Annotated in this window: 51 protein-coding genes (2 of these 51 cut by a window edge); 24 read left to right on the top strand and 27 right to left on the bottom strand. The window is 71.7% G+C overall.

The window, feature by feature from the left end; genetic code table 11:
* The 4 genes from WQ56_RS07630 to WQ56_RS07615 form a co-directional block, all read right to left on the bottom strand.
* Positions 1-44 carry the 5' portion of an isochorismatase family protein gene (locus WQ56_RS07630; protein WP_047136479.1) on the bottom strand. Its footprint begins 592 nt before the window's first position, so 44 of the gene's 636 nt are visible here — the first part of the coding sequence; the start codon lies at positions 42-44; the stop codon falls past the left edge of the window.
* A 451-nt stretch (positions 45-495) separates the two neighbouring features.
* A complete protein-coding gene (locus WQ56_RS07625; RefSeq protein WP_047136558.1) occupies positions 496-2,142 on the bottom strand; it encodes an AMP-binding protein in 1,647 nt (548 codons plus the stop codon).
* Between the two features lie 16 nt (positions 2,143-2,158).
* Positions 2,159-3,343 (bottom strand): isochorismate synthase, encoded by a 1,185-nt coding sequence (locus WQ56_RS07620; RefSeq protein WP_047136478.1) that lies wholly within the window; start codon positions 3,341-3,343, stop codon positions 2,159-2,161.
* Positions 3,340-4,551, bottom strand: a complete 1,212-nt coding sequence (locus WQ56_RS07615) for an MFS transporter (RefSeq protein WP_047136477.1) — start codon at positions 4,549-4,551, stop codon at positions 3,340-3,342. The genes WQ56_RS07620 and WQ56_RS07615 overlap by 4 nt, the downstream gene beginning before the upstream one ends.
* A gap of 265 nt (positions 4,552-4,816) precedes the next feature.
* Between WQ56_RS07615 and WQ56_RS07610 the strand changes: the two genes are divergently transcribed.
* The 7 genes from WQ56_RS07610 (at position 4,817) to WQ56_RS07580 (ending at position 14,910) form a co-directional block, all read left to right on the top strand.
* A complete protein-coding gene (locus tag WQ56_RS07610; protein WP_082132258.1) occupies positions 4,817-6,853 on the top strand; it encodes a TonB-dependent receptor in 2,037 nt (678 codons plus the stop codon).
* 129 nt (positions 6,854-6,982) lie between these two features.
* Positions 6,983-9,214, top strand: a complete 2,232-nt coding sequence (locus WQ56_RS07605; protein WP_082132257.1) for a FepA family TonB-dependent siderophore receptor — start codon at positions 6,983-6,985, stop codon at positions 9,212-9,214.
* A gap of 7 nt (positions 9,215-9,221) precedes the next feature.
* A complete protein-coding gene (locus WQ56_RS07600) occupies positions 9,222-10,271 on the top strand; it encodes an alpha/beta hydrolase-fold protein (RefSeq protein WP_156170421.1) in 1,050 nt (349 codons plus the stop codon).
* A 154-nt stretch (positions 10,272-10,425) separates the two neighbouring features.
* On the top strand, positions 10,426-11,832 hold the full coding sequence (locus tag WQ56_RS07595) for a YncE family protein (protein ID WP_047136554.1): 1,407 nt from the start codon (positions 10,426-10,428) through the stop codon (positions 11,830-11,832).
* 173 nt (positions 11,833-12,005) lie between these two features.
* Positions 12,006-13,067 (top strand): ABC transporter substrate-binding protein, encoded by a 1,062-nt coding sequence (locus WQ56_RS07590; protein ID WP_047136476.1) that lies wholly within the window; start codon positions 12,006-12,008, stop codon positions 13,065-13,067.
* On the top strand, positions 13,064-14,134 hold the full coding sequence (locus WQ56_RS07585; RefSeq protein ID WP_047136475.1) for an iron ABC transporter permease: 1,071 nt from the start codon (positions 13,064-13,066) through the stop codon (positions 14,132-14,134). Before WQ56_RS07590 ends, WQ56_RS07585 begins: the two co-directional genes overlap by 4 nt.
* Entirely contained in the window at positions 14,131-14,910 is a 780-nt protein-coding gene (locus WQ56_RS07580) for a heme ABC transporter ATP-binding protein (protein WP_047136474.1), read from the top strand. Before WQ56_RS07585 ends, WQ56_RS07580 begins: the two co-directional genes overlap by 4 nt.
* Here the strand turns inward: WQ56_RS07580 and WQ56_RS18595 are convergent.
* Positions 14,891-15,058 carry a hypothetical protein gene (locus WQ56_RS18595; RefSeq protein ID WP_156170419.1) on the bottom strand — a complete coding sequence of 56 codons (168 nt, stop codon included), beginning with the start codon at positions 15,056-15,058 and terminating at the stop codon, positions 14,891-14,893. The two genes, WQ56_RS07580 and WQ56_RS18595, sit on opposite strands and share 20 nt — an antisense overlap.
* A gap of 18 nt (positions 15,059-15,076) precedes the next feature.
* On the opposite strand from WQ56_RS18595, the gene WQ56_RS07575 reads away from it, so the two are divergent.
* Positions 15,077-15,547: a hypothetical protein gene (locus WQ56_RS07575; protein WP_047136473.1), complete on the top strand. Its 471-nt coding sequence runs from the start codon at positions 15,077-15,079 to the stop codon at positions 15,545-15,547.
* 606 nt (positions 15,548-16,153) lie between these two features.
* Here WQ56_RS07575 and WQ56_RS07570 read toward each other — a convergent pair.
* Together WQ56_RS07570 and purE are read right to left on the bottom strand one after the other, a co-directional pair.
* Positions 16,154-17,296, bottom strand: coding sequence for a 5-(carboxyamino)imidazole ribonucleotide synthase (locus WQ56_RS07570; RefSeq protein ID WP_047136472.1), 1,143 nt, complete (start codon positions 17,294-17,296; stop codon positions 16,154-16,156).
* Between the two features lie 106 nt (positions 17,297-17,402).
* A complete protein-coding gene (gene purE, locus WQ56_RS07565) occupies positions 17,403-17,867 on the bottom strand; it encodes a 5-(carboxyamino)imidazole ribonucleotide mutase (RefSeq protein ID WP_047136553.1) in 465 nt (154 codons plus the stop codon).
* A 218-nt stretch (positions 17,868-18,085) separates the two neighbouring features.
* Here purE and WQ56_RS07560 point away from each other — a divergent pair, with 218 nt between their 5' ends.
* The 3 genes from WQ56_RS07560 (at position 18,086) to WQ56_RS07550 (ending at position 19,809) form a co-directional block, all read left to right on the top strand.
* Positions 18,086-18,355, top strand: coding sequence for a Trm112 family protein (locus tag WQ56_RS07560; protein WP_047136471.1), 270 nt, complete (start codon positions 18,086-18,088; stop codon positions 18,353-18,355).
* Positions 18,356-18,463: 108 nt separating this feature from the next.
* Positions 18,464-19,348, top strand: coding sequence for a carboxylating nicotinate-nucleotide diphosphorylase (gene nadC, locus WQ56_RS07555; protein ID WP_047136470.1), 885 nt, complete (start codon positions 18,464-18,466; stop codon positions 19,346-19,348).
* 128 nt (positions 19,349-19,476) lie between these two features.
* On the top strand, positions 19,477-19,809 hold the full coding sequence (locus WQ56_RS07550) for a DUF3301 domain-containing protein (protein ID WP_047136469.1): 333 nt from the start codon (positions 19,477-19,479) through the stop codon (positions 19,807-19,809).
* 48 nt (positions 19,810-19,857) lie between these two features.
* On the opposite strand, the gene WQ56_RS07545 is transcribed toward WQ56_RS07550, so the two are convergent.
* From WQ56_RS07545 to WQ56_RS07520, 6 genes are all read right to left on the bottom strand, one after another.
* Entirely contained in the window at positions 19,858-20,364 is a 507-nt protein-coding gene (locus tag WQ56_RS07545) for a ClpXP protease specificity-enhancing factor (RefSeq protein WP_047136468.1), read from the bottom strand.
* 76 nt (positions 20,365-20,440) lie between these two features.
* A complete protein-coding gene (locus WQ56_RS07540; RefSeq protein ID WP_047136467.1) occupies positions 20,441-21,061 on the bottom strand; it encodes a glutathione S-transferase N-terminal domain-containing protein in 621 nt (206 codons plus the stop codon).
* 179 nt (positions 21,062-21,240) lie between these two features.
* Positions 21,241-21,984, bottom strand: a complete 744-nt coding sequence (locus WQ56_RS07535; protein WP_047136466.1) for a cytochrome c1 — start codon at positions 21,982-21,984, stop codon at positions 21,241-21,243.
* Positions 21,977-23,236: a cytochrome bc complex cytochrome b subunit gene (locus WQ56_RS07530; protein ID WP_047136465.1), complete on the bottom strand. Its 1,260-nt coding sequence runs from the start codon at positions 23,234-23,236 to the stop codon at positions 21,977-21,979. The genes WQ56_RS07535 and WQ56_RS07530 overlap by 8 nt, the downstream gene beginning before the upstream one ends.
* Complete coding sequence (gene petA, locus WQ56_RS07525) at positions 23,236-23,874, bottom strand: ubiquinol-cytochrome c reductase iron-sulfur subunit (protein ID WP_047136464.1); 639 nt, start codon at positions 23,872-23,874, stop codon at positions 23,236-23,238. The genes WQ56_RS07530 and petA overlap by 1 nt, the downstream gene beginning before the upstream one ends.
* Positions 23,875-24,021: 147 nt before the next feature.
* Positions 24,022-24,972: a lytic transglycosylase domain-containing protein gene (locus WQ56_RS07520; protein ID WP_047136463.1), complete on the bottom strand. Its 951-nt coding sequence runs from the start codon at positions 24,970-24,972 to the stop codon at positions 24,022-24,024.
* 113 nt (positions 24,973-25,085) lie between these two features.
* Here WQ56_RS07520 and miaB point away from each other — a divergent pair, with 113 nt between their 5' ends.
* Complete coding sequence (miaB, locus tag WQ56_RS07515; RefSeq protein ID WP_047136462.1) at positions 25,086-26,513, top strand: tRNA (N6-isopentenyl adenosine(37)-C2)-methylthiotransferase MiaB; 1,428 nt, start codon at positions 25,086-25,088, stop codon at positions 26,511-26,513.
* A 28-nt stretch (positions 26,514-26,541) separates the two neighbouring features.
* Here the strand turns inward: miaB and WQ56_RS07510 are convergent, their stop codons facing one another.
* From WQ56_RS07510 to WQ56_RS07495, 4 genes are read right to left on the bottom strand one after another with little or no spacing between them, the layout of a single operon-like run.
* On the bottom strand, positions 26,542-27,639 hold the full coding sequence (locus WQ56_RS07510; RefSeq protein WP_047136461.1) for an ABC transporter permease: 1,098 nt from the start codon (positions 27,637-27,639) through the stop codon (positions 26,542-26,544).
* Positions 27,636-28,559 carry an ABC transporter ATP-binding protein gene (locus WQ56_RS07505; protein ID WP_047136552.1) on the bottom strand — a complete coding sequence of 308 codons (924 nt, stop codon included), beginning with the start codon at positions 28,557-28,559 and terminating at the stop codon, positions 27,636-27,638. Before WQ56_RS07505 ends, WQ56_RS07510 begins: the two co-directional genes overlap by 4 nt.
* A gap of 59 nt (positions 28,560-28,618) precedes the next feature.
* Complete coding sequence (locus WQ56_RS07500; RefSeq protein WP_047136460.1) at positions 28,619-29,566, bottom strand: HlyD family efflux transporter periplasmic adaptor subunit; 948 nt, start codon at positions 29,564-29,566, stop codon at positions 28,619-28,621.
* Positions 29,563-30,222: a TetR/AcrR family transcriptional regulator gene (locus WQ56_RS07495; protein ID WP_047136459.1), complete on the bottom strand. Its 660-nt coding sequence runs from the start codon at positions 30,220-30,222 to the stop codon at positions 29,563-29,565. Before WQ56_RS07495 ends, WQ56_RS07500 begins: the two co-directional genes overlap by 4 nt.
* Before the next feature lie 101 nt (positions 30,223-30,323).
* Between WQ56_RS07495 and WQ56_RS07490 the strand changes: the two genes are divergently transcribed.
* The 3 genes from WQ56_RS07490 to ybeY are packed head-to-tail and all read left to right on the top strand — an operon-like array spanning position 30,324 to position 32,394.
* Positions 30,324-31,304, top strand: coding sequence for a PhoH family protein (locus tag WQ56_RS07490; protein ID WP_047136551.1), 981 nt, complete (start codon positions 30,324-30,326; stop codon positions 31,302-31,304).
* Between the two features lie 3 nt (positions 31,305-31,307).
* Complete coding sequence (locus WQ56_RS07485) at positions 31,308-31,865, top strand: hypothetical protein (RefSeq protein ID WP_047136458.1); 558 nt, start codon at positions 31,308-31,310, stop codon at positions 31,863-31,865.
* A 43-nt stretch (positions 31,866-31,908) separates the two neighbouring features.
* Complete coding sequence (ybeY, locus tag WQ56_RS07480) at positions 31,909-32,394, top strand: rRNA maturation RNase YbeY (protein WP_047136457.1); 486 nt, start codon at positions 31,909-31,911, stop codon at positions 32,392-32,394.
* Between the two features lie 22 nt (positions 32,395-32,416).
* Here ybeY and WQ56_RS07475 read toward each other — a convergent pair whose 3' ends face one another.
* A complete protein-coding gene (locus WQ56_RS07475; RefSeq protein ID WP_052772898.1) occupies positions 32,417-32,917 on the bottom strand; it encodes a hypothetical protein in 501 nt (166 codons plus the stop codon).
* 212 nt (positions 32,918-33,129) lie between these two features.
* Here WQ56_RS07475 and WQ56_RS07470 point away from each other — a divergent pair, with 212 nt between their 5' ends.
* The 4 genes from WQ56_RS07470 (at position 33,130) to WQ56_RS07455 (ending at position 38,590) form a co-directional block, all read left to right on the top strand.
* Positions 33,130-33,996, top strand: a complete 867-nt coding sequence (locus tag WQ56_RS07470) for a transporter associated domain-containing protein (protein WP_047136456.1) — start codon at positions 33,130-33,132, stop codon at positions 33,994-33,996.
* Complete coding sequence (locus WQ56_RS07465; protein ID WP_231583372.1) at positions 33,983-35,200, top strand: DUF4105 domain-containing protein; 1,218 nt, start codon at positions 33,983-33,985, stop codon at positions 35,198-35,200. Before WQ56_RS07470 ends, WQ56_RS07465 begins: the two co-directional genes overlap by 14 nt.
* 168 nt (positions 35,201-35,368) lie before the next feature.
* Complete coding sequence (locus WQ56_RS07460) at positions 35,369-37,408, top strand: glycoside hydrolase family 97 protein (RefSeq protein ID WP_047136548.1); 2,040 nt, start codon at positions 35,369-35,371, stop codon at positions 37,406-37,408.
* A gap of 168 nt (positions 37,409-37,576) precedes the next feature.
* A complete protein-coding gene (locus WQ56_RS07455) occupies positions 37,577-38,590 on the top strand; it encodes a magnesium and cobalt transport protein CorA (RefSeq protein WP_047136547.1) in 1,014 nt (337 codons plus the stop codon).
* Positions 38,591-38,742: 152 nt separating this feature from the next.
* Here WQ56_RS07455 and WQ56_RS07450 read toward each other — a convergent pair whose 3' ends face one another.
* Positions 38,743-39,378, bottom strand: a complete 636-nt coding sequence (locus tag WQ56_RS07450; protein ID WP_047136455.1) for an exopolysaccharide biosynthesis protein — start codon at positions 39,376-39,378, stop codon at positions 38,743-38,745.
* 254 nt (positions 39,379-39,632) lie between these two features.
* Between WQ56_RS07450 and WQ56_RS07445 the strand changes: the two genes are divergently transcribed.
* A complete protein-coding gene (locus WQ56_RS07445; protein ID WP_047136454.1) occupies positions 39,633-41,726 on the top strand; it encodes a carbon starvation CstA family protein in 2,094 nt (697 codons plus the stop codon).
* 28 nt (positions 41,727-41,754) lie between these two features.
* Positions 41,755-41,979, top strand: coding sequence for a CstA-like transporter-associated (seleno)protein (locus WQ56_RS07440; RefSeq protein ID WP_047136546.1), 225 nt, complete (start codon positions 41,755-41,757; stop codon positions 41,977-41,979).
* 358 nt (positions 41,980-42,337) lie between these two features.
* Here the strand turns inward: WQ56_RS07440 and WQ56_RS07435 are convergent, their stop codons facing one another.
* From WQ56_RS07435 to WQ56_RS07425, 3 genes are all read right to left on the bottom strand, one after another.
* Positions 42,338-43,597, bottom strand: coding sequence for a DUF819 family protein (locus WQ56_RS07435; protein WP_047136453.1), 1,260 nt, complete (start codon positions 43,595-43,597; stop codon positions 42,338-42,340).
* A gap of 108 nt (positions 43,598-43,705) precedes the next feature.
* Complete coding sequence (locus WQ56_RS07430; RefSeq protein WP_047136452.1) at positions 43,706-45,814, bottom strand: S9 family peptidase; 2,109 nt, start codon at positions 45,812-45,814, stop codon at positions 43,706-43,708.
* Between the two features lie 113 nt (positions 45,815-45,927).
* Positions 45,928-47,892 (bottom strand): S9 family peptidase, encoded by a 1,965-nt coding sequence (locus WQ56_RS07425; RefSeq protein WP_082132255.1) that lies wholly within the window; start codon positions 47,890-47,892, stop codon positions 45,928-45,930.
* Between the two features lie 148 nt (positions 47,893-48,040).
* Here WQ56_RS07425 and WQ56_RS07420 point away from each other — a divergent pair, with 148 nt between their 5' ends.
* The gene (locus tag WQ56_RS07420) at positions 48,041-49,768 is read left to right on the top strand and encodes an oligopeptide:H+ symporter (RefSeq protein ID WP_047136451.1); all 1,728 of its coding nucleotides are present in this window, start codon (positions 48,041-48,043) and stop codon (positions 49,766-49,768) included.
* A 61-nt stretch (positions 49,769-49,829) separates the two neighbouring features.
* On the opposite strand, the gene WQ56_RS07415 is transcribed toward WQ56_RS07420, so the two are convergent.
* From WQ56_RS07415 to WQ56_RS07400, 4 genes are all read right to left on the bottom strand, one after another.
* On the bottom strand, positions 49,830-51,209 hold the full coding sequence (locus WQ56_RS07415) for a cytochrome c (protein ID WP_082132254.1): 1,380 nt from the start codon (positions 51,207-51,209) through the stop codon (positions 49,830-49,832).
* A gap of 11 nt (positions 51,210-51,220) precedes the next feature.
* Entirely contained in the window at positions 51,221-52,996 is a 1,776-nt protein-coding gene (locus WQ56_RS07410) for a GMC family oxidoreductase (RefSeq protein WP_047136449.1), read from the bottom strand.
* A 2-nt stretch (positions 52,997-52,998) separates the two neighbouring features.
* Entirely contained in the window at positions 52,999-53,706 is a 708-nt protein-coding gene (locus WQ56_RS07405) for a gluconate 2-dehydrogenase subunit 3 family protein (RefSeq protein ID WP_047136448.1), read from the bottom strand.
* Between the two features lie 274 nt (positions 53,707-53,980).
* Positions 53,981-54,913, bottom strand: a complete 933-nt coding sequence (locus tag WQ56_RS07400) for a LysR family transcriptional regulator (RefSeq protein ID WP_047136447.1) — start codon at positions 54,911-54,913, stop codon at positions 53,981-53,983.
* Between the two features lie 198 nt (positions 54,914-55,111).
* Between WQ56_RS07400 and WQ56_RS18590 the strand changes: the two genes are divergently transcribed.
* A complete protein-coding gene (locus tag WQ56_RS18590) occupies positions 55,112-55,264 on the top strand; it encodes a hypothetical protein (protein ID WP_156170417.1) in 153 nt (50 codons plus the stop codon).
* Positions 55,261-55,539 (top strand): DUF6522 family protein, encoded by a 279-nt coding sequence (locus WQ56_RS07395; RefSeq protein ID WP_231583371.1) that lies wholly within the window; start codon positions 55,261-55,263, stop codon positions 55,537-55,539. The genes WQ56_RS18590 and WQ56_RS07395 overlap by 4 nt, the downstream gene beginning before the upstream one ends.
* Positions 55,540-55,676: 137 nt before the next feature.
* Here the strand turns inward: WQ56_RS07395 and WQ56_RS07390 are convergent, their stop codons facing one another.
* Positions 55,677-55,948, bottom strand: the 3' end of a protein-coding gene (locus WQ56_RS07390) for an alpha/beta hydrolase (RefSeq protein ID WP_047136543.1). Its footprint extends 547 nt past the window's final position; only the last 272 of its 819 coding nucleotides appear in the window; its start codon lies off the right edge, out of view — the gene reads right to left on this strand; its stop codon occupies positions 55,677-55,679.

Raw genomic sequence — 55,948 nt, 5'->3', positions numbered from 1 at the left:
GCCGCAGTCGGCAACGGGTATGCAGGAATCGTCGGAAGGCCCATGTCTACTCGCTCAATCCATTTGCAATCGTGACCACACGCCCGGCACTCGCCTCATTCGCAAACGCCGGACGATCTGTTTCGGAGACGGCTTCGCAGGGGGCCAGAGCGACCTTCCCGACCGCGCACATGCAACCATTATCCGAAGGCACCATCGAAACGTCCGCGGCAGCGGACTGGTGGCCGGTGGCCGCGCCAAGCGCGCCAGGGATGGCGCGCGCCCGAGTCAGGGCAGGATGCCCTGACCGAGGGACAAGCAGCTGCCGGCCAGCAGGCCGCTGCCCATCTAAAGCAGCAGGCACGGACAGGTGACCGATGGCGCGCTCCCGAGCCAGGACACGATGCCCTGACCGAGAGACAAGCGGCTGCGGGCCGGCAAGCCGGTTCCCAACCAACGCAGAAGCGCACGGCTCCTCACTTACGGAGATAGCGCTCAACTCGCGCACACACGTCATCATGCACCCTGCTCAGCCAGGAACCGCGCGCGTAACTGCGCGCGCAGCTCACGACGGCTGACCTTGCCCACCGCCGTCGTGCCGAACGCATCGACGAACACGATCTGGTCCGGCACCTTGAACGCCGCCAGCCCCCGCCCACGCACCCAGGCCTTCAACTCGGCAGGTCGCGGCCGCGCCTCGCCCGGGATCACGAACGCACAGCTGCGCTCGCCGAGGAAATCGTCTGGAATCGACACCACCGCCGCATCGAACACCTGCGGATGCGCGAGCAGATGGTCCTCGATCTCCTCGGCCGAAATCTTCTCGCCCGCCCGGTTGATGTGGTCGGTCGCCCGCCCCTGCACCACCAGGTTGCCGTCCGCGGTGCGCTGGACCATGTCGCCGGTGCGGTACCAGCCGTCGTCGGTGAACGACCGCGCATTCGCCGCCGGGTCGTTGTGGTACGCGCGGATCGTGTACGGCCCGCGCGCGAGCAGGTGCCCCGTGGTGCCGTCCGGCACCGGCGCCCCCTGATCGTCGACGATCAGCACCTCGTCGTCGGGACTGATCGGCCGCCCCTGCGTCCGGACCACGACCTCCTCCGGATCGCCGAGCCGGGTGTAGTTGACCAACCCCTCGGCCATGCCGAACACCTGCTGCAGCGTGCAGCCCAGCCCCGCGATGACCCGGCGCGCGGCCTCGGGCACCAGCTTCGCGCCGCCGACCTGCACCACCCGCAGGCTCGACAGGTCGTGCGCGGTCTTCGCCGCGGCGTCGGCCCACAGCAGCGCCAGCGGCGGCACCAGGCCGACGCAGGTCACGCGCTCGCGCGCGATCAGCGGAAACGCCACGTCCGGCCCCGGCCCCGGGCTCAGCACCACGCACGCGCCGGCGTACAGCGCGCCGAAGAACCCCGGCGAGCTCATCGGGAAATTGTGCGCGGCCGGCAGCGCGACCATGTACACACTGTCGCGGTCGATGCCGCACAGATCGTTGCTGGCGCGGAAGCTGTAGATGTAGTCGTCGTGCGTGCGCGGGATCAGCTTCGACAGCCCGGTGCTGCCGCCGGAGATCTGCAGGAACGCGACCGACTGCGGGTCGGGGTCGCCCGGCAGCGCGGCGCGATCGCCGTCGAGCCCGGCGACCGGTACGAATTCCCCGCCGTCGCCGACCACGAACACGTGGCGCACCGCCGGCACCTCGCGCTGCAGCTCGCGCGCCAGCGTGCGGTAATCGAAGGCTTCGTACTTCTCCGCGCAGACGTAGGCGACGGCCTCGGCCTTGCGCGCGAAATGCGCGACCTCGGTCAGCCGGTGCGCCGGCAACGCGTAGACCGGGACCAACTGCGCGCGGAACAGCGCGCAGACCACCGCGACGAACTCCGGGATGTTGCCCAGCTGCACGACCACACGGTCGCCCGGCGCCAGGCCCTGCGCCAGCAGCCCGGCGGCGATGCGCTCGGCCTCGTCCCACAGCTGCGCGTAGGTCCAGCGCACTGCGCCGCCGACCACGGCAAGGTCGCCGGAAAAGCGCTGCGCGCGATCGCGCAGGAAGCCCGGGAAGGTCTCGCCGCGCCAGTGGCCGGCCGCGCGGTAGTGCGCGACCCGGTCGTCGGGCCAGACCTGGCGCAGCGGCAGGCGCTGCGGTGCGGGGGTGTCGCTCATGGCATCCTCGATCGAATCAGGCGGCGCGCACGTCGTCGATGCCCAGCGCATCGAGCAGCGCGCGGAACTTGGCGGCGGTCTCGTCGACCTCGAGCGCCGGCTGCGAGCCGGCCACGATACCCGCACCGGCGAACAGGCGCATCGTGCGGCCCTGCACGCGCGCGCAGCGGATCGACACGTACCAGTCGCCGTCGCCCTGCGCGTCGGTCCAGCCCACGGCACCGGCGTAGAAGCCGCGGTCCACCGGCTCGAGCGCGCGGATCGCCGCCAGCGCGGCCTCGCGCGGCGTGCCGCAGACCGCGGGCGTGGGATGCAGCAGGCCGGCGAGCGCGGCCGAGGACACCGACGGATCCTTCAGCGTGCCCTCGATCCGCGTGCCCAGGTGCCACATCGTCGCGGTCGCGTGCAGCGCCGGCTTCGGCGGCGCCTGCAGCCGGCTGCACAGCGGCGCGAGCGCGTCGACGATCGCCTCGACGACGTGGCGGTGCTCGTCGTGGTCCTTGGCCGAGGCCAGCAATGCCTGCGCGGCACGTGCGTCCTCGTCCGGATCCCGCGCGCGCCGCGCCGAGCCGGCCAGCGGATGCGAGACGACCGCCAGGCCGCGCCGCGACACCAGCAGCTCCGGCGTCGCGCCGACCAGCCACGCCGGCGCCTCGCCGGCCGCGACCGGCAGCGGGGCGACGTACGCGGTCACGCTGGCGTCGGTGCCCAGGCGCAGCGCCAGCGCCAGCGGATCGATCGGCGCATCGGCGTCCACCCGCAGGCTGCGCGCGAGCACGACCTTGCGCAGCGCCGCGGCATCGTCCGAATCGCGCAGCCGGGCAACGCCGCGCGCGACCGCGGCCGCATACGCCTCGGCCGGCGGCTCGGCGGCGGTGCCGCGCAGCGGCGGCGGCCACACCGACATCGGCGCCGCGTCGACGGTCGCCGCCACGCGCGCGGGCTGGTACAGCGCGTCGCCCGCGTGCGGGTCGAACGGCAGCGCGCCCACCAGCAACGGCGGGCCGCCGCGCGCGGCTGCGAAGAACGCCGCCACCCGGGCGCCCAGCGTGGCCGCCGGGCCGGGCGGCAGCGAGGCCAGCCGGCCCGCCGCGGACACCGGACGGCCCGGTCCCTGCAGCGCGAACCAGGTCGCCGCGGGCGCGCCGTCGGCTTCCGGCGGTCCGGCCTCCGGGATCGGCATGCGCGGCGACTCGGTCATCGCGCCGCCTCGCGCGGATGCAGCGCCGCGGCAAGCGCCAGCACCAGCAGCACCGCGCCGACCAGCAGGTACGGCGCGCTGGGCGACCAGCGGTAGAGCAGCGTGCCCAGCAACGGGCCCACGACCATGCCCATGCCCTGGACCGAGGCGACCGTGCCGGCCGCCGCGCCCTGCTCGTGCGCCTCGACCGAATCGGCCGCCAGCGCCTGGAACGAGGGGAACACGAAGCCCATGCCGAACGCCGCGACGCCGTAGGCCAGCAGCAGTTGCCATTGCACGGCGACCAGCGACGACGACGCGAAGCCGGCGGCCGAGACCAACGCGCCGATCGCGATCCAGCGCGCCGGCGGCACCGTGCGCAGCCGCATCACCAGCGCCTGGGCGCAGACCAGGCCCAGCCCGACCGCGGTCAGCGACATCCCGGCCGCGCGCGCGCCGTCGGCCGGCGACAGGCCGAGCCGGTCGATCGCGAAGAAGCCGACGACGACCTGGGCGATCGTCACCGAGACCATCGCCGCGAACACCGCATAAACCGGCAGGCGCAGCCGGCGGTCGGAGACCGCCATCGCCGGCCGCGGGCCCGGACGCGGCGCCGTCGCGGCCGGGGCCTCGGGCAGCCGCCACCACAGCACCGCCAGCGACAGCAGCGGCAGCGCCGCCGCCAGGTACAGCGTCAGCGCGATGCTCCGGTAAGCGATCCAGCCGGCCGCGGCCGGCCCCAGCACCATGCCGATCGCGTTGGCGCTGCCCAGCCGCGCCATCATCGCGCCGCGCCCGCCCGGCGGCACCGCGTCGGCGATCAGCGCCGCGGCGGTCGGCGGCACGGCCGCATAGAACAGCCCGACGAGCGCGCGGGTGGCGACCAGCACGACGACCGACAGCAGCACCGCGGGCGGATGCCGCAACGCCAGGTCCACGAACGCCGCCATCGCGATGTAGACCACCGCATAGCCGACCAGGCCGGCGAGCAGCACGCGACGGCGCCCGATGCGGTCGCTGAGCGCGCCCCAGCGGCGCGCCGACAGCATCCACAGCACGCCGGCGGCCGTCACCGACAGCCCCGCATGCCACTCGGCCAGGCCCAGCAGGCGCACCACCGGACCGACGACGGCGACGAACGCCATCATCGCCATGGTCCCCGCGAGCGCGGTGAACACCAGCGCCGACAGGCCGGGCACGCGGGGGGACGCAAGGGGGACAGCGGACATGCGGGAAGGTCTCGATCCGCCGGCAGGACCGGCGACAGCGCCAGGGAAGGGGCGGCGATGCCGCCCCGCGCCAGCCGGACGGGCCCGGCCAGCGCAACGGCCTAAATGATACCAAGTCTCATTTGAGACCTGTAGACATCTGGAATTGATTGAGAATCGTTCGCAATAAACGTATCATTAACGTCGCAGTCGCGTCGCGAGCGTGCCCGCGGTCGCGTCGAGTCCCTCCCCTCTCTTCGTCCGACGACTTTCCGGAGTTTCCACGATGTCCCGCTCTCCTGCCGTCTCCCTCCTCGCGGCCGTGGTCGCGCTCGTCCTGGCGCATCCCGCCGCCGCCCAGTCCACCGCGCCGGCGTCGTCGGCGACCGAATTCGACACCGTCGTGGTCACCGCGACCGGCGTCCAGCAGTGGATCCGCGACGCGCCGGCGAGCATCAGCGTGATCACGCGCGAGGAGATCGAACGCAAGCCGGTCAGCAGCATCGGGCAGTTGCTCAGCACCGTCCCCGGCGTGACCGGCGGCTACGCGCTGTCGGGCGCGCAGTCCAAGATCCGGTTGCGCGGCCTGCCCGAGCAGTACACGCTGATCCTCATCGACGGACGCCGCCAGGGCAATTCGGCCGGCGTGAACTACCGCGACGACCTGGGCCCGCAGGACCTGAACTGGCTGTCGCCGGACATGATCGAGCGCATCGAGGTCGTCCGCGGTCCGATGTCGTCGCTGTACGGCTCCGACGCGATGGGCGGCGTGATCAACATCATCACCCGCAAGATCGCGCCCGAATGGGGCGGCTCGGTCACCTACAACTACAGCCGGCCCGATGCGTCCGACCGCGGCGACACGATCCAGCTCGGCGCCCAGTTCAGCGGCCCGCTGACCGACCGGCTCGGACTGCGCGTGGGCGCCAACCTGACCGACCGGGCATCCGACACCGGGCCCCGGCAGACGCCCGGCAACAAGGCGGAGAACGCCAACGCGCTGCTCAACTGGCGCGTCACCGACGACCACACCATCGGCATCGAGGCCTCGCGGGGCGTGCAGCGCAACATGGGCGATGGAGAGGTCGCGGCGTGGGGCCTGTCGAAGCTCGAACACACCGGCTACGTCGTCAGCCACGACGGCCGCTACGGCGACAGCAGCACGTCCAAGGCCACCGTGGTCCGGAACGAGTACGAGGACACCGGCAGCGACGTGGGGACCCGCTCGAAGGAAACGGTGTTCGACGCGGTGTTCAACACCGGATTCGATTGGGGCGTGCCGCACGCGCTCAACGTCGGCGGGCAGTGGAAGCGCGAGGAACTGCGCAACGAGGCGACGATCGGCACGGTCCCGGTGACCTGGACCGGCAGTGGCCGGATCAGCCCCGAGAACGAAGCCGATTCCTGGGCGCTGTTCGCCGAGGACCATCTGTCGCTGCGCGAGAACCTGACGCTGACGCTCGGCCTGCGCCTGGACAACACCGACAACTACGACGACAACCTGAGCCCGCGCATCTACGCGGTCTGGCATCCGTCGCGCGACTGGACGATCCGCGGCGGCGTGTCCGAGGGCTTCCGGGCACCGAACCTCAAGCAGGGCACGGCGGGCGCGGCGACCCAGTCGCGCGGCAACGGCTGCACGAGCCTGGTCGTCGAGGGCTGGAGCAACCGCGCGGTCAACGCGGACGGCACCACGGGCTGCTACATGGCCGGCAATCCGAACCTGGAGCCGGAGACGAGCACCAACTACGAGATCGGTGCCGGCTTCGACCGCAACGGCTGGTCGGTCGCCGCGACCTATTTCCACACCGACTTCGAAGACAAGATCGAGCAGGTGCCGCTGCGCGACCTGCCCGGCTTCGACTCCAGTTTCGTCAACGGCTACTGGTGGACGGTGGCGCAGAACATCCAGGAAGCGCGCACCCGCGGCGTCGAGGCCAGCATCGTCGTGCCGCTGCACGAGCGCCTGACCTGGACCACCAACGCCACCCGCATGCTCGAATCGAAGAACCGCACCACGGGCGCCAACCTGCTGGTCGTGCCGAAGCTCACCGCCAACTCCTCGCTCGACCTCGACCTGACCGAGGCCTGGTCGCTGAGCCTGAGCGCCCAGCACATCGGCGAGCAGCTGGTCGCCGCGTCGAGCAACACGTTCGCCAAGGCCTACACCACCTGGGACCTGGCGACCGGCTACGACGTCAACCGGCACCTGACCCTGCGCGCCGGCGTCCGCAACCTCGGCGATACCTCGACCCTCGAGGAGGGCAACAACTACGACGGCGGCGCGCGGACCTGGTTCGTCGGCGCCACGGCACGCTTCTGAGCCGCCGGCCATGCGGGACGCGGTGCCGCCCCGCATGGCCCTCACGGCAAGATTGAGAATCAATCTCATAAACTCTAGGATAACGAAGCCTTCACGCGCTTCGTCCCGCGCCGTCTCCCGGATCTCCCGATGCCCGTCCGCCCCCACCCGCGCTTCCGTCCCGCCCTGCTCGCCAGCGCCATCGCCGCGCTGCTGCCGCTGAACGCCCTGTCCCAGACGCGCGAGGACGCGGCGACGCTCGACACCGTCCGGGTCACCGCCGAGCAGATCGCACGCCAGGCGCTGGGCGCATCCACGGTGCTGGCCGACGACATCGAGCGCCAGCCGCCGCGCAACGACATCGCCGAGTTCCTGCGCACGCTGCCGGGCGTCAACCTGACCGGCAACTCGACCAGCGGCCAGCGCGGCAACAATCGCCAGATCGACATCCGCGGCATGGGCCCGGAGAACACGCTGATCCTGGTCGACGGCATTCCGGTGTCGAGCCGCAACTCGGTGCGCTACGGCTGGCGCGGCGAGCGCGACTCGCGCGGCGACACCGGCTGGATCCCGCCCGAGCAGATCGAGCGCATCGAGGTGCTGCGCGGTCCGGCCGCGGCGCGCTACGGCAACGGCGCGGCCGGCGGCGTGGTCAACATCGTCACCCGCGCGCCGGGCGATCGCTTCGGCGGCTCGCTGAACCTCTACGGCCTGGTACCGACCCACGGCGTCGACGGCGGCAGCCAGCGCGCCGGGTTGCAGATGAGCGGACCGCTGTCGGACCGGCTGTCGTTCCGCCTGTCGGGCAACGCCGGCAAGGCGGACTCCGACGACTTCGACATCAACCGCGCGCATGCCTCGGCACGCAGCGGCAGCAATGCCGGCACCTTCCCGGCCGGGCGCGAGGGCGTGCGCAACCGCAACGCCTCGGCCAAGCTGCTGTGGGACGTACTGCCCGGCCATCGCATCGATCTCGGCGCGGGCTTCAGCCGCCAGGGCAACCTCTACACCGGCGACACCCAGAACACCAACCGCAACCCCGAAGTGCTGAAGTGGATCGGCGCCGAGACCAACCGCGTCTACCGCCGGACCTTCGACGTCAGCCACCGCGGCGAGTACGGCCAGGCCACCCGCTCGCTGGCCTACGCCGCGGTCGAGAAGACCCGCAACACGCGGCTGCTCGAAGGCCTGGCCGGCGGCACCGAGGGCATCTTCATCGTCGACGGCGGCTTCGGCGACATCGACCTGCGCACGCTCACGCTGCACGGCGAGGTCAACCACACCGTGACCGGCGACACCGTCGACCACGTGCTGACGTTCGGCGCCGAGTGGGTCGACAGCCGGCTCGAGGACGGCGCGTCCGGCCTGAAGAACCGCAACCCGCAGCCGAACGTGCCGGTGCCACCGACGTCGTGGAACGGCCGCGCCGATTCGCGCATCGCCTCGGTGTTCGTCGAGGACAACCTCTACATCGGCGATGCGCTGACCGTGACCCCGACGCTGCGCTACGACCACCACGACCGCCACGGCGGCAATTTCAGTCCGGCGCTCAGCGCCGCGTTCGAGTTCCTGCCGTCCTGGACGCTGCGCGCCGGCATCGCCCGCGCCTACAAGGCCCCCAACCTCTACCAGAGCAATGGCGGCTACGCGCTCTACAGCGCCGGCATCGGCTGCTGGGGCGGCGGCGGCCCGTGCTTTTTGGTCGGCAACGACGCGCTCGACGCCGAGACCAGCGTCAACAAGGAACTGGGCGTGCAGTTCGCCGACGGCCGCATGCAGGCCGGCCTGACCTGGTTCCACAACGACTACCGCGACAAGGTCGAGGCCGGCCGCGTCGCCGTCGATCGCCTGGGCAACGTCGACGTCTTTCGCTGGGACAACGTCCCCAAGGCGGTGATCGAGGGCCTGGAGGGCAGCGTGGAGCTGCCGCTGAGCGATGCGCTGCGCTGGAACACCAACGTCACCTGGATGCTCGAGTCGAAGAACCGCACCACCGGCGACGCGCTGTCGACGATTCCCGAGTACACCGTCAACACCGCGTTCGACTGGCGCGCCAGCGAGCGCCTGTCGCTGCTGGCCAAGGCCACGTTCTACGGCGAGCAGCAGCCGCAGCGCCTCGACTACCAGGGCCGGCCGGTCACCGGCAGCGCCGCCGACCGCATGCCGCCGTACGCACTCGTGGGCCTGAGCGGGCGCTACCGCATCACCGACCGGGTCAGCGTCACGCTGGGTGTCGACAACCTGCTCGACAAGCGCATCTTCCGCCGCGGCAACGCTTCGGGCGTCAACCTCGGCACGCCCAACGAGATCCAGGGCGCCGGCGCCTACACCTACAACGGGCCTGGACGCGCGTGGTTCGTCAGCACCAACATCGGGTTCTGAGCCCCCGATGAGCGACCGCATGCACACCCGCCGATCCAAGTCCCACCACCCGATCCGCCTGGCGACGCTGGCGGCCGCGACCGGGCTGCTGCTCGCGCTGCAGGCCGTGCCGACGACCGCAGCCGCGCAGCAGCGCAATCCGGCGCGCGCGATCGGCGAGACCGTCGCCGACCATGCGTCGCGGCACTACGCGTTCGAGCGCTTCGAGGTCACCAGCCGCGACGGCCTGCGCAGCTGGCGCGTGCACGTCGCGGTGCCGAAGTCCCCGGCGCCGGCGTCCGGCTACCCGGCGCTGTGGATGCTCGACGGCAACGCCGCGCTGGTCGAGTTCGACGACGCGCTGCTGGCCGAACTGGCGGCGCAGCCGGTGCCGCACGCGCTGGTGTTCGTGGGCTATCCCAACGACCTGCGCATCGATTCCGAAGCGCGCACGCGCGACTACACCCCGTTCGAGGGCGAGCGGCCGGTGCGCGACGGCACCACGATCGTCGGCGGCGGCGGTGCGGACGCGATGCTCGAGACGATCGAGCGCGCGATCCGGCCCGAGGTCGCGCGCCGCGTGCCCATCGATCCGGCGCGACAGACGCTGTGGGGCCATTCGCTGGCCGGGTTGTTCACGCTGCATACGCTGTACACGCGCACGGGTGCGTTCGACACCTATGCCGCCGGCAGCCCGTCGCTGTGGTGGGGCGACGGCGCGATGCTCGGCGCACCCGAGCGGCGGTTCGTGGCCAACAACGCCGGCCGGCCGGCGCGCGTGCTGATCGGCCTGGGCGAAGGCGAGCGCACGCGGCAGGTCGCGCATCGCGACCTGTCGGATCCGCGCGTGCAGGTCCACCTGCGTCGCATCGAGGCCGCGCCGCCGGACTCGGCGCACAGGCTCGCCGACCGCCTGTCCGGCGTCGACGGCCTGCAGGTCGCCTACCGCGAGTTTCCCGGACTGACCCACGGCCCGATGTTCCGGGCCTCGCTGATGTGGACGCTGCATGCCGTCGCCGGCATCGCCGACCACAGCGACACCCCGAGCCACGCGGATGGCGTGGATCCCGGCCGATGATCCGGGCGCGGCCGCGGCCGCGCCCCGCCTGACCCGGACCCCGGCGCCGCCCGGGTCCGCCATCGCCACGACGCCCGGCGTCGCAGCCACTGCGTGTTCCCCTCCCTCCGGCACCTCGCTTTCGCCGGTCCCTTCAGTGCTCCAGGAGTTCGTCATGACAACCTCGCCTTCCCGCCGCCTGCGGCTGGCCGTCCTCGCCCTCGCCCTGTCGGCGGCCACCGGCCTCGCCGGCGCCCAGGTGTTCAGCCAGCCCGACGTCGATTTCAAGGGCAGCGTCCGCGCGGCCAGCCCGGTCGTGCTGCCCGGCAGCGAAGTCGAGCTCGCCGGCAGCGGCTTCAAGCCCGGCCAGCGGATCACCCTGCAGCGCGGCGAGACCGTGCTCAACGCGCAGCCGTTCGTCGCCGACGCCGAAGGCGGCTTCAAGGGGCGCGTCGCGATCCCGGCCGACGCCGCGGTCGGCGTGCACCCGGTGGTCGTGCGCACCAGCGGCCCGGACGCGGCCTCGATCTTCGAGCTGAAGGTCTCCCGGCAACTGCCGGTCTCGGGCCAGGAGCGCTTCGACGTGCGCAGCGCCAAGCTCGCGCAGGGCCTGTACCAGGTCGCCTACAGCGCGAAGAACGACGCGCTGTTCGTGACCAGCGCGGTCGGCCGCCCGCCGGTCACCGTGTCGGCGCTGCAGAAGGTTGACCCGCAGTCGCTGCAGGTCGTGGCCAGCGTCACGCCCGGTCAGGCGCCGGCCCCCGCGCCGCGTCCCGGCCAGCCGGCCCGCCCGGGCGGCGTGTTCGCGGTCTACGGCGTCGGCGTCGACGACGCCAACGGCAACGTCTGGGTCACCAACACCCGCCAGAACACCGTGGCCGTCTACCGCCAGTCCGACCTGTCGCTGGTCAAGCAGTTCCCGGTCGGCGCGGTGCCGCATTCGCGCGACATCGTCGTCGACGCGCAGCGCGGCCGCGTCTACGCGACCGCCGCCGGGGAGAACTTCATCTCGGTGTTCGACGCCAAGCGCCTGGCCCAGCTGGACAACATCGTGATCGAGTCGGGCGTGCGCGGCGAGAAGTTCGCGCCGACCAGCCTCGACCTGGACCCCGCGACCGGCAAGCTCTACACCGCGAGCATGTCCACGCCCGAGGCCGCGGTCATCGACACCGCGAGCAACGCGGTCGAGAAGGTGATCCCGCTGGTCAACGCGCGCAGCGCGATCGGCGTCGCCTGGAACCCGGTCGGCAAGCGCCTGCTGGTGGTGTCGCAGGGCAGCGACAACCTGCTGATCGTCGATCCGCAGACCGGCACGATCGACCACGACGTCTACGTCGGTGCCGGCGCGCTGAACGTCTCCTACGAGCCGACCCGGCGCCTGGCCTACGTCGTCAACCGCGGCGCCGACACGATCGCCGTCGTCGACGACAGCGGCAAGGTCGTCGCCAACTTCGACGGCGGCAGCTTCCCCAACCACGTCAGCAAGGGCGCCGACGGCGTCGTCTACGCGGTCAACAAGGCGCGCGGCGCCGAGGACCCGAAGGGCGACCATATCCGCCGGATCGCGCCCAAGGGGCGCTGAGCCCGCGCAACGCGGGACCCCCCGCCCCCCGCGGCATGCCGGACCGGCATCGCGGGGGCCGAGGGCGGCGCCCGATCTCCCGACGGGGGATACGGGCTAAAATCGTCGTCCCGCACCGGCCGGAGCGCCTCCGCGCCGGTGCGTCTTTTCCGCTTCGACAAGGTGACAGGCCGATGTTCCAGCGCGTCACGATCCGCCATGCCGCCCTGCTCGCCGCCGGCCTGGCCTGCGCGCTCGCAGGTTGCGCCCGCAACGGCGACGACGGCAACGCCGCCGCCCCGCAGGCCGCTGCCGCGACCGCCGGCACGGCGCTGCCCGACGGCTGGCGCCAGGTCGCCGGCACCGACGTGCCGCGGGTACCGCGTTCGCCGCAGGACCTGCCGGCGACCGTCCGCTCCGACGATGGCGTCGAGGTCACCATCGCCGACACCAGCCGCACGATCGTCGGCAACGACGACATCGTCATGGTCATGGATGCGCTGGGCCTGTCGGACCAGGTCTTCGCCGCGCCGGTCAACAGCGTCACCGAGACCGGACGCAAGGCGCCGCATCATTTCCTGTTCAACCGCACCACCGGCGTCGAGGGCGTGCTGAGCCTCGACGGCACGCTGTTCGTCGGCAACAGCCTGCGCCGGCACGGCAAGCTCGCGCAGCCGCTGCGCGACGCCGGCCACGCGATGCTCATCGTCGACGAGCTGCAGCCCGCCCCGGACAAGGTGCGCAAGATCGCCGCCGCGTTCGGTCATGTCGACGAGGGCGAGCAGCTGGCCGCGCGCGTGCAGGCACAGCTCGACGAGGCCGCCGGCATCGCCGCGCGGCATACCCGCCGCCCGCGCGTGATCCACGTCTCGGCCACCGGCGGCGGCGGCGCGCCCACGGTCGGCGGCGCCGACACCGCGGCCGCCGAGGTCATCCGTCTGGCCGGCGGCATCAACGTCGGCGACGAGGCCCGCGTGGCCAACTACTCGCAGCTGAGCAACGAGGGCATCGTCGCGGCCGATCCGGACGTGGTCCTGGTCAGCGAGGACGACCTGCGCGTGTTCGGCGGGCCCGACGGCCTGTGGAAGGCCTATCCCTCGCTGCGGCAGACGCCGGCGGGCATCGCGAACCGCGTCTGGGTGATGCCCGACCTGCAGCTCAAGGCCACGAGCGTCGCCAGCGGCGCCGGCGCGCTGGCGCTGGCGACGGCGCTGGCCGAACTGGCCGCCGAACTCGACGCCCAGCCCGGCGCATGAGCGCGGACGGCCGCGCGACGCCGCGGCGCTCCGGACAGGTCAGGCGCCCGCCCGGCGGCCTGCTGCTGCTCGCCATGCTCGCGCTGCTGGCGGTGGTGATCGTGCTGTCGTTCGGCGTCGGCCCGCTGCGGATCCCGCCCGGCGACGTGGTGCACGTGATCGCGCACCAGCTGGGGCTGGCCGATGCCGGCACGCTGAACCAGCGCGACATCTCGGTGGTCTGGAACCTGCGCGTGCCGCGCGCGCTGCTGGCGGTCATCGTCGGCGCGTCGCTGGCGATGGCCGGCGCCGGGCTGCAGGGCCTGTTCGGCAACCCGCTGGCCGATCCGGGCATCGTCGGCGTGACCCACGGCGCCGCGCTGGGCGCCGTGGCGGCGATCGTGCTCGGCGCCACGGTGCTCGGCGCCTGGACGATCCCGGTCGCCGCGTTCGCCGGCGGCGCGGCGACGACCACGCTGATCTACCTGCTCGCCCGCCCCGACCGCGGCGGCGGCACTGCGACACTGCTGCTGGTGGGCATCGCGATCGCCGCGGGCTGCTCGGCGGCGATCGGCTTCTTCACCTACATCGCGCGCACCGACGAGCTGCAGTCGCTGGTGTTCTGGCAGATGGGCTCGCTGGCGATGGCCGACTGGGGCGACCTGCTGGCCGCGGTGCCGGCGTTCGCGGTCGGCGCGGTCGCGCTGGCGACGCTGGCCACGCCGCTGGACATGCTCGCGCTGGGCGAGCGCCAGGCCCAGCACATCGGCCTGGACGTGCGCCGCACGCGCGCGCTGCTGGTCGCGGTCTGCGCGCTGCTGGTCGGCTCGGCGGTCGCGTTCGCCGGCGTCGTCGGCTTCGTCGGCCTGGTGGTGCCGCATTTCGTGCGCCTGCTCGCCGGCCCCGGTCACCGCTGGCTGCTGCCGGTGTCGGGCGCGACCGGCGGCCTGCTGGTGGTCGTCGCCGACACCGCCGCGCGCAGCCTCGACCCGCCCTCGGAGATCCCGCTGGGCCTGTTCTCGGCCGCGCTCGGCGCGCCGTTCTTCCTGTGGCTGGTGCTGCGCAGCCGCAAGCGGGGCGGCGCATGAGCGGACACGGCGCGGTGCTCGCGATCGAGCGCGCGAGCGTGCGCATCGACGGCCGCGCGATCCTCGACGACGTCGACCTGCGCTTCGCGCGCGGCACGCTGACCGCATTGGTCGGCCCCAACGGCGCCGGAAAGTCGACGCTGCTCGCGGTCGCCTCGGGCGACCTCGTCCCGGCCGCAGGCCACGTCCGGCTCGCGGGCGCGCCGCTGCGCGAATGGAAGGCGCGCGCGCTCGCACGCGAGCGCAGCGTGCTGCCGCAGGATCACGCGGTGCGCTTCGCCTTCAGCGTGCGCGAGGTCGTCGCGATGGGCCGCCTGCCTCACCCGCCGGCGCCGGCGCAGGACGCGCGCATCGCCGAGGCGGCGATGGCGACCGCCGACATCGTCCACCTCGCCGGCCGCGACGTGCAGACGCTCTCGGGCGGCGAGGCCTCGCGCACCGCGTTCGCGCGCGTGCTCGCGCAGACCACGCCGGTCGTGTTCCTCGACGAGCCCACCGCCGCGCTCGACCTGCAGCACCAGGAGGCCGTGCTGCGCACCGCGCGCCGGCTCGCCGACGAGGGCGCCTGCGTGATCGTCGTGCTGCACGACCTCAACCTCGCCGCCGGGCATGCCGACCGCATCGTCATGCTGCAGCACGGCCGCGTCGCCGCCGACGGCAGCCCGCGCGAGGTGTTGACCCGCGAGACCATCGAGCGTGTGTACCGGCAGCCGGTGCTGGTGCTCGAGCATCCGACACGCGGCGTGCCGCTGGTCGTCAGCGACGATCCGCGATGAGCCGCCGCGCAGCGAACGCGACGGCGGCGCGTGCGGTCATGTCCATCGCATCCATCCCGTCCGTCTCGCCCATCCCGTCCTTCTCGTCCGCCTCGCTCCCCTCGCCGGCCTCGCTTGGCTCCCCTTCCTTGGCTGCCGCGCCCGCCATGGCCCACGAGGACCACCCGTGAAACGCACCCTGGTCGCGATCGCGATCGCACCGCTGTGGGCCGCCGCGTTCGCGGCCGTGTACGCCGGACTGTTCTTCCCGGTCTCTGACCCGATCCTCGGACAACTCGGCCGCGGCCAGCGCATGGCCATGGGCGCAGTCATCGGGCTCGCGCTGGGCTACGCCGCGATGGTGCTGATCGGCCTGCCGGCGCACGCACTGCTGCGCAGGCGCGTCGCGACGTCGACGTACGCGCTCGTGTGGTTCGCGCTGGCGCTCGTGCTGTGGGCGGTCGTCCACGTCGCCGGGTTCCTCGGCTACGGCCCGGGCTACGCGATCGCCTACCTGTTCGAGACCATCGTCGAACGGCCGGTGGTGCCGCTGTCGTTCGGCCTGTGCTGGGCGCTGGTCGCGGTCACGTTCCGGGTCCTGGTCGACCGGTCGCCTGGGGCGACGTCCGCTCCACCGCCGCCGCAGGACCATCCGTAGGAGCGCGCTCGCGCGCGAGGGACTTCCCTTGACGGCCTCTCGCGCGCGAGCGCGCTCCTGCGGAGCCTGCGCGCAAGCGCGCCACGGTGAGGGGCGCATCGGCGATCAGGACGCGTGCCGGCGATCCAGATGCGTACGCAGACCGCCCTCCACCGTCCGCCCCGCGCGACGGCACATGCGGTCCGATCACCGTAGGAGCGCGCTTGCGCGCGAGGGACTTTCCTTGACGGCCTCTCGCGCGCAAGCGCGCTCCTACGGAGCAGGCGCGCAAGCGCGCCACGGTGAGGGCGCGCACCGGCGATCAGGACGCGCACTGGCGATCCAGATGCTTACGCAGGCCGCCATCCACTTCCGCCCCGCGCGGAGGCACATGCGGAACATCCGACCACCGACCGCCCCGCGCGGCGGCACATGCAGTCCGATCACCGTAGGAGCGCGCTTGCGCGCGAGGGACTTTCCTTGACGTCCTCTCGCGCGCGAGCGCGCTCCTACGGAGGGGCAGGCGCGCGCCTGCGATGGAGATCGCACGCCCGCGGTGCCGCTCAATCGCTCAATCGCTCAATCGCCCAATCGCCCAATCGCTCAATCGGTCGATCTGTCGATCGCTCAGCCGGCCAGCCGCGCGACCACCGGCGCGATCTGGGCCTGCCGGCCGAGTGCGTGCCCGAGGGCCTCGAGCCGTTGCGCCAGCGTCTCGGCGTCTTCGGCGCGCAGCGTCGCGTGGCCGACCTTGCGGCCGTCGCGCGGCTGCTTGCCGTAGTCGTGCCAGTGCACGCCGGGCACCGCCAGTGCGGCCGCGGCGTCGGGCATCGCGCCGAGCCAGTTGAGCATGCACGACACGCCGCGCGGCGCGGTCTCGCCCAGCGGCAGGCCGAGCACCGCGCGCAGGTGGTTCTCGAACTGCGAGGTCTCCGCGCCCTCGATCGTCCAGTGGCCGGAGTTGTGCACGCGCGGCGCGAGTTCGTTGGCGAGCAGCTCGTCGCCGCGGCAGAACAGCTCCAGCGCGAACACGCCGACGTAGTCCAGGCGTTCGGCAATCGCACGGGCATGCGCGGTCGCGGTGCGCACCGTCGCCGCGTCGGCGTCGGCCGGCGCCAGGCTCGTCGACAGCACGCCGTCGACGTGGCGGTTCTCGGTCAGCGGCCAGGTGCGAAACGCGCCGTCGCGCCCGCGCACCGCGATCACGCTGAGCTCGCGCTCGAACGCGACGAAGCCCTCGAGGATCAGCCCGGTCGCCTGCGCCTGCGCACCGAGCGCGTCCCAGGCCGCGTCGACGTCGGCCGCCTCGCGGATCCGGAACTGGCCCTTGCCGTCGTAGCCGAGCCGCCGCGTCTTGAGGATGCAGGGCATGCCCAGGCGCGCGACCGCGGCGTCGAGCGCCTCGCGCGTGGCGATGTCGGCGAAGTCCGGCACCGGGATGCCGAGCTCGCGGAACAGCGTCTTCTCGGCGAGCCGGTCCTGGGTCAGCGCCAGCGCGTCGGGATTGGGGAACACCGGCACGTCCGCGGCGAGTCGCCGCGCGCCGTCGGCCGGCACGTTCTCGAAGTCGAACGTCGCCACGTCGACACGGCCGGCCAGCTCGGCCAGCGCCGCGGGATCGTCGTAGCCGCCCACCAGCAGCGGCGCGCACTGCCCCGCGCAGGCATCGGCCGCACCGTCGAGCACGACGAAGCGCAGCCCCAGCGGATGCCCGGCCAGCGCCAGCATACGTGCGAGCTGGCCGCCGCCCAGGATGCCGACCGTGCTCATGCCTGCCCCCGCGGCAGGACGCCCCGGCGGCGGCGTTCCCGCGCGACAGCGGGACGGGACGCGGGCGCCGGGCAGGCGCGCCCGTCGGTGCCGACCGGCTCGCCGCTCATCGACGCGGATCGTCGTTGGCGGCGACTTCGTCGGTCTGGCGCTGGCGGAACTCGTCCAGCGCGCGGGCGACCGCCTCGTCGCCGGCGGCCAGCATCGCCGCGGCGAACAGCGCGGCGTTGGCCGCGCCGGCATTGCCGATCGCGAACGTCGCGACCGGCACGCCGGCCGGCATCTGCACGATCGACAGCAGCGAATCGAGTCCGTTGAGCGCCCTGGACTGCACCGGCACGCCGAGCACCGGCACCGCGGTCTTGGACGCGAGCATGCCCGGCAGATGCGCCGCGCCGCCGGCGCCGGCGATGATCGCGCGCAGGCCGCGCGTGCGCGCCGAGGCGGCGTAGTCGAACAGCACGTCCGGCGTGCGGTGCGCGGACACCACGCGGATCTCGTGCGGGACGCCGAGCTGCTCGAGCTTCTGCGCGGCGTGCTGCATCGTCTCCCAGTCCGAACGCGAGCCCATCACGATGCCCACGAGCGGCGGGCGGGCGGGCGCGGCCCTGCCGCCGGACGTGCCGCTGGCGGGCGTGTTGCTCTGGACGTTGGCTGACATTGCGCGGGCTCCGGCCTCAAACCGGCATTTTAGAGTGTTTTACGTCCGCGCACGCCCCTGCCGCGCCCGGCGCCGGCGACGCGAGGTGATACGCTTCCGCGATTCCCGAAACACCCCGGACCCGCCCCATGGACCGCAAGCTGCTCGACATCCTCGTCTGCCCCGCCAGCCGCCAGCCGCTGTCGCTGCTCGACCGCCCGGGCCTGGATGCGCTCAACGCGGCGATCGCCGCCGGCGCGGTGCAGCGCGAGGACGGCGCGGCGCAGGCCGAGCCGTTGCGCGAGGCGCTGATCACCCACGACCGCAAGCGCGTCTACCGGGTCGACGACGGCATCCCGGTGCTGCTGGTCGAGGACGGCATCGCCACCGCCCAGGTCGCCGACTTTCCGAAGAGCTGAGGGCCGCGCCCGGCACAGGCATGCACCGGGCGCACCGTCGAACCCCGGACGCCGAGGCCGGCCGACACCGCCGCGCCAGGACCGCCCACCCCACGACCGGCAACGCCCATGACCGATCCCGCAGCCGCCAGCCCGCTCGCACCGCCCGATCCGGACGCCGTCGCCGCCAACGTCGCCGCGGCGCTGGCCGAGGACCTCGGCACCGGCGACGTCACCGGCGCGCTGCTGCCCGACCAGGACGCGGTCGCCAGGCTGCTGTGCAAGCAGGACGCGGTGGTCTGCGGGCGCCCCTGGTTCGACGCCTGCCATCGCGCACTCGACCCCGACGTGCGCATCGACTGGCACGTCGCCGAGGGCGACCGGGTCGCCGCCGGCACCGTGCTCGCGACGCTCGCCGGTCGCACCCGCGCGCTGGTCGGCGCCGAGCGCACCTCGCTGAATTTCATGCAGACGCTGAGCGCGACGGCGACCGCCACCGCGCGCTTCGTCGCCGCACTGGCGGGCACCGGCACGCGCTTGCTCGACACCCGCAAGACGCTGCCGGGCCTTCGCCTGGCGCAGAAGTACGCGGTGCGCGCGGGCGGCGGGCACAACCACCGCATCGGCCTCTACGACACGGTGATGCTCAAGGAGAACCACGTCCGCGCCGCGGGCGGCGTCTCCGCCGCGATCGCGGCTGCCCGGGCTCTGGCGCCCGACCTGCCGCTGGTCGTCGAGGTGGAGACGCTCGACGAGTTGCGCGAGGCGCTCAGCGCGGGCTGCACGCGCGTGCTGGTCGACGACTTCGATGCCGAGATGCGGCGCGCGGCAGTCGCCATCGCGCGGGCCGCGCCGTTCGACGGCCGCATTCCGCTCGAGGTCTCGGGCAGCGTCGATCTCGACGGCCTGCGCGCGATTGCCGCCGACGGCGTGGACTACGTGTCCGTCGGCGCGCTGACCAAGCACGTGCAGGCGATCGACCTGTCGCTGAAGCTGGGCGCGCCTCCCGCCTGATCGGCATGCTTCGTGTAGGAGCGCGCTCGCGCGCGATCGGGCTTGATCGCAAAGCGTCTTCGCGCGCAAACGCGCTCCTACGGGCCGACGCCCTTGTATCGAACGTCCCGCGCCACCACGATGCGCGCATGCCCGATTTCCCGACGATGATCTTCGCGATGCTGGCCGCGTTCGCCGTGTTCCTGTGGTGGAGCGCGGCGCGAGCCGCCGCCGAACGGGCCGGGCAACTCGGCCGCGAGGCCTGCGAGCGCGCCGGCGTGCAGTGGCTCGACCAGAGCGTGCACGCCTACGCGATGCGCCTGCGCCGCGACGACAGCGGCCGCCTGCGCGTGGAGCGCAGCTTCCGGTTCGAGTACTCCGAGGACGGCATCGCGCGCCACGTCGGCCAGCTGGTGCTGCGCGGGGATCGACTGGTCGCGTTCAGCGGGCCGACGCGCCGCGACGTCGCAGCGCTGCCCTGAGCGGACGAGGCCCGGCGCCGCCGCGGACGGACGACGTCGGAAAGCGCGCTACTTGATCACGCGCAGGTGCCCGCGCCGCGGCTCGGGCGGGGTGTCGTCCGGCGGGCCGTCGGCGTCGGCATCGCGGTCGGTCGCACCACCGTCCACCGACTCGAAGGCCGGCCGCGCGGGCGTGGGGGCCTGCGTCTCCCCGGCCGGCGCGGCGTCGTCGTCGCCCGAGGCGACGATGTCCTCCGGCAATGCCATGCCCTGCCCGGTCTCGCGCGCGTAGACCGCCAGCACCGCGGCGATCGGCACAACGACCGACTGGCTGACGCCGCCGAAGCGCGCCGAGAAGCGCACGCTGTCGTTGTCCATCTCCAGCCGCGCGACCGCGCGATCGGCGATGTTGAGCACGACCCGGCCGTCCTGCACGGCATGCGCGGGCACGCGCACGCCGGGGCGGCGCGCGTCGACCAGGATGTGGGGGGTCATGCCGTTGTCGGCGATCCACTCGTACAGTGCGCGGAGCAGGTACGGGCGGTGGCTGGTCATCGCAGGCGCTTGGTCCGTCATGCGCGACAGTCTACCGGCTCGCGGCCGCAGGCGGCAGGCGACGCGGTGCCGGCACGACGCCAGCACCGGGCGGCGCTCACTCGGGCAGCGCGCGCAGCGCGCGTTCCTGCGGGGTCAGGCTGCGCACGAAGCCGGGGCTGCGGAAGATGCGGTTGCCGTAGTCCTCGATCGCCTTGACGCCGTCCTTGGGCAGCGGGATCTCCAGCGCCTGCAGGCGCCAGACGATCGGCGCCATCGCGCAGTCGGCCAGGCTCATCTCCGGATTGAGGAAGAACTTGCTGGCCTTGAACAGCGGCACCGAGGCGGTCAGCAGCTCCTTGAGCCGCTTGCGGCCGGCCTCGGCCTGGGCCTTGTTGCCCAGCTGGATCGCCTGCACCTGCGGGACCCAGTCGTGCTCGATGCGCAGCATCGCCAGCCGCAGCCGCGCGCGCGACAGCGGATCGACCGGCATCAGCGGCGGGTGCGGATAGCGCTCGTCGAGGTACTCGCTGACCACGCTGGCCGCGTAGAGCACCAGCTCGCGCTCGACCAGCGTCGGCACCGAGTGGTAGGGATTGAGGTCGATCAGGTCCTCGGACGGGTTCCGCGGATCGACCACGACCATGTCGTAGGTGACGCCCTTGGCCGCGAGCACGAGCCGTGCGCGATGGCACAGCACATCATCGACCGAGGAAAACAGTGTCAGCACGTTTCGCATGGATGCACTCGCGGCCTGCTTCGGCCTGTCCGTAAGGCTGGCTCCGCCAACCCTCGCGATGCCGCCTGCCCCTCGCAGACGATTGTCGCGGTGCCCGAGTCTCGCATTTCCCTGAGCCGCCCGGCAATGGCACCGGGCGCCTGCCGCCAGGGCCCGGCATCGTGCCGGGCCCGACGGGCTCAGTGGACGTCGCGCCAGTATTCCTTCTTCAGCAGCCAGGCCATGAACGTCAGGAAGGCCAGGAACAGCAGCACCCAGACGCCGAGCTGCTGGCGCTTGAGGGCCGCCGGCTCGCCGACGTACTCCAGGAACGCGGCGATGTCGCGGACCGTCTGGTCGAACTGCTGCGCGTCCTGGGTGCCCGGGGTCGCGATCTCCAGGTGCTCGACCACCGGGTCGGCGCCCTCGGCCGCCTCGGCGTAGACCGGGCGCTGCAGGCCCTGCATTTCCCACAGCGGATTGGGCATCGACGCGTTGGGGAACAGCGCGTTGTTCCAGCCCAGCGGGCGGGTCTCGTCGAGGTAGAACGACTTGAGGTAGGTGAAGATCCAGTCGCTGCCGCGCACGCGGGCGATCAGGCTCAGGTCCGGCGGCGTCTGGCCGAACCACTTGGCCGCGTGCTCGGCGGGCATCGACGAGACGATGTGCTCGCCGAACGCCGCGCCGGTGAGGTTGAGGTTGCTCATCACCTCCTCCTCGGTCAGGCCCAGGTCCTGCGCCATGCGCGAGTAACGCATGAACTTGAGCGAGTGGCAGCCCGCACAGTAGTTCATGTAGGCCTGCGCGCCGCGCTGCAGCGAGGCGCGGTCGCCCAGATCGGTGCCGGCATGCTCGACCGGTCCGCCGGCCGCGGCCAGTGCGCCGAACGACAGCAGCAGGCCGGCCGCCGCGACGGCGATGCGGGCAATGAGTCGGTTAGTCATGCATCGTCACCCGATCGGGCACGGCCTTGGTCCTGTCGAGCTTGGTCCACAGGGGCATCGTGATGAAGAAAGCGAAGTAGAGGAACGTCAGCACGCGGCCGATGATGGTCTCGACCGGGTCGGTGCCGGGGCCGGCGCCGATCTTGCCCAGCCAGACGAAGCACACGGCCAGCAGCAGCAGCATGATCTTGGTCAGCGGGCCGCGGTAGCGGTGCGACTTGACCTTGCAGCGGTCCAGCCACGGGATCAGGAACAGCACAGCGATCGCGGAGAACATCACGATCACGCCGCTGAGCTTGTGCGGCACCACCCGCAGCATCGCGTAGTACGGCGTGTAGTACCACACCGGCTTGATGTGCTCGGGCGTGACCAGGTGGTTGGCCGCGGTGAAGTTGTCGTGCTCGAGAAACCAGCCGCCGAACGCCGGGGCGAAGAAGATGATGAACGCGGCGATGATCAGGAAGAAGCAGACGTAGAAGCCGTCCTTGACCGAGTAGTACGGGTGGAACGGGATGCCGTCGGCCGGTGCGGACTTCGACCAGCGGTTGCCCTTGGGCCCTTTCTTGATCTCCACGCCGTCGGGGTTGTTGGACCCTACCTCGTGCAGCGCGCCCAGGTGCAGCACCACGAGCAGCAGCAGCACCAGCGGCAGCGCGATCACGTGCAGCGCGAAGAAGCGGTTGAGCGTCGCGTCGCTGGGCAGGTAGTCGCCCATGATCCACTCGGTCAGGCCGTTGCCGATGACCGGGATCGCGCCGAACAGCGAGATGATCACCTTCGCGCCCCAGAACGACATCTGGCCCCACGGCAGCACGTAGCCCAGGAACGCCTCGGCCATCAGCACCAGGTAGATCAGCATGCCCATGATCCACACCAGTTCGCGCGGCTTCTGGTAGGAGCCGTACATCAGCCCGCGGAACATGTGGATGTAGACGACGATGAAGAACAGCGAGGCGCCGGTGCTGTGCATGTAGCGGATCAGCCAGCCCCACTCCACGTCGCGCATGATGTATTCGACCGAGGCGAAGGCTTCCGCCGCGCTCGGCTTGTAGTGCATCGTCAGGAAGATGCCGGTCAGGATCTGGTTGACCAGCACGACCAGCGACAGCACGCCGAAGATGTACCAGATGTTGAAGTTCTTCGGCGCGTAGTACTCGGTCATGTGCTTGCGGTACATCGGCATCAGTGCCGGTGCGCGCTCGTTGACCCAGTTGAAGACGCCGTTGGCGCCGCGGACGAGGACGTTGGCCATCACGCGGCTCCCTGCGGATCGACGCCGATGACGAGGGTGTTGTCGTCGGCGTAGTAGTGCGGCGGTACCAGGAGGTTCGTCGGCGCGGGCACGCCGTCGTAGACGCGGCCGGCCATGTCGAACTTCGACTTGTGGCAGGGGCAGAAGTAGCCGCCCTTCCAGTCGGCGTCGAACGGTGCCGGGCGGATCTCGGCGACCATCTCCGGCGAGCAGCCCAGGTGCGTGCACAGGCCGACCAGCACCGAGATGTCGGGCTTGATCGACCGCAGTTCCGGGTTCGCCTCGCGGACGTAGTCCGGCTGCTGGTCGACGTTGCCCGACTCGGGATCCTTGAGCATGCCGTCGAGCGTGGGCAGCGCGTCGAGGATCGCCTTGGAGCGCTTGACGATCCAGATCGGCTGGCCGCGCCACTCGGCGATCAGCCGCTGGCCCTCCTGCAGCGCGCTGATGTCGACGGTCACCGGCGCGCCGGCGAGCTGCGCCCGCGCACTGGGATTCCAGGACTTGATGAAGGGAATGGCGGCGACACCCGCGCCCACCGCGCCCACGACCAGGGTGCTCGCGGTCAGGAACCGGCGCCGCCCCACATTGACTGGCTCATCCCCGCCGCCAGGTCCGATCACCGCTTCGTCGACCATCGGTACTCCGCAAAACTTCGGTAGCTACTGTGCGCTGGCTGCCACGGACCCACCCGTTCCGCAGGCGGCCGCATCGATGTGTGGCAGTGTAGCTGAACCCTGAATCGACCGACAATTGGGTCGAAATGTCGCACCTGCCGTGCGCGCTCAGCGGCTCGCGACCTGCCCGCGGTAGCGCTCGGCGAGCGTGCCCACGCGCTGCACGTAGCGCTGGGTCTCGCTGTAGGGCGGCACGCCCTTGTGGCGGTCCACCGCGCCCTCGCCGGCGTTGTAGCCGGCCGCAGCCAGGGTCAGGTCGCCGTCGAAGCGCCGCAGCAGCCAGGCCAGGTATTCGACGCCGCCGCGGATGTTCTGCTCCGGGTCGAAGGCATTGACCACGCCAAAGCGCCGCGCGGTCGCCGGCATGAGCTGCATCAGCCCCTGCGCGCCGGCGCGCGAGAGCGCGTTGGGGTTGAACGCCGACTCGGCATGCATGATCGCGCGCACGATCGCCTCATCGACGCCGAACTCGCGCGCCGCGCGGGCGACCTCGTCGCGGTAGGCGTCGCGGTTGAGCCGCACGGTGCCGAAGTTGACGCCGGGCGCCGCACCGCAGGCGTAGCAGGTCTCGAAGAAGCTGTAGCGGATCGTGCGCACCGAGGCGACCTGCGCGCCGCCGGCCGGTCGCGTGCTGCTGTAGTGGCGCACGCCGTCGCGGACGTAGGAGTAGACCTGGCCCTGCTGCAGCCGCCGCTGCCCGCCGCTCCGGGCCGGTGCCGCGGTTGCGGCGGGTGTCGGCGCCGATGCGGACGCCGGGGACGACGCCGCGCCGCCGCCCATGAACGTGGCGGGCGCGCCGCGGTCGATGCCCGCCGGTGCGGCAGGCGCGCCCTTCGGCCTGGCCGGGGTCGCGGCGCGGCGCGGCGCGGCCGGCGCACTGGCGACCGCACGGCAGCTGGCGCCCGAGACCCGCTTGCTGACGTACTGGGGAATGCCGTCGCCGCTGTCGCAGCGATACAGCGTGCTGCCGGAGACCGGGCAGGCCGCCAGCAGACCGAGCGTCGCGATGAGTCCCCATCCCCGTTTCACGCCGCGGAGTGTCGCGTCTTCCGGAGCCATTGCCAAGTGCTTGATTGTGAACGGGGCGATCGAGCGGCAGGGCGCGGGCCGGTACACTCTGCGCCCCGCCCAGCCATCCGGCCCGGACTCAACGCCGTCGCCCCGGAAACGCCATGACCCAGCCCGCTCCCCAGGCGCCCGCCGCGCCCGTCCTCGACCTTCCCGTCCCGCCCGCTCAGGGCACGCCCATGCCCGCGCGCGGCAAGCTCTACATCCAGACCCACGGGTGCCAGATGAACGAGTACGACTCGGCCAAGATGGCCGACGTGCTCGCCGCCGCGGAGGGCCTGGAGCTGACCGACGACGTCGAGGAGGCCGACGTCGTGCTGGTCAACACCTGCTCGATCCGCGAGAAGGCGCAGGAGAAGGTGTTCAGCCAGCTCGGACGCTGGAAGTCACTCAAGCAGGGCGGCAAGCCGGTGCTGATCGGCGTGGGCGGCTGCGTCGCGTCCCAGGAGGGCGAGGCGATCGTCAAGCGCGCGCCGTACGTGGACCTGGTGTTCGGCCCGCAGACGCTGCACCGCCTGCCCGAGCTGATCCGCGCCAAGCGCGCGACCGGCCAGCCGCAGGTGGACATCAGCTTCCCGGAGATCGAGAAGTTCGACCGCCTGCCCGAGCCGCGCGCCGAGGGCCCGAGCGCATTCGTGTCGATCATGGAAGGCTGCTCGAAGTACTGCTCGTTCTGCGTGGTGCCCTACACCCGCGGCGAGGAGGTCAGCCGGCCGTTCGAGGACGTGCTGGTCGAGGTCGTGCGGCTGGCCGGCCAGGGCGTGCGCGAGATCAACCTGCTGGGCCAGAACGTCAATGCCTACCGCGGGCCGATGGGCGGCGACGAGGTGGCCGACCTCGGCCTGCTGATCCGCACGATCGCGCAGATCGACGGCATCGAGCGCATCCGCTTCACGACCTCGCATCCGCTGGAGTTCTCCGACTCGCTGATCGAGGCCTACCGCGACGTCCCGCAACTGGCCGACTACCTGCACCTGCCGGTGCAGGCCGGCAGCGACCGCATCCTCTCGGCGATGAAGCGCGGCTACACCGCGCTGGAGTTCAAGCAGAAGATCCGGAAACTTCGCGCCGTGCGGCCGAACATCTCGATCTCCTCGGATTTCATCGTCGGCTTCCCCGGCGAGACCGACGCCGACTTCGAGAAGACGATGAAGCTGATCGAGGACGTCGGCTTCGACCAGTCGTTCTCCTTCATCTACTCGCGCCGCCCCGGCACCCCGGCCTCCGATCTCGAGGACACGGTCACCCAGGCCGAGAAGCACGCCCGGCTCAGCCGGCTGCAGGCGCACATCAACGCGCACGCGGCCGGGATCTCCCAGCGGATGGTCGGCAGCGTGCAGCGGGTGCTGGTCGAGGGACCGTCGCGCAAGGATCCCAACGAACTGACCGGCAAGACCGAGAACATGCGCTCGGTGAACTTCCCCGCCCCGGCCCGGCTGATCGGGAAATTCGTCGACGTCGAGATCACCGCCGCGCTCAGCAACTCGCTGCGCGGCCGGGTGCGCGTGGACGAGGACGCCGCGGTCGCGTGACGCGACCGCCGCGCCGTGCGGCGCGCCGTCAGTCCAGCCGCTTGCGGAACCGCGCGATCGCCAGCGCCATCGTGACCGCGGTGAACGCGCACAGCGCCAGGATCGATGGCCACAGCTCCCAGATGCTGGCGCCGCGCAGCATGACCCCGCGCACCAGGCGCAGGAACTGGGTCATCGGCAGCGCCTCGGCGCCCCACTGCACCACGTCCGGCATGCCGGCGAACGGGAACATGAAGCCCGAGATCAGGATCGACGGCAGGAACACCAGCATCGCGACCTGGATCGCCTGGAACTGGGTGCGCGCGTGCGTGGAGATCAGCAGACCCATCGCCAGGTTGGCGAAGATCAGCAGCAGCGAGGCCAGGTAGACGTCCAGCAGGCTGCCGCGCAGCGGCACGTCGAAGAACCAGAACCCCAGCACCAGGATCAGCGTGGTCTGGATCAGGCCGATCGCCGCGTACGGCAGCACCTTGCCCACCATCAGCTCGCCGCGCGCCAGCGGGGTCGCGATCAGCAGTTCCATGTTGCCGCGCTCGCGCTCGCGCACGATCGCCATCGCGGTGAACATGGTCATCGTCATCGTGAGGATGATGCCGATCAGGCCGGGCACGATGCTGACCGCCGAACGCCGCTCGGGGTTGTAGAAGCTCACGACCTCGATCTGCGGCGCCGCGCGCGCGGCGCGGCGTCCGTCGGGGCCTTCGAGCGGCAACTGCGCGATCTGGTTGGCGGCCGCCTGCACCACCGTGTCGGTACCATCGACCATGACCTGCATCGCCGGGCGACCGTCGACGATGCGGCGCTCGAAATCCGGCGGGATCGTGATCCCGACACTGATCTCGCCGCGTCGCAGCATCTCGACCAGTTGCTGCGGGCTATCGACGACCGCGACCGTGTCGACGACCCCGGTCGCCTGGATGTCCATGACCGCCGCGCGCGAGGTCGCGGTGACGGCCTGGTCGGCGATCGCCGCGTCGAGCCCGCGCGGGTTGTAGTTGATCGCGTAGCCGAACAGCAGCAGGTCGACGACCGGGATCAGCACGATCATGACCAGGCTGATGCGGTCGCGGCGGATCTGCCGCAGTTCCTTGACGACGACGGCCCACAGGCGGCGCAGGGGATTCATGCGGCATCCTCCGCATCGTCGCGGCGGGTCGCGGCAACGAACACGTCCTCGAGGTTGGGGACCGCCGGCCGGACCTCGGCCTCGAGTCCGGCCGTGCGCAGTGCCTCGGCCAGTCCGCCGTCGCCACCCGTGCCCGACCGCGCGAGCACGCGCAGGCTGTTGCCGATCTGCGCGACGCTGAGCACGTCGGGCAGGCGCGCGAGCACCTGCTGCGCACGCCGCGGCTGCGCGGCGCGCACCTCGACGCTGCGGCCCGACAGCCCGGCGGCCAGCTCGCCCGGCGCGCCGTCGGCGACCAGCACGCCGCGGTCGAGGATCGCGATGCGGTGGCAGCGCTCGGCCTCGTCCATGTAGTGGGTCGAGACCAGCAGCGTGGTGCCGCTGTCGGCCAGTTCGAAGAGCTTGTCCCAGAAATCGCGCCGCGACTCGGGATCGACCGCGCTGGTCGGCTCGTCGAGGAACAGCAGCTCGGGACGGTGGATCACCGCGCCGGCCAATGCCAGGCGCTGCTTCTGGCCGCCGCTCATCGTGCCGGCGAGCTGGCCCTGGCGGTCGGCGAGATGGTAGAGCTCGACCAGTTCGTCGACCCGGGCGCGCGCCTGCGTGCGGGGCAGCCCGTAGACCGCCGCGAGGAATTCCAGGTTCTCGCGCACCGTCAGGTCCTCGAACAAGGAGAACTTCTGGGTCATGTAGCCGATGCGCAGGCGCAGTGCATCGGCCTGGTCGGGGATGCGCAGGCCCAGCACCTCGATGTCGCCGTCGCTGGGCGTCAGCAGGCCGCAGAGCATGCGGATCGTGGTCGACTTGCCCGAGCCGTTGGGCCCCAGGAAGCCGTAGACGCTGGCGCGCGGCACGGTCAGGTCGACGTGGTCGACCGCGACCAGTCCGCCGAAGCGCTTGACCAGCCCGCGCGCACGGATCGCCGCGTCGCCGGCCGGCACCGGCGGCGTGCCGCCCGCGGAAGGTCGATCGTCCATCGTCAGAACTCCACCCGCAGCGGCAGGCCCGCCGGCAGGTCGGCGGCGTCCTCGAGCTCGACCTCGGCCAGGTAGCTCAGGCGCGCGGCGTCCTTGCCGCTGAGCGCGTAGTACGGCGTGAACGTCGGCTCGCTGCGCACCATGCGCACGCGGCCGGCATAGACGCGCTCGCCCTCGGCGCCGACGCGCACCGTGGCGCGGTCGCCGACCCGGACATCGGCCCGCAGCGGCTCGGGCACGTAGACCCGCGCATAGGGCTGCGCGCCGACCAGCAGCACCGCCAGCGGCGCGCCGACCGGCGCCTCGTCGCCGAGCCGGTACGGCAGGCTGTCCACTCGCGCCGCGCGCGGCGCCACCACGTCCAGACGCCCGGTGCTGACCGACTGCGCGCGCGCCTGCGCCTGCGCGGCCTCCAGCGCGGCCTGCGCCTGCGCGATCTGCTCGGGGCGCGCGCCGTTGCGCAGCTCGGCCAGCGCGGCCTGCGCGCCGGCGACCTGCGCCTGGGCGTTGCCGGCCGCCGCGCGGGCGCGGTCGACGTCGGCGGCCGAGACCAGCTGCCGGCCGCCGAGCGGCGTGAGCCGGTCGTAGTAGGCGCGCGCGTCGCGGGCCTGCGCCTGCGCGGCCGCCAGGTTCGCGCGCGCCTGGTCGATATCCTCGCGCCGCGCGCCGTTGCGCAGTTCCTCCAGCGCTTGGCGCTGGCGCGCGACGTCGGCCTCGGCGGCCGCGAGCTGCGCGTCGCCACGGGTGCGCTCCAGGGTCAGGATGCGTTCGCCCGCCTCCACGCGCTGGCCCTCGCGCACCGCGATCTCGGCGATGCGCTCGGCGGCGGGCGCCGGCAGCGTGATGCGGTCGTATTCCAGCGTGCCCAGTGCGTGCGGCGGTTCGCGGCTGCAGCCGGCGGCCAGGGCGGCGGCCAGCACCAGAAGGGACATCGGGACGAGACGGGTCATGCAGGCAGCTCCAGGCCGCGATCGAGCAAGGCGAGCGCGTGCAGGCGGATGTCGTCGATCCCCAGCTCGTCGCTGGCGAACAGCTGCCGCCAGATCGGGGTGCCGGCGGCAGGAAACAGCGTCAGCCCGACCAGCGAGACCAGCAACAGGCGCGGGTCGAGCGCGGGATTGAGCCGACCGGCCTGCTGCTCGTGCGCGAAGCGCGCGGCCATGAACGCGCTGATCTCCGGCGCCAGCCGGGTGACCAGCAGATCGCGCAGGTCGCCACCCTCGCTGACCACCTCGCGGATCCACAGCGCCGGCATCCACGGGTGCCGCGCGACCAGCGCGCACAGCAGGTCGACGAACGCGACCAGCACCGTCCGCAGCGATGCGTCCTCCATGCCCAGCAGCGTGTCGCGCACCTCGTCGAACACCGGCATCAGCCGCTCGGCGATCACCGCGTCGCGCAAGCCCGCGGCATCCCGGAAGTAGTAGTGCAGCAGCGCCGGCGTCACCCCGGCCTCGGTGGCGATGTCGCGCAGCGACGTCGCCGCGATGCCGCGGCGCACGTAGCACGCGAGCGCAGCGTCGAGTGCGGACGTGCGCCGGTCGGTATCGCCGGCGGGCGGGCGCCCGGGCGTGCGGGCGGGGTCGGGGGTGCGGGATCTGGCCATGCGGCAAATATTAATTGACCAATCAATTAATGGACGAATGCGCGCTGAACCGGCGCGCCGCGACGCTGCGATGCATGGCGATGCGCTACCCTGCGCGCCCTATGCAGACCAGCCCCCAGACCGACTTCGTCCTCGAACCGGACGACACCGAGCGCCTCGCCAACCTCGCCGGCCCCTTCGACGGCCACCTGCGCCAGATCGAGCTGCGGCTGGGCGTGGAGATCGCCAACCGCGGGCACGTGTTCCGCATCACCGGCCGCGACCGCGACACGGTGGCGCGGGCCGAGGCGTTTGTGCGCGCGCTCTACGCCGAGACCGAGACCGAGACGCTCGACAGCCAAGCGGTCGCGATGCGGCTGTCGGAGGCCAACGTCGCCGGCGACGACGACGTCGTGCCGCAGGAGGTGGCGGTCCGGGTCAAGCGCGGCACGATCCGCGGACGCGGCGCGAACCAGGTCCGCTACCTGCACCGCATCGCCACCCACGACATCAATTTCGGCATCGGCCCGGCGGGCACCGGCAAGACCTTCCTCGCGGTCGCGATGGCGGTCGAGGCGCTCAACGAATCGAAGATCCAGCGGCTGGTGCTGGTGCGCCCGGCGGTCGAGGCCGGCGAGAAGCTGGGCTTTCTACCCGGCGACCTGAGCCAGAAGGTCGATCCGTACCTGCGCCCGCTCTACGACGCGCTCTACGAGATGCTCGGCGTGGAGAAGGTCGCCAAGCTGCTGGAGCGCAACGTCATCGAGATCGCGCCGCTGGCGTACATGCGCGGGCGCACGCTCAACGACGCGTTCGTGATCCTCGACGAGGCGCAGAACACGACGATCGAGCAGATGAAGATGTTCCTGACCCGCCTGGGCTTCGGCTCGACGGCGGTGGTCACCGGCGACCTGACCCAGATCGACCTGCCCAAGCACGTGAAGTCCGGCCTGCGCGACGCGCTGGACGTGCTGCGCGAGGTCGACGGCGTCAGCTTCACGTTCTTCGAGGCCCGCGACGTCGTGCGCCATCCGCTGGTCGCGCGCATCGTCAGCGCCTACGAGCGCCGCGACGCGTCCGACACGGCGACCGGCCCGGCCTGAGCGATGCGACCGGCGCGCGCTTCCGCCCTGCTCGCGACCCTGGCGCTGTCGACGGCCGCCGGCGCGGCCCTGTCGCCGCCCCCGCAGGTGCGCGTCGCGACGGCGACTGCGATCGCCGCGCCCTGCCTGTCGATCGAGACCGGCGCGGTGACGGTGAGCCTGCCGATGGACGCGCTCGGGCGCGCGGTCGCGGCACGCCCGCCCCTGGCGCAGGACGGTGCCGGGTCGAGGCCGTGGCGCGACGAGCGCGAGCGCCTCGCGCTGATCCGCGGCGACCGTGCCGCCGCGCTGCTCGCCGCTCCCCGCCTGCAGGGGCGCGACCTGCACGGCTGCCGGCGCACGGCGCTGCGTGACGTGTCCAAGGACGCGCAGTATGTGATCGGTGCGATGATCGAGGCCGGGACTGCCGCGGTCTCGAGGACCGGCGAGCCCGGCCTGGTGGATGACATGCTGGTCGCACGCCCGAACCCCGAACCGGGGCGCGGCCCCATGGGTGCCGCCCTCTACCGGCTGCACGAGGGCGAGCGCCCGTTTCTGATGCTGGTCGAATGGATCGTCTGAGGCCCCGCCCAGCTCTGCCCTCCCCGTCCTTACGAGGCCTGCCATGACCCAGGGACCCACCCGACTCGACATCGCCGTCGGCTACGCGCTGCCGCGCAAGGGCATCCCCGCGGCGGCCAGCTTCCGGCGCTGGGCCGCCGCCGCGCTCGACGGCCGGATCCGCGAGGCCGACCTCGCGATCCGCCTGGTCGGCGAGGACGAGGGGCGCGCGCTCAATCGCCACTACCGCAGCAAGGACTACGCGACCAACGTGCTCAGCTTCCCGGCCGAGCTGCCCGAGGGCCTGCCCGAAGGCGTGCGGCTGCCGCTGCTGGGCGACCTGGTGATCTGCGCGCCGGTGGTCGCGCGCGAAGCGGGCGAGCAGCACAAGCGCCTCAACGACCACTACGCCCACCTGACCGTGCACGGCGTGCTGCACCTGCTGGGCTGGGACCACGAGGACGACAAGGACGCCGAGGCGATGGAGCAGCTCGAGCGCGAGGTGCTGGCCGCGCTCGGCATCGACGACCCCTACCGCCTGCCCGGCTGAGCCTGCGCCCGTGCGTGGGCGCTCAGAGGCAGTCGACGAGCCCGTCGAAGATCGAGTGCCCGCCCGGCAGCGCGGCGTGGAGGGCCTCACCGCCGGCCACCGCGTCGAGCATCGCCGGCAGCGTCGCGCCGGGCGCGAGCGGCGTGCGGCAATGCCGGACCTCCGGCTGCACGACGATCCGGCCCGAGCGCGGCAGCAGGTATTCGTCGCTGGCCGCGAAACTCCACACGCACATGCCGATCCGGCCGTCGTCCCGGCGCACCGAACACTGGAAGCGCAGCGGCTGGTAGTTGGTGTACTCGCCCTCGCAGAAGGTGTCGCCGCAGACCTGGTCGAACTGCCGGGGAAGCTGGTAGGTCATCGCGTACCAGGCCTCGACCAGCGCGTCGTCGCCGCGGGCGTAGGTCGCGGCGTCGACGTAGGGCCCGTCGAGGCGGTCGTCGGCGCTGGACGGCCCAGGCAGGGCGAGCATCGCGGCGAGCAGCAGCGGGGCCAGGCGGGACGGGCGAACGGCGATCGGCATCTGGGTGCTCCTGAATGGGCGAGCGGCCAGCATCGCCGCAGCCGCTCGCCGGCGCGATCGGAAACCGGCGCGACGGGCGTCGGATTTCGCCGCGCCCGGCACCGGGATTTTCGGCCGTGACGGCGGCCTGGACACCGGCGACGGCGGACGCGCTAGACTTTCCCGACCGCCCCACCATCGCCCCTCCCCCCTGGGGCGCCCATGCCAACGCGATGTCAGAAGACGACAGTAGTCAAACCGCCTCCGAGCCCCACGAGAAACGACGCAGCTGGCTGGACCGGATCAGTTCCGCGATCTCCGGCGAGCCCACGAACCGCGAGGACCTCGTCGAGCTCCTGCGCGACACCCATGCCGATGGCCTGATCGACGCCGACACGCTGCGGATGTTCGAAGGCGCGCTGGGCATTTCCAGCAAGACGGTCGGCGACGTCATGGTGCCGCGCGCGCAGATGGTCGCGCTGCCGGCCGACGCCAAGTTCCTGGACCTGATGAAGCAGGTCGTCGAGTCGGGCCACTCGCGCTTCCCGGTGCACGGCGACGACAAGGACGAGGTGCTCGGCATCCTGCTCGCCAAGGACCTGCTGCGCGGCGTCGTGGCCGACAACGGCCCCGGCTCGATCCACGAGCTGCTGCGCCCGGCGGTGCTGATCCCCGAGTCGAAGAAGCTCAACGTGCTGCTGCGCGAGTTCCGGCTCTCGCGCAACCACATGGCGATCGTCATCGACGAGTACGGCGGCGTCGCCGGGCTGGTGACGATCGAGGACGTGCTCGAGGAGATCGTCGGCGAGATCGACGACGAGCACGACGACGCCGAGGACCCGAACGCACTGATCGCCGCCCAGGCCGACGGCCAGTTCGCGGTCAGCGCGCTGACCCCGATCGCCGATTTCAACGAGCGCTTCGGCGCCGACTTCGACGACGACGAGTACGACACCATCGGCGGCGTCATCATCGGCGCGATCGGCCACCTGCCCGAGGTCGGCGAGGAACTGGCGCTGGGCCGGTTCGCGTTCAGGGTCACCGATGCCGACTCGCGCCGGCTGCACGCGCTGCACGTCAGCGTGCATGCCCAGGACTGAGGCGCCGCGCGCGACCGCTTCGCGCGCCTGGCGCCGCGCGTTCGCGCTGCTGCTGGCGCTGCTCGCCTGGCCGGCGCTGGCGCAGGTCGCCGGCGATGCCCCGCGCGTCGGCGTGGCGACGATGCAGCCGGGCGAGGTGTTCTTCGAGCGCTTCGGCCACAACGCGATCGTGATCGACGATCCCGCCGCGCCGGGGCCGATGTCCTACAACTTCGGCTTCTTCGACCCGTCCGAACCCGACTTCGTCGCCCGCTTCGTGCGCGGCGACATGCGCTACCAGCTCGCCGCGCTGCCGCTGGCCGACGACCTGGCCTACTACCGCGACGTCGGGCGCGGCGTGTCGATCCAGTGGCTCGACCTCGATCCGGCGCAGGCCCGGCACCTGGCGACGGCGCTGGCATGGAACGCGCGCCCCGAGAACGCGCACTACCGCTACGACTACTTCACCGACAACTGCTCGACACGCGTGCGCGACGCGCTCGACGACGCGTTGGGCGGGCTGCTGCACCAGCAACTGCAGGGCCGCTCGCGCGGCAACACCTTCCGCGGCGATGCGGTGCGGCTGGCCTCGCCGGCGACGTGGATGTGGCTGGGCTTCGACATCGGCCTGGGCCCGGCGGCCGACCGCCCGAACGCGCTGTGGCAGGACATGTTCGTGCCGATGCGCCTGGCCGAGGCGCTGCGCGGCATCCGCCACGCCGACGGCCGGCCACTGGTCGCCGAGGAGGTCGCGGTATTGCCGCACCGCCAGCCCGCCGAACCGCCCGAACGCGCGCGCCGGTGGTGGCCGTGGCTGCTGGCCGGGCTCGCGCTGGGCGCCGCCGCGCTGGCGCTGGGCCGCCGCGCGCCGCGCACGCTGGCCGCGACCGCGCTCGGGTTCTGGACGCTGTGCGCGTTGCTCGGCGCCGTGATGCTGTTCCTGTGGCTGGGCACCGAGCACGTGTTCGGCTGGCGCAACCACAACCTGCTGCTGTTCAACCCGCTGTGCCTGGTGCTGCTGCCCGGCGGCTGGCGGCTCGCGCGCGGCCGTGCGCCGGGGCGGACGTTCGCGATCGCGCTGACGACGATCGCCGCACTCGGCGTGCTCGCGCTGTTCCTGCACTGGCTGCCGGTGCTGCCGCAGCGCAACGCGGCCTGGCTGTCGCTACTGCTGCCGGTGCACGCGGCGTTGTGGTTCGCGTTCCGCAGCAGGCGCCCGCGGTAGGCGCACGCTGACGCGCGATCGGACGCGCCCGCGCGCCTTCTCGCACGAGCGCGCGCCTGCGGGGCGTTGCGCCGCTGCATACGTATGCGCCCGCAGGTCGCGGAACCGGCGTGCAAGAATCCCGACGCACGCACGCACGACGAACCGCGTCTGGGAGGGCGCCGCACGATGTCGAACCGTCTTCTCGGATTACTGGCGGCGCTGTTGCCGCTCGCCACGCTCGCCGCAACCGCCGCGGAACCGCGCGCCAGCGCCCGCATCGCCTCGCCCGACGCCACGATCGCGGTCGAGGTCACGACCGACAACGAAGGCCGCGCGAGCTATCGCGTCAGCCGCGCCGGCCGGCCGGTCATCGCCGACTCGCGCCTGGGCATGCTGTTCGCCGACGCGCCGAAGTTCGAGCGCAACCTCGCGATCGTCGACCAGCGCACGCGCAGCCACGACGAGGCCTGGGAGCTGCCGTGGGGCGAGCGCCGCCACATGCGCGACCACCACAACGAACTGCGCGTCACCCTCGCCGAGATCAGCGGCGCCAAGCGTCGCTTCGACGTGGTGTTCCGCGTGTTCGACGACGGCGTGGGCTTCCGCTACGACTTCCCCGACCAGCCCGGCCTGCGCCGGCTGGCGATCAGCGAGGAGCTGACCGAGTTCGTCGTCGCCGACGCGGCGACCGCGTGGTGGATCCCCTCGTTCGAATGGAACCGCGAGGAATATCTCTACCACCGCACGCCCATCGAAGAGGTTGGCGACGCGCAGACCCCGATCACGCTGCGCACCGCCGACGGCCTGCACCTGTCGATCCACGAGGCGGCGCTGGTCGACTACTCGGGCATGAACCTGACCCGCGTCGACGGCCGCAAGCTCAAGGCCGCGCTGACGCCGGGCATCGGCGAGGCCAAGGTCGAGGTCGCCGCGCCCTTCGCCACGCCGTGGCGCACGATCCAGATCGCCGAGCGCGCCGGCGGCCTGGTCGAGTCGGGGCTGATCCTCAACCTCAACGCGCCCAACGCGCTGGGCGACGTGTCGTGGATCCGGCCGATGAAGTACGTCGGCATCTGGTGGGAGATGCACCTCGACCGCAAGACCTGGGCCTCGGGCCCGAAGCACGGCGCAACCACCGCGCACGCCAAGCGCCACATCGACTTCGCCGCGGCCAACGGCCTGGGGGGCGTGCTGGTCGAGGGCTGGAACCTCGGCTGGGACGGCGAGTGGTTCGGCAACGGCGAGGACTTCAGCTTCACCCGTGCCTATCCCGACTTCGATCTCGACGAGGTCACGCGCTACGCGCGCGAGAAGGGCGTGATGCTGATCGGCCACCACGAGACCTCGGGCAACGCCGCGCACTACGAGCAGCAGCTCGACGACGCGTTCGACCTGTACGCGCGCCTGGGCGTGCACGCGGTCAAGACCGGCTACGTTGCCGATGCCGGCCAGGCCAAGGTGCGCGACGCGCAGGGCCGCCTGCGCTACGCCTGGCACGAAGGCCAGGCGATGGTGCGCCACCACCAGACCGTCGTCGACGCGGCCGCCCGGCGCCGCATCGCGGTCAACCCGCACGAGCCGGTCAAGGACACCGGGCTGCGCCGCACGTATCCGAACCTGATCACGCGCGAGGGCGCGCGCGGCATGGAGTTCAACGCCTGGGGCAATCCCGGCAACCCGCCCGAGCACGAGGCCACGCTGGTGTACACGCGGCTGCTGGCCGGGCCGATGGACTTCACGCCCGGCGTGTTCGGCATGGACACCAAGTCCGGCGAACCGATGGCCAGCACGCTGGCCAAGCAATTGGCGCTGTACGTCGTGATCTACAGCCCGCTGCAGATGGCGGCCGACTTGCTCGAGCACTACGAGGCGCGTCCGGAGGCGTTCCAGTTCATCCGCGACGTGCCGGTCGACTGGGAGGACACCCGCGCGGTGGCCGGCGAGGTCGGCGAGTACGCGGTGATCGCGCGCCGCGCGCGCGGCGGCGACGACTGGTACCTGGGCGCGGTCACCGACGACAGCGCGCGCACCGTCGAGGTGCCGCTGGACTTCCTCGAGCCGGGCCGCCGCTACACCGCGCAGATCTACCGCGACGGCGCGAACGCCGGCTGGCGCGACGACCCGCACGACATCGTGATCGAGTCGCGCGCGGTCGGTGCCGGCGACACGCTGTCGGTCCGCCTGGCACCGGCCGGCGGGCAGGCGGTGCGGTTCGTCGCGCAGTGACGTCGATCGCGGATTGATCATGCCGCGGATTGACGGCACTCGCGGGGCGATCGCGTAGGAGCGCGCTCGCGCGCGATGGGCCTTCATGGAAACGCCCTCGCGCGCGAGCGCGCTCCTACGAAAAAGCCGGTGCTTGTCGCGCCGCCGGACTTCGCCGACGATGCGCCGATGAGCGACTCTCCCGTGACGCCCGGCGACGCGCCGTCCAATCCGCCGAGCGTGGTCAACTGCGCGGTCTACGGGCCGCAGGGCAAGCGCGACGTCCCGCTCGCCGACGTCGGCGAGGCGCTCGCCGAGGACCCGGCGTGCTTCGCCTGGATCGGCCTGTACGAGCCCGACCAGGCGGTACTGGCCACCCTGCAGGCGGAGTTCGACCTGCACGACCTGGCGATCGAGGACGCCGGCAAGGCGCACCAGCGCCCGAAGATCGAGGCCTACGGCGACGCGCTGTTCATCGTCGCCAACACTGCGCAGGCGATCGACGAGCGCATCGCCTACGGCGAGACCCACCTGTTCCTCGGTCCGCGCTACCTGGTGACCGTGCGCCACGGCGCGTCGCTGTCGTACGCGCCGGCGCGGCGGCGCCTGGAACGCGAGCCCGCGCTGTTGGCGATGGGACCGTCCGCGGCGCTGTACGCAGTGCTCGACGCGATCGTCGACAACTACCTGCCCGTGGTCGACGACTTCCGCACCACGCTCGATGCGCTCGAACGCGACATCGTCAGCGCGCAGTTCCATCGCCGGATCCTGATCCGGCTCTACGAGCTCAAGCGCGAACTGACCTGGATGCGGGTCGCGGTCACGCCGCTGCAGGACGTGCTCTCGCAGCTGATGCGCAACACCGGGACGCTGGTGCCGGCCGAGACGAAGCTCTACATCCGCGACGTGCTCGACCATTCGGCGCGCATCAACGAGACCGTCGACGCGATCCGCGACATGCTCGGCACCGCGCTCGGGGTCAACCAGGCGCTGGTGACGCTGACCCAGGGCGAGATCGTCAAGAAACTCGGCGCCTGGGCCGCGCTGCTCGCCGCGCCGACGCTGATCACCAGCTGGTACGGCATGAACTTCCACGACATGCCCGAGCTCGACGGGCGCTACGCGTACCCGGTGCTGATCGGCGGCATCGCGGTCGTCATGGCGCTGCTCTACCGGATGTTCAAGAAGGCCGGCTGGCTGTAGGCGCGCGTTCGCGTGATGGGCACTGCCGCGAAATCCCGTCGCGTAGGAGCGCGCTTGCGCGCGACCGGGATGCCGCGAAGGGCCCTTCGCGCGCGAGCGCGCTCCTACAGGGAACGGTAGGTTTTCGCGCGCGCCTACGGAGGTGGGGGCGGCTACGCCGGCCAGAACCGCGCGAACAGCTCGCGGATCGCCAGCCCACCGCCGCCGATCAGGATCGCGAAGTAGACGATCGTCAGCACGTTGGCCAGGTGGCCCAGCAGCACCATCATGCCGTCGCGCTGCAGCAGGCCGATCGCCAGGCACATCAGCGCCACGCCCGGCACGGTATTGCTGAAGGGGATGAAGCCGAACGGCGCCATCAGCAGCACCGCACCCAGGATCAGCGCCGCGTCGTTGAACAGACCGATGCCGCGGCCGTGGGTCAGCCCGGCCAGGCGGCCGGGCCGGGTGATGCGCTCGAGCCTGCGGACCCACCTGAGACCGGCATCGAGCGCGCCACGCATGCGGCCGGCCGGGACCGTGCGGCGGCGCACCGCGGATGGCAGCCACAGCGGGCGTCCGGCCATCCGGGCCACACCGATCAGCACGATCACCGCGCCGAACACGGTGCTCACGCCGGGGATCGAGACCGGGATCAGGAACACCAGCGTCAGCAGGATCACCAGCAGCAGCATGCCCTGCGCGCCGAGCTCGTCGACCAGCGGGCCGACCTGGACGTCGCCGTCGGGCAGGCCGGCGATCAGCGACTGCAGCTGCTCGCGCAGCGAGGCCTCCATCTGTGCATTCATCGCGTGGCGACCGGTCGGGGCCCTGCGGGCGGGCGCGGGGCGGGCGGCGGCATCGTCGTCACTGGGCGGGGGTCCGGACCGGAAGGCGCGCCATCCTAGCAGGGTGCCCGCGTTGTCGCCCCGGCCATTCACCCCGGTCGGCGGCGCGGCCTAATACGAAAGTCGTAGGGTCGCCCGCCCCGATCGGCGCTGCTGCGCATTGACCGCGCCGTCCGCCGAGGCGACCCTGTGCGCGGTCTTCCCGGGGAATCGCTATGAAGGGTGTCGTCAACCACGTCGTCTGGGGCGCTGTCGCGCTGCTGGGCGCGGCCTGCATGGGCGTCGTCGCATTGCGCCAGGGCGAGCAGATCAGCGCGCTGTGGATCGTCGTCGCGGCGGTGTCGATCTACTTGGTCGCCTACCGCTACTACAGCCTGTACATCGCCAAGAACGTCATGGGGCTCGACGTGCGGCGGGCGACCCCAGCGCACGTCAACAACGACGGCCTCGACTACGTGCCGACGAACAAGCACGTGCTGTTCGGCCACCACTTCGCCGCGATCGCCGGCGCCGGCCCGCTGGTCGGCCCGGTGCTGGCCGCGCAGATGGGTTACCTGCCCGGCATGCTGTGGCTGATCGTGGGCGTGGTACTGGCCGGCGCGGTGCAGGACTTCATGGTCCTGTTCGTGTCCAGCCGACGCAACGGCCGCTCGCTCGGCGACCTGGTGCGCGAGGAGATGGGCCAGATCGCCGGCACCATCGCGCTGTTCGGCGCCTTCATGATCATGATCATCATCCTGGCGGTGCTGGCGATGATCGTCGTCAAGGCGCTGGCCGAAAGCCCGTGGGGCATGTTCACGGTGATCGCGACGATGCCGATCGCGATCTTCATGGGCATCTACATGCGCTACATCCGCCCCGGCAGGATCGGCGAGATCTCGGTGGTCGGCATCGTGCTGCTGCTGGGCGCGATCTGGCTGGGCGGCAAGGTCGGCGCCCACCCGACCTGGGGCCCGGCCTTCACCTTCACCGGCACCCAGATCACCTGGATGCTGATCGGCTACGGCTTCGTCGCCGCGACGCTGCCGGTGTGGCTGCTGCTCGCGCCGCGCGACTACCTGTCGACGTTCCTCAAGATCGGCGTGATCGTCGCGCTGGCGATCGGCATCGTCATCGCCAGCCCCGAGGTCACATCGCTGAAGATGCCGGCGCTGACCGAGTTCGCGTCCACCGGCGACGGCCCGGTCTGGAAGGGCGGCCTGTTCCCGTTCCTGTTCATCACGATCGCCTGCGGCGCGGTGTCGGGCTTCCACGCGCTGATCTCCTCGGGCACCACGCCCAAGCTGCTCGCCAACGAGACGCACGCCCGCTACATCGGCTACGGCGGCATGCTGATGGAATCGTTCGTGGCGATCATGGCGCTGGTCGCGGCCTCGATCCTCGATCCGGGCATCTACTTCGCGATGAACAGCCCGGCCGCGGTCGTCGGCACCGACGTGCAGAGCGCGGCGGCGGCGGTGAGCCAGATGGGCTTCGTGATCACGCCCGAGGCGCTGGAGCTCAAGGCCCAGCAGATCGGCGAGCACACGATCATCTCGCGCGCGGGCGGCGCGCCGACGCTGGCGGTGGGCATCGCGGTGATCCTGCACGACGCCCTGCCCTTCACCGGCGAGGCGGCGATGGCGTTCTGGTACCACTTCGCGATCCTGTTCGAGGCGTTGTTCATCCTGACCGCGGTGGACGCGGGCACCCGGGCGGGGCGGTTCATGCTGCAGGACCTGCTGGGCAACTTCGTGCCGGTGCTGCGCAAGACCGACAACTGGGGGGCAAACGCGCTCGGCACCGCGGGCTGCGTGGCCCTGTGGGGCTACTTCCTGTACCAGGGCGTGGTCGATCCGCTGGGCGGCATCAACACGCTGTGGCCGCTGTTCGGCATCGCCAACCAGATGCTCGCCGGCATCGCGCTGCTGCTGTGCACGGTCGTGCTGTTCAAGATGAAGAAGGACCGCTACGCCTGGGTCACGATCGTGCCCACCGTCTGGCTGCTGATCTGCACCACCGCGGCCGGCCTGATCAAGCTGTTCGACCCCAAGCCGGCGGTCGGCTTCCTCGCCCAGGCCAGCCACTACAAGGCGGCGCTGGCCAACGGCGAGCTGCTGGGCGCAGCCAAGACGGCCGGCCAGATGCAGCAGGTCGTCGTCAACGCCTACGTCAACGCGGGCCTGACGGCGCTGTTCCTGTTCGTGGTGTTCAGCACGCTGTTCTTCGCGATCCGCGCGATCGTGCGCGCGCGCCGCGAGGCGGCACCGACCGCGCGCGAGACGCCGTTCGTCGAGCTCACGCCCGACCAGCAGAAGGCGTGGCTGTGATGCGGGCCGCAACTTGGGCGATGCGCTGATGGCCGGCGCGCTGGTTCCGGTCGACTACTTCGCCACGCACAAGCGCGTGTGGCGACGGGTCGTGCAGACCGCGCGGCTGTGCTGCGGCGTGCCGGACTACGACAACTACGTCCGGCACGTACTCGAAAAGCATCCCGACCGCGAACCGATGGACTACAAGACGTTCTTCCGCGAACGCCAGGAGGCCCGCTTCGGCGGGCGCAGCGGCTTCCGCTGCTGCTGATCGGCCGTTGCATGCATCGACGACGGGCGGGACCTCGCGGTCCCGCCCGTTCTGCTGTGCGCCCCGTCGCTGCCCGTCTCCTGTGGCGCGCACTGGCGAGAGAGGATTTCACGGCGAAGCCCAGTTCGCGCGCAAGCGCGCGCCTACACGGGTCGCGCTGCGATATTGGCAACGGGCAGCACCGCAAAACCGTAGGAGCGTGCTCGCGCGCGACGGGTTCCGCGGCAAGGCCCGGTTCGCGCGCAAGCGCGCTCCTACGTGGGAGGGCGCTGCGATATCGGCAACGGGCCCGTAGGAGCGCGCTTGCGCGCGATGGGGCGCCTGCAGACCACCCCGATCGCGCGCCCGCCTCGACGGGCTACTGCCCCGCCATCATCCGCAGGATCTGGCCGACGAAATAGGCGATCACCGTGCCGGTTGCGTAGCCGACGGTGCCCAGCAGCACGCCGACCGGCGCGAGCGTGGGATGGAAGGCTGCCGCGATGACCGGCGCCGACGCGGCGGCGCCGACGTTGCCCATCGAGCCGACGCCGATGTAGAACATCGGCGCCTTGACCAGGCGCGCCGCGCCCCAGATCACCAGCACGTGGACCGCCATCCAGATCGCGCCGATCGCGATCAGCTCCAGCCGGTCGAACAGCTTGGTGAAGTCCATCTGCATGCCGATGCAGGCGATCAGGAAGTACAGGAACACGGTGCCCAGCCGCGAGGCGCCGGCGCTCTCCAGGTTACGCGCGCGCGTGAAGCTCAGGCTCAGGCCCGCGGCCGTGGCGATCAGGATCACCCACACGAAGGCCGAGTCGAGGCTGTACTGCGCGGCATTCTCGACGTTGGCGGCGAACCAGGCCGCCAATGGCGTGGCGATCGCATGCGCCGCGCCGACGATGCCGAACGCCACGCCGACAAGCACCATCAGGTCGGCGAGCGTGGGGATGCGGGCGTTGGCGGCCTCGAACGCGGCCATCTTGGCCTTCATCTCGTCGATCGCGCGCGTGTCGGCGCCCGAGCGCGCGTCGATCTGCGCCGAGCGGTTGGCCAGGAACAGCAGCGTCGCCATCAGGGCGCTGGCCATCGCGACGTCGACCACCGCGAACTGGCCGAACAGCGTGGCATCGACCTGGTAGACCTCGCGCATCGCGACCATGTTCGCGCCGCCGCCCACCCAGCTGCCGGCCAGCGCCGCCATGCCCTTCCAGGTGTCGCCGGCGACGGCCGGCGGGTGCACCCATTCCATGACCTGGAACGAGACGATCGCGCCCAGCACCAGACCGACGGTGCCGGCGACGAACACGAACAGCAGCCTGGGCCCGAGCTTGAGGATGCCCTTGAGGTCGATCGACAGCGTCAGCAGCACCAGGGCCGCGGGCAACAGCACGCGGCTGGCGATCGGGTTGTAGAGGCTGTTGTGCTCACCGTCGATCAACCCGACGGTGTTGTAGAACGCGGGCACGAAGTAGCACAGCAGCAGCGCCGGCACCCAGGTGAAGAACTTCTTCCAGAACGGCGTCGGGCCGCTGGCCAGCCAGAAGATCAGGCCCAGCGTCGCGGCGATCAGGCCGAACAGGACGATGTCGCTGGTGATCAGCGCAGTGGCGGGTTCGGCGGTTTCGATCGGCATGCGGTCGGCCCTTCGGGTAAACGGGATCGGGGGATGCGCATCGCGCCCGGCGACGTGCCGGGCGCGATGGGGCGGGAGCCTTCGCGGGGATGCGGCGGCGAGCGGCCGCTACTGGCCGATGTGCTGCTTGAGCCAGTCGTTGACGGTGTCGTGCCACAGCACGCTGTTGTGCGGCTGGAGCACCCAGTGGTTCTCGTCGGGGAAGTACAGCAGCTTGGACTCGATGCCCTTGCGCTGCAGCGCGGTGAACGTCGACAGCCCCTGGTCCACCGGCACGCGGTAGTCCTTCTCGCCCTGTACCACCAGCATCGGCACCTTCCAGTTGGCGACGTGGTTGACCGGATTGAAGCGCTCGTAATTCTTCGGCTGGTCGAACGGCGTGCCCTTGTTCTCCCATTCGGTGAACCACAGCTCCTCGGTCACGTAGCCCATCGAGCGGGTGTCGAACACGCCATCGTGGTTGACCAGGCACTTCCACGGCGATCGCCCGCCGCGCTCGAACCAGTTGCCGGCGATCCAGTTGATCATGTAGCCGCCATAGCTGGCGCCCAGTGCGCAGGCGCGGTCGCCGTCGAGGAAAGCGTACTTGTCCTGCGCGGCCGCCCAGCCCTTCTGCAGGTCCTCGAGCGGCTTGCCACCCCAGTCGCCGCTGATCGCATCGGTGAAGGCCTGGCCGTAGCCGGTCGAGCCGTGGAAATCGATCATCACCACCGCGTAGCCCTGCCCCGCATACGTCTGCGGGTTCCAGCGGTAGCTCCAGCCGTTGCCGAAGCTGCCCTGCGGCCCGCCGTGGATCAGGAACGCGACCGGATAGGTCTGCCCTTCCCGGTAGTTCCACGGCTTGACCACGTAGCCATGGACGGTCTCGTTGCCGGCGCCCTTGAACGAGAACTGCTCGTAGTCGCCGAAGGCGACGCCCGGCAGCCGCTCGGCCGCGGTCGGGGTGATCTGGCGCAGCGCGCTGCCGGCGCCGATGCCGGCCATGCCCAGGTCCTGCAGCGACGTGGTGTAGAGCGTGTCGCCCGAACGCAGGTCATTGCGGGTGAAAGCGATCGTGTCGCCGGCGACCGCGAACGAGGAGATCGAGCCATCGCCGATCAGCCGGGTCACCGCGCCGGTCTCGACGTCGACGCGGAACAGCGGGTACTCGCCGGTGTCCTGCGCGGCGACGTAGAGCGTGCGGCCATCGGGCGAGGGCTGCAGGCTGCTGGGCGAGCGGTCCCACTGCGGCGCGATCTCCCGCGCCTGGCCGCTGGCGACGTCCATCGCCATCACGGCGTAGCGGTCGGCCTCGAAGCCGGGGCGTTTCATTGCGCGATAGAACAGCGTCGCGCCGTCCTCGCTGAAGACCGGGCCGGCATCCCAGGCCGGGTTCGACGCGGTCAGGTTGACCGGCGCGGCGTCGCCCGTGGCGTCGATGCGGTACAGATCGAAGTTCGTCGACCACGGCGCCTCGCGGCCCGCGACCTTGACGCTGGCAACGATCGAACGCCCGTCCGGCGCCCAGGTGTAGTCCTCCGCCCCGCCGAACGGCTTGGACGGGATGTCGCCTTCGAGCGAATGGCCCAGTGCGCGCACCGTAGCGACCGGCTGCGCACGCGCGGCCGGCAGATCGGCGACGAACAGGCGGCTCATGGTGCCGTCCTTCCACGTGTCCCAGTGGCGGACGAACAGCTGGTCGTAGACCACGCCGCTGGCCTTGGCGTCCTTCTGTTCGCCGAGCTTGCGCCGGGTGCAGGCGAGATCCGCCGCGCAGTCGCCGAAGGTGTCGGCGCTGAACGCGGCGCGGCTGCCGTCGGGCGAGACCTGGAACGTACCGATGTCGACCGCGACGTCGGTCAGCTGCTGCGGCGTGCCGCCGGCGAGCGGCATCGCATAGACCTGCGAAGTGCCGTTCTTGGCGCTGAGGAAATAGACCGTCCCGCCGTCGGCCGACAGCGCGGGCGAGTTGACGTTCCAGCCCTCCGGGGTGATCCGCTTCGGCGGCGCCAGGTCGCGGGTCACGAGGTTGCGCGCGTACAGCGCCGTCGTGGCCTTGCCCGAGTCGAAATCCAGCGTGCGCTGGGCGAAGACCAGATGGCGGCCATCGGAAGTGAGCAACGGCGCGGACACCCGGTCGAGCTTGACCAGGTCGCGGACGTCGAGCCCCCGCTCCTGGGCGGCGGCCGGCAGCGCGGCGAGCAGGCACAACGACAGCAGGACGGGACGCAGTGGCATGGGACGGGCTCCGGGCAAAGAGTCCGCATGGTAGGCCGCGCCCGCCGGGCTGGCAAAGCGCCGCGCCGCGCCCCGCGCATGCCGCGGCGGGTGCGCCGCCGCCTCGCGCGCATTCATTCCTGCGCGGTGGCGCCGCCCAGGTGCGTGGACAGGAAGGCGAGCAGCCGGGTGTAGAACGCGCGCTTGTTCTCCGGCTTGTAGAAGCCGTGCCCCTCGTTGTCCACGTACAGCGTCTCGACCGGCACGTCGGCCGCGCGCAGCGCGCGTTCCATGCGGCGGGTGTGCTCGACCGGCGCGACCTCGTCCTCGCCGCCGGCGACCAGCAGCACCGGGGCGCGGATCTGCCCGGCCAGGCGCGTGGGCGAGCGCGCCGCCAGCGCCGCGACGTCGTCGCCCACCCATTCGTCGGTCCAGGTGCGCGCCCACGCGGCGGAGCGGCGGTTCTCGCTGCGCATCAGCGGCAGGTCGTAGACGCCGACGTAGCCGACCGCGCAGCGGTACAGGTCCGGCTCGCGCGCCGCGCCCATCAGCGCAGCGTAGGCGCCGTAGCTGCCGCCGTAGAGACAGATCCGCGCCGGATCGGCATGGCCCTGCGCGATGGCCCAGCGCGTGGCGTCGGTGAGGTCGTCCTGCATCGTCGTGCCCCAGCCGCGCGCGCCGGCCTGGCGGAAACTGCGGCCGTGGTTGCCCGAGCCGCGATAGTTGACCTGCAGCACCGCGTAGCCGGCCTGCGCCAGCACCTGCACGTCGGGATCGAACGCCCAGTCGTCGAAGATGCCGAACGGCCCGCCGTGCGGCAGCACCACCAGCGGCAACCGCCCGTCCCCGTGTCCGGACGGGCGCGTGAGGTAGCCGTGCAGCACCAACCCGTCCCTCGCCGGCAGCGAGACCGCGCGCATCGGCGCCATCCGCGTGGGATCGACGCGTTCGCGCCGGGCGAGCGCGAATTCCGCCTGCTTGGTGGCCGCGTCGTAGGTGTAGAAGCTGCCCGGATCGACGTCGCTGGTCGCCAGCAGCAGCTTGGTCGAGGCATCGCGCGTGGCCGAGGCGATCCGCACCACCTGCCCCGGGAACGCCTGCTCGAACATGCGCCCGAGCTTCGCATCGCTGGAGGTGTCGTCGAAGAACGCCTGGCGCGGGGTCGCGCCGAGAAAGCGGGCGCCGACCGGCGTCGTCGTCCCCGGCCGGTACACGATCTCGGGGTCGACGACGGCATCGCGCAGCACCTCGCGCCGAGTATCGGCGGCGATGTCCCAGGCGACGATCGCATCGGGACCGGTGGGCTGGGAGACGCGCAGGTAGGCGATGCGATCGTCATCGGAGAAGCCGATCGGGGATTCCTGGCGTCCGCTCTGGGATTCGTCGTTGAGCAGCCGCCAGTCCTCGCCGCGTCCCTTGCGGTAGTACAGCCGCGAGAGATTGTCGGACCGCGCGCCGACCGCGAAGCGGACCTCGCCGGCATGGTCGGTCGTGAAGTCCGCGCGCCCGACCGGCACGGTGGCTTCGGTCGTGCGCCGGCCGGTGTAGACGTCCAGGCGGTCGACGCGGGTCAGCGGATCGCGGGTGAAGGGCGCCACCGACACCAGGATGTTGCGGGCATCGCCGGCCAGCAGGTCGATCGGCCAGGCCTGGACCAGCTCGGCCTTGCCGCCGGCCGGGATCCGGGTGCCGGTCGGCGTGCCGCGCACGCGCCAGCCCACCAGCAGCTGCGCGCGCGAGCCGTCGGCGTTCATCGCGTACAGCTCGCCCGTCGGGCTGGGATAGTCGCGCGCGCCGAAGCGTTCTGCCAGCGCGAAGACCAGGCGATCGTCCTTGGCCCACCAGAAGTCGGCGATGTGGGTGTTGCGCGGCAGCCGGTAGCTGCCGACGACGCTGCGGTCGGTCCAGCGGATCACGCCGATCGCGGTGCTGTCGCCGTGCGGCATCGTCGCGGCGAAGTATTCGCCGGTCGGCGAGATCTTGATGTCGCGGAAGCCGTCGTCCTCGACGAACGGCGCCAGATCGACCTGCGCATGCGCGCCCGCGCACGCGACCGCCACGACAAGCGCGACCATCCACTGCAGTCCCTTGCGGACCATCCCCTGTTCTCCCTTCGATGTGTGCGGCGGCCATGACGCGGCCGGGCCGGTGGACGCGCTCCCCGCGCGTAGCGCCGATTCTAGCGCGGCGGGCGCCGGCGGATGCCGCCTATACTCGCGCCTTCCGCCATTCCACGACGACGCGCCCATGGCCGCAGCCCCCCTCACCGCCCGGAGCGGTGCCGACGACTTCCTCGGCCACCCCAAGGGCGTGTTCGTCTGCTTCTTCACCGAGATGTGGGAGCGCTTCTCCTTCTACGGCATGAAGGCGCTGCTGCTGCTGTACATCCTCAAGTACCACCTGTTCGGCGACGACGCCGGCTTCGACCTGCTCGGTGCCTACGGCGGCCTGGTCTACGCGGTCCCGGTGCTCGGCGGCCTGCTCGCCGACCGCTACCTGGGCATGCGCAAGGCGGTGGTGCTGGGCGGCGTGCTGCTGGTGCTCGGCCACCTGGGCATGGCGTTCGAGGGCGAGCAGGCGCGCGTGGTCGACGGCGTGGTCGTGCGCGACGAGGCCGCGCTGCAGGTGTTCTACCTGTCGCTGGCGCTGATCATCATGGGCGTGGGCTTCCTCAAGCCCAACATCTCGACGATCGTCGGCAAGCTTTACGCGGCCGACGATCCGCGCCGCGATTCGGGCTTCACGCTGTTCTACGCCGGCATCAACGTCGGCGCGCTGTTCGCCAGCCTGGTCTGCGCGTTCCTGGGCGAGACCTACGGCTGGAAATACGGCTTCGGGGCTGCGGGCATCGGCATGGTCGCCGGCCTGATCGTGTTCCTGTGGGGACAGAAGTATCTCTACGGCCACGCCGAGCCGAACGATCCGGCGAAGCTGTCGGAGAAGCTCGGCCCGCTGACCCGCGAATGGTGGATCTACGCCGGCAGCGTCGGCGGCGCGCTGGTGGTCTGGCAGCTGATCCAGCGCACGTGGACGGTGCACGGCGCGATGCACCTGATCGCCGCGGCGCTGGTGGTCTGGTTCGTCTGGTTCCTGGTCCGGCACTGCAGCCGGGTCGAGCGCGAGCAGATGCTGGCGCTGGTGTTGCTGATCTTCGGCGTGCTGGTCTTCTTCACGCTCTACGAGCAGACCTACGGCTCCTGGGTCACGTTCACCGACCGGATGCTGACCAAGGACCTGTTCGGCCTGGCGCCCGGCGGCTACACGCCCGGCGTGCCGTGGGCGATCTTCGCGCTGGGTGCCAGCCCGCTGCTGATGGTGCTCGCGCTGCGCGCCAGCGACCGCGGCCGCGCCGGCACCGCGCGCGCGGCGGCGATCGCGATGGTCGTCGCGCTCGCGGTCGCGCTGGTGCACGACGTGGTGCTGGTGCCGCAGACCGCCGGTTCGCTGACGTTCCTCGGCGCATTCTTCATCGTCGTGCTCGCCCCGGTGTTCTCGTGGCTGTGGCCCTGGCTCGACCGCCGCGGCCTCAACCCGGGCAAACCGACCAAGATGGCGATCGGCCTGGTGTTCGCGGGCCTGGCGTTCGTGCCGTTGCTGATGGCCGCGCAGGCGGCGGGCGACGGCGTGCTGGCGAGCGTGTGGTGGCTGGTGCTGGCCTACTTCCTGCTGGAGATCGGCGAGATGTGCCTGTCGCCGATCGGGCTGTCGGCGGTCACCCAGCTGTCGGTCGCGCGCGTGGTGGGCCTGATGATGGGCGCGTTCTGGCTGGCGACCGCGTACTCGGAGGTGCTGGCCGCGCAGTTCGGCAAGCTCACCGCGCTCGACGTGGCCGAGGGCGAGGCGATCGACATGGCCGTCGCCGCGGCCCGGTACGGCGAGCTGTTCCAGATCATGCTGTGGATCGGCGTCGGCTCGGGGCTGGCCTACTTCGTGCTCTCGCCGCTGGTGCGGCGCTGGATGCACGGCGTGCGCTGAGCCCGGTGCACGCCGCCATCGCCGGCGGCGTGCAGGGCGCGTCGCGCGCGCCGGGCGGGCGTCACCCGCGCTCGGCGACCTCGGTCGGGTCGTGCGGCGCCTCACGATGCGCCGCCTCGGCCTCGACGTCGCGGCGGATCCGCCGCACCTGCGCGGGCGTGACCGCCGATGCGCGGTTGCCCCAGCCGTTGCGCACGAAGGTCGCCAGCTCGGCCACCTCCTCGTCCGACATCCGCCACGCGAAGCCGGGCATGCCCAGGTTCGACGGCGCAGTGCGCGTGCTCGGCATCTCGCTGCCCACCAGGATCAGCCGCACCAGCGTCGTCGGATCGGCGGCCAGCACGGTCGCGTTGCCCGGCATGCGCGGGAACACGCGGTCGTAGCCCATCGCATCGGTCCGGTGGCAGGCCGCGCAGCTGTCGACCCACAGTTCCGCGCCGCGGCTGTCGTTGATACCGGCCTGCAACGCCTGCGCGGTGCCCGGGTCGGGCGCGAACGACGACGGTTCGTCGGCCGAGGGCGGCAGCGTCTTGAGATAGGCGGCGATCGCGCCGAGGTCGTCGTCGGTCAGGTGCTGGGTGCTGTGCAGCACCACGTCGGCCATCGCCGGGCCGACGACCGCCTGGTGCCGGTTGCGGCCGGTGCGCAGCAGCTCGACGATGTCCGCTTCGCTCCAGGCGCCCAGCCCGTCGGCCAGATTGCCGCGCAGGTTGATCGCCATCCAGCCGTCGATGATCTGGCCGCCGGCCAGGTACTGCGACCCCGATTCGTCGAGCGCCTTTTCCTGCAGCGTGAACGCGCGCGGCGTGTGGCAGCTGCCGCAGTGGCCCGGCCCCTGCACCAGGTAGGCGCCGCGGGCGATGCGCGCGTCGGCGTAGCGCGAGGCGTCGAAGCCGGTGTCCTGCGGATCGGGCGCGAAGGTCTTGCGCCAGATGCCGAGCGGCCAGCGCATCGACAGCGGCCAGCGGATGCCGGTCGGACGGTTCTCCTGCGCGACCGCCGGCACCGCGTGCATGAAGTACGCGTACATCGCCCGGATGTCCTCATCGTGCATGCGCACGTAGGCCGGGTACGGCATCGCCGGGTACAGCGTGTCGCCGTTGGGCAGCAGGCCGTGGCGCACCGCGCGGTCGAACTGGTCGAGCGACCAGCCGCCGATCCCGGTGTCGGGATCGGGCGTGATGTTGGTGCTGTAGATCGTGCCGATCGGCGAGGCGATCGGCACGCCGCCCGCGAACGGCGCACCGCCGGCCGCGGTGTGGCAGGCCGTACAGTCGCCCGCCGCCGCCAGGTAGCGGCCCTGTTCGATCAGCGCCGCGTCGTCGGCCGACGGCGCGGGCCCGGCGATGGCCGGCGTCGTGGTCGGCACCAGCGCATAGGCGAGCAGCGCGGCACCACCGACCGCGGCCAGCGCCGCCAGCGAAAGGAGGGTCTTCTTCATCGCGCGCCTCCTCATGCCTGCACCAGCGGACCGGGGTCCTTCAGGTACTGGTCGACGATCGCCTTGGCCGCCCAGTACGCCAGTGCGCCGACCATGCCGGTCGGGTTGTAGCCGTTGTTCTGCGGGAACGCGTTGGAGCCGATCGCGAACACGTTGGGCACGTCCCAGGACTGCAGGTAGCGGTTGAGCGCCGAGTCCTTCGGGTTGGCGCCCATGATCGCGCCGCCGCAGGTGTGCGTGCTCTGGTACTTGGTGATGTCGTAGTGCGTGCCGTCCTTCTTCGCATCGCCCGACATCGCGATCGGATTGAGGATCCGGCTCATCTGCTGGGCCTTGTCGACCAGGTACTGCGAGGCGCGGATCTCGTTGTCGTGCCAGTCGAAGGTCATGCGCAGCAGCGGGCGTCCGAACGCGTCCTTGTAGGTCGGATCCAGGCTCAGGTAGCTCTGCTTGTAGGACATGCAGGCGCCCTGGACCTCGTAGTAGAACGAGTGCCGGAACGCATCGGCCGCGGCCCGCTTCCACGCGCTGCCCCAGGCAGGCGTGCCGGGCGGGACGTTGATGCCGCGCACCGGGCCGGCGCCGGGCTGGCGCGCCCAGATGATGCCGCCGCCGACGAAGCCGGCCTCGGCATTGTCGAGCTGGTTGCCGTTGAGGTCGTCGATCGTCGTGCCGGCGCCGCCGATGCCGATGAAGCCGTTGGCCTGCACGTCCTTGTCGAAGAACAGCACCACGCGGTTGAGGTTCTGGTACGAGTAGTTCTTGCCGATCGTGCCCTCGCCGGTCTGCGGGTCGTAGGGCGTGCCGATGCCCGAGACCAGCATCAGGTGCACGTTGATGTACGAGAACGCGCACAGCAGCACCAGGTCGGCCGGCTGCCGGACCTCGCGGCCCTGCGCGTCGAGATAGGTCACGCCGGTGGCCTTGCGGCCGGTGCTGTCGAGGTCGACCTTGAGCACCTGGGCATGGGTGCGCAGTTCGAACAGTTCGCGCTGGCGCAGCACCGGCAGGATGCAGGCGTTGGGGCTGGCCTTGGAGTAGTTCAGGCAGCCGTAGTCGCTGCAGAAGCCGCAGGCGTTGCACGGCCCCATCTGGCAGCCGTAGGGATTGGTGTAGGCGCGCGAGGTGTTGGACGCCGGGATCGGGTACGGATGCCAGCCCATTTCGCGCGCGGCGCCGTAGAACAGCTCCGCGCCGAGGTAGTTCGGGTTCGGCGGCAGCGCGTACTCGCGCGAGCGCGAGCCCTCGAACGGATTGCCGCCCTCCTGCAGCACGCCGTTGATGACGCCGGCCTTGCCCGAGGTGCCGCAGACGTACTCGAAGTGGTCGAAGTGCGGCTCGAGCTCCTCGTAGCTGACCGGGAAATCCTGGATGGTCATGTCCTGCGGGATGAAGCCACGGCCGTAGCGCTGCTCGATGTTGCTGCGGAAGTTGAAGTCCTCCGGCAACGCGCGGAAATGGCAGCCCGACCAGTGGCTGCCGGCGCCGCCGACGCCGGTGCCCGGCTTGAACGAGCCCATCTGCCGGTACGGCACCGCCGTCTGGCCGGTGTTGTGGCGGATGGTGATGGTGTCCTGGGCCAGGCTCTGCAGATACTTGCGGTGCACCGAGCCCTCGAGCTCGTCGACCACCTTGGGATAGGCGAAGTCGGGTTGCGTGTCGCGGTCGGCGCCGCGCTCGAGCGCGACCACGTGCAGGCCCGCGTCGGTGAGTTCCTTGGCCAGGATCGAGCCCGTCCAGCCCATGCCGACGATGACCACGTCGACCTTCGGTTTCGTCGTCGCCATGCTCAGCCCCTCCTGCCCGACAGGTCGACCGGCGGCAGCGGATACGGCCGGTCGCGCACGGTCACCCAGTCGATGTAGTCGGCCCGCATGCCCGGGTAGCCGATCATCTTCCACGCCCCCATGTCCTTGTTGCCGCCGTGGACCGGATCGGAGAAATAGCCGTTCTTGACCTCGGCCAGCAGGTTGGCGAAGAAGACCTTCGACGAGATGTCGTCGAGTTCGAGCTTGCCGTCCTGCGCCGCGGTGAGCAGCGCCTCCTGCTGCGCGTGTTCGAGCTGCGCGAACGTGCGGCCCTCGAACGCCTGCCTGCAGTGCGCATCGGTCGCGGCCATGCCCACGCGCAGGATGTCGCGCAGCGGCAGGCGGCCCTGGTAGCCGAACTCCGGCGGCGCCTCGAGGTACGGCCCCTGCATGTACCAGATCGCGCCGCTGGCATAGGGCGTCTGCATGTGCCGGTCGATGAACTCGGGCACGCCCGATTCCACCGCGCCGGGCCCGATCTCGTCGTGCGGGATCAGGCGATCGCAGGCGGCGACGAGGAACGTCCACTCGGCCGCGTTGAAGAACGTCGGCACGTAGTCGCGCGCAGGCGCCACGTCCCCGGAGCCGCCGCAGCCGGGCAGCGCGGCGGCGACCGGCAGCAGGGTCAGCCCCTTGAAGAAGCGGCGGCGCGACGGCGAGGCCGCGGGATCGGAGGGGGGCTTGGACATGGTTGGCGACCTTTTCAGGATGGCTGGAGTTGCGTCACGCGGGGATCGCGCGGGGCGCCCGCTTGCGTGCGGGCCGCGGCGTCGCTGGTGCGTGGGTGCGCGATGCGCACGCCCGGCGCGCATCGGCCAGGTGCGCAGCGCATGCGCGGGTCACGTCGATGGCGCAGGCCGCAGTGCGGTGCGTCCGATTGTCGCAGGCCGGCGCGAGATTGCGGCCTGCGAATTTGCGATGGGGGCCATCGCGAAAACGGGCGCCCCACCGCGCGCCTCCGTGTCAGCCGGGGGCCGGCGGCGCGGCGGCGTCGTCGGAGGTCTCGCGCAGCAGGCCGATCAGCGCCAGCACGGCGGGCGGCTGCGGCGTGCGGCGCAGCGCGTAGATGTCGAGCGAACGCGCGCGCGCCCAGTCGTCGTCGAGTGCGCGCGAGGCGAAGCGCGCGCTGCCGGCGTAGGCGCGCAGCGCGCTCGCCGGCATCAGCGCCACGCCCAGGCCCGACTCGATCATCCGGCAGATCGCGTCGAAGCTGCCGACGGTCAACCGCGGGTGGAACCCGGGATCGCGGCGGCGCCCGTGGGCCCTGACCAGCCCGTCGAGCGCCCCCCCGGCGCGGTAGCCGATGACCGGGTAGTCGAGCACCTGCGCGAACGTCAGCGGCCCGTCGGCGGCCGCGAGCGGATGGTCGCGCAGCGTCACCACGTGCACTGCGTCGGGCACGAACGACCAGCGCTCCAGGCCCGGGGGGATCGGGCCGGACACGCCTACGCCGAGGTCGGCGTCGCCCTCCAGGCATGCGCGTACGACGCGGTGCGTATCGTCCTCGACGATCGAGAGGCTGACCTGGGGATGCCGCTCGCCGAACCGGCGCAGGCGCTCGGGCAGCGCGCCGATCAGGGCGGCGGGGTTGGTATGCAGGCGGACGTGGCCGCGCAGTTCGCCCTCGCCCAGGTGCGCGACCTCCCGCACCAGCGATTCGATCTCGGCGTTGATCCGTTCCGCATGCCCGAGCACGAAGCGGCCGGCCTCGGTCAGGTCCAGGCCCCGCGGCGAGCGGATGAACACCGGCGCGCGCAGCGTGTCCTCGAGTTCGGCAATGCGGCGCGACAGCGCCGATGGCGAGATGTGCGCAGCGCGCGCCGCCTGGGCGATCGAGCCGGCATGCGCGACCGCGACGAACAGGCGCAGCGTGTAGGCATCGAGCTTGAGCTTCATCGCACGGTCCCATCGCTTCGCGGCGGTGCCGACGGTCGGGGCCCGGGGCCCACGCCCTGGACCGGGCGCGCCGCACGGGGACGCATGATCGCAGCTGGCCGGAACCGCGACAACCAAAAGCGCCGGCCGGCACCTGACCCAGATCAAGGCATGCCCCGCGCGGGCGCGCGAGGATGTCCGCAAACGAGGAGCATTCCCATGCATGGCCATCAGGACGCCCCGGGCGACGACGTGCCCGCGCCCGAAATCGAATACGACGCGTCGCGCGGCGCGCTGATCGAGCGTTTCGCCGACACCGCCAGCGACTTCGGCGCCCTGGACGCGGAATCGCTGGCCGGCATCGCGCTGTGAGCGAGGCGTTCACGATCGCCGCGCCGCGGCGGCGCCAGCCATCGCTCGAGGTCGACGGGGCGCTGGTCGCCGGACGCCTGGGCCTGGACGGCCCGGCGTTCCGCCAGCTGATGGCCGACGGCAAGGTCAGCGTGCTGTGCGAACGCGGCGTCGGCGAGGATGCCGGCCGCTGGCGCGCGACGTTCTACTACGCCGGCCGGCGCGCCCGGCTGCTGCTCGACGAGGCCGGCGACGTGCTCGACGCGTCCGACGACGGCGCGACGCCGCCGGCTTAGCCGCGGGCGCGGCCCGCGACCGGCCGTCCGGACATCGCGAGGATGCGGGGGATCGACCGCGCATCGTGTCGCCGGCGTCCAGGCCCGGCGTCCCGAACGGACGTGGTGCCGCAGCGGCGCTTCGACATCGCCCAGCCCTAGCGCGGCGGCCGCCTTTGCAACAGGCCGGCGACCGCCTGCAACACCTCCGCCTCGCGCTCGCGATGCGGGACGTGGCCGCAACCGGGCAGCAGCACGCACCGCGCGGGCCCGCCGACGTGCGCGACGATGGCTTCGGGATGGGCCTCGCTGCCGAACGGATCGGAGCGCCCGTGCAGCGCCAGCACCGGACAGCGCACGGCCGGCAGCGCGTCGACCAGGCGCCAGCCTGCGAACCAGGGCGCGAGCCAGGTCTCGGTCCAGGCATCGA

The sequence above is a fragment of the Luteimonas sp. FCS-9 genome (genome assembly GCF_001014645.1).
Taxonomy (GTDB): Bacteria; Pseudomonadota; Gammaproteobacteria; order Xanthomonadales; family Xanthomonadaceae; genus Luteimonas.
Note: the sequence above shows the minus strand (reverse complement) of the source record. Positions and strands in the feature narration are given on the sequence as shown.

Coding starts and splice junctions, on each gene's coding strand:
- WQ56_RS07530 (WP_047136465.1), bottom strand. CDS start 23,236: ATGGCCAACGTCCTCGTCCGCGGCGCCAACGGCGTCTTCAACTGGGTC.
- WQ56_RS07470 (WP_047136456.1), top strand. CDS start 33,130: ATGTCAGAAGACGACAGTAGTCAAACCGCCTCCGAGCCCCACGAGAAA.
- WQ56_RS07610 (WP_082132258.1), top strand. CDS start 4,817: ATGTCCCGCTCTCCTGCCGTCTCCCTCCTCGCGGCCGTGGTCGCGCTC.
- WQ56_RS07435 (WP_047136453.1), bottom strand. CDS start 43,597: ATGCCGATCGAAACCGCCGAACCCGCCACTGCGCTGATCACCAGCGAC.
- petA (WP_047136464.1), bottom strand. CDS start 23,874: ATGGTCGACGAAGCGGTGATCGGACCTGGCGGCGGGGATGAGCCAGTC.
- WQ56_RS07580 (WP_047136474.1), top strand. CDS start 14,131: ATGAGCGGACACGGCGCGGTGCTCGCGATCGAGCGCGCGAGCGTGCGC.
- WQ56_RS07410 (WP_047136449.1), bottom strand. CDS start 52,996: ATGGCGACGACGAAACCGAAGGTCGACGTGGTCATCGTCGGCATGGGC.
- miaB (WP_047136462.1), top strand. CDS start 25,086: ATGACCCAGCCCGCTCCCCAGGCGCCCGCCGCGCCCGTCCTCGACCTT.
- WQ56_RS07585 (WP_047136475.1), top strand. CDS start 13,064: ATGAGCGCGGACGGCCGCGCGACGCCGCGGCGCTCCGGACAGGTCAGG.
- WQ56_RS07550 (WP_047136469.1), top strand. CDS start 19,477: ATGCCCGATTTCCCGACGATGATCTTCGCGATGCTGGCCGCGTTCGCC.
- WQ56_RS07460 (WP_047136548.1), top strand. CDS start 35,369: ATGTCGAACCGTCTTCTCGGATTACTGGCGGCGCTGTTGCCGCTCGCC.
- WQ56_RS07500 (WP_047136460.1), bottom strand. CDS start 29,566: ATGACCCGTCTCGTCCCGATGTCCCTTCTGGTGCTGGCCGCCGCCCTG.
- nadC (WP_047136470.1), top strand. CDS start 18,464: ATGACCGATCCCGCAGCCGCCAGCCCGCTCGCACCGCCCGATCCGGAC.
- WQ56_RS07420 (WP_047136451.1), top strand. CDS start 48,041: ATGGCCGCAGCCCCCCTCACCGCCCGGAGCGGTGCCGACGACTTCCTC.
- WQ56_RS07540 (WP_047136467.1), bottom strand. CDS start 21,061: ATGCGAAACGTGCTGACACTGTTTTCCTCGGTCGATGATGTGCTGTGC.
- WQ56_RS07405 (WP_047136448.1), bottom strand. CDS start 53,706: ATGTCCAAGCCCCCCTCCGATCCCGCGGCCTCGCCGTCGCGCCGCCGC.
- WQ56_RS07415 (WP_082132254.1), bottom strand. CDS start 51,209: ATGAAGAAGACCCTCCTTTCGCTGGCGGCGCTGGCCGCGGTCGGTGGT.
- WQ56_RS07490 (WP_047136551.1), top strand. CDS start 30,324: ATGCAGACCAGCCCCCAGACCGACTTCGTCCTCGAACCGGACGACACC.
- WQ56_RS07570 (WP_047136472.1), bottom strand. CDS start 17,296: ATGAGCACGGTCGGCATCCTGGGCGGCGGCCAGCTCGCACGTATGCTG.
- WQ56_RS07475 (WP_052772898.1), bottom strand. CDS start 32,917: ATGCCGATCGCCGTTCGCCCGTCCCGCCTGGCCCCGCTGCTGCTCGCC.
- WQ56_RS07620 (WP_047136478.1), bottom strand. CDS start 3,343: ATGACCGAGTCGCCGCGCATGCCGATCCCGGAGGCCGGACCGCCGGAA.
- WQ56_RS07400 (WP_047136447.1), bottom strand. CDS start 54,913: ATGAAGCTCAAGCTCGATGCCTACACGCTGCGCCTGTTCGTCGCGGTC.
- WQ56_RS07615 (WP_047136477.1), bottom strand. CDS start 4,551: ATGTCCGCTGTCCCCCTTGCGTCCCCCCGCGTGCCCGGCCTGTCGGCG.
- WQ56_RS07510 (WP_047136461.1), bottom strand. CDS start 27,639: ATGAATCCCCTGCGCCGCCTGTGGGCCGTCGTCGTCAAGGAACTGCGG.
- WQ56_RS18595 (WP_156170419.1), bottom strand. CDS start 15,058: ATGGCGGGCGCGGCAGCCAAGGAAGGGGAGCCAAGCGAGGCCGGCGAG.
- WQ56_RS07600 (WP_156170421.1), top strand. CDS start 9,222: ATGAGCGACCGCATGCACACCCGCCGATCCAAGTCCCACCACCCGATC.
- ybeY (WP_047136457.1), top strand. CDS start 31,909: ATGACCCAGGGACCCACCCGACTCGACATCGCCGTCGGCTACGCGCTG.
- WQ56_RS07560 (WP_047136471.1), top strand. CDS start 18,086: ATGGACCGCAAGCTGCTCGACATCCTCGTCTGCCCCGCCAGCCGCCAG.
- WQ56_RS07465 (WP_231583372.1), top strand. CDS start 33,983: ATGCCCAGGACTGAGGCGCCGCGCGCGACCGCTTCGCGCGCCTGGCGC.
- purE (WP_047136553.1), bottom strand. CDS start 17,867: ATGGGCTCGCGTTCGGACTGGGAGACGATGCAGCACGCCGCGCAGAAG.
- WQ56_RS07535 (WP_047136466.1), bottom strand. CDS start 21,984: ATGACTAACCGACTCATTGCCCGCATCGCCGTCGCGGCGGCCGGCCTG.
- WQ56_RS07425 (WP_082132255.1), bottom strand. CDS start 47,892: ATGGTCCGCAAGGGACTGCAGTGGATGGTCGCGCTTGTCGTGGCGGTC.
- WQ56_RS07520 (WP_047136463.1), bottom strand. CDS start 24,972: ATGGCTCCGGAAGACGCGACACTCCGCGGCGTGAAACGGGGATGGGGA.
- WQ56_RS07450 (WP_047136455.1), bottom strand. CDS start 39,378: ATGAATGCACAGATGGAGGCCTCGCTGCGCGAGCAGCTGCAGTCGCTG.
- WQ56_RS07430 (WP_047136452.1), bottom strand. CDS start 45,814: ATGCCACTGCGTCCCGTCCTGCTGTCGTTGTGCCTGCTCGCCGCGCTG.
- WQ56_RS07455 (WP_047136547.1), top strand. CDS start 37,577: ATGAGCGACTCTCCCGTGACGCCCGGCGACGCGCCGTCCAATCCGCCG.
- WQ56_RS07485 (WP_047136458.1), top strand. CDS start 31,308: ATGCGACCGGCGCGCGCTTCCGCCCTGCTCGCGACCCTGGCGCTGTCG.
- WQ56_RS18590 (WP_156170417.1), top strand. CDS start 55,112: ATGCATGGCCATCAGGACGCCCCGGGCGACGACGTGCCCGCGCCCGAA.
- WQ56_RS07605 (WP_082132257.1), top strand. CDS start 6,983: ATGCCCGTCCGCCCCCACCCGCGCTTCCGTCCCGCCCTGCTCGCCAGC.
- WQ56_RS07590 (WP_047136476.1), top strand. CDS start 12,006: ATGTTCCAGCGCGTCACGATCCGCCATGCCGCCCTGCTCGCCGCCGGC.
- WQ56_RS07545 (WP_047136468.1), bottom strand. CDS start 20,364: ATGACGGACCAAGCGCCTGCGATGACCAGCCACCGCCCGTACCTGCTC.
- WQ56_RS07495 (WP_047136459.1), bottom strand. CDS start 30,222: ATGGCCAGATCCCGCACCCCCGACCCCGCCCGCACGCCCGGGCGCCCG.
- WQ56_RS07440 (WP_047136546.1), top strand. CDS start 41,755: ATGGCCGGCGCGCTGGTTCCGGTCGACTACTTCGCCACGCACAAGCGC.
- WQ56_RS07595 (WP_047136554.1), top strand. CDS start 10,426: ATGACAACCTCGCCTTCCCGCCGCCTGCGGCTGGCCGTCCTCGCCCTC.
- WQ56_RS07625 (WP_047136558.1), bottom strand. CDS start 2,142: ATGAGCGACACCCCCGCACCGCAGCGCCTGCCGCTGCGCCAGGTCTGG.
- WQ56_RS07445 (WP_047136454.1), top strand. CDS start 39,633: ATGAAGGGTGTCGTCAACCACGTCGTCTGGGGCGCTGTCGCGCTGCTG.